The following is a 50,350-nucleotide window of genomic DNA, read 5'->3' on the forward strand; positions in this document are numbered from 1 at the left end:
TACGGCGTGTTCGCAAGCTCGGTTCGCCGCCTTCTTTTAATAAGAGGCTATCTGAAAAGATAGCCTCTTATTTTTGTTATATAAACGAGATTCATAACTTGTTTACAAGATTTATCTTATGAAAACCAATGCGTTAGTGGGTGTAGTGGCATCCTTTAAAAAAAAAAATAACACCAAAAAAAATATAACGGAACACACGACCTGAAGGGGAACGCACAAAATAAAAAGGTGGAATTTGTATTGAGAAAATTTTTTATTTCTAAATTTTGAGCAGAGAAATTTTAATGTCTATGATTAAATTATTTTTAAATAGTAATAAAATTTAATAACTTTCAAAATTAAACCGTAATTATAAAGTACAAAAAAAGTCCCATTATGGGACTTTTTAAATTATATTCTTTTTAATTGTTGTTTCATCATTACGATTTGATCTTTCAGCATATTGTGTTTGTCTAATTTTTTAGCTTCACTTAGCCATTTTTCTGCTTCAATTTTTCTTCTTTTTGAAGCTGCAATTCCTGCTAATTGTAGTTTGGCTAAAGCTAAGTCTTGATCCATACTTAAACCTAATTCAATTGCTTTTCTAAAGTATTTTTCTGCCTGATTTAAGTTAGTTTGCGAAACCATTAATCCATTTAAGTAGTTATAGTACCCTTGTTGCTTTTTTACTAGAGCTGTCTCTGGATTGCTAATTTTATCTAAATATTTTTTTGCACCGTCGAAATTTTGTTTTCTTAGCTGTAAAAATGATAAAATAATTAATTCATTTTTAAAATAAAATAAGATAAAAAGGGTTGATAATAGAATTAAAAATATTCCATTTCCGATATTACCACCAATAATGAATAAGTAAATTGCAAATGAAATTAATCCTGCTGCTGTAATTAGTTTTATGTTTTTATTGAACATGATATTTAATTTAGTTTACAAAGGTAATAAAATCTATTAAAAATAATTTTAAAAAAGTATTTGTATTTGAAAAAAGTCTTTGTATATTTGCACTCGGTTTAAAGAAAGCCATATTATTAAAGAATTATATAGAATTTAAAAATACTAACAATGAGTAAGAGAACATTTCAACCATCAAAGAGAAAAAGAAGAAATAAGCACGGTTTCATGGACAGAATGTCATCTCCTAACGGAAGAAAGGTGCTTGCTCGTAGAAGAGCTAAAGGAAGACATAAATTAACTGTATCTTGCGAACCAAGACATAAGAAATAATGGTATTAGTTAATCGAAATATCAGGGTGTTACTATTTTAATAGTAGCACCTTTTTTTTATATTTGCATTAAATTTCAATCTACAATAACACAACAACATGCCAAAAGACAATTCAATAAAATCGGTATTAATTATTGGTTCAGGACCAATAGTAATTGGACAAGCCTGTGAATTTGATTATGCTGGTTCGCAATCCGCTCGATCATTAAGGGAGGAGGGAATCGAAGTAATTCTTATTAATTCAAATCCTGCAACTATCATGACAGATCCAACTATGGCTGATCATGTATATTTAAAGCCATTGACTACTAAATCTATAATTGAAATTTTAAAAGCACATCCACAAATTGATGCTGTTTTACCAACCATGGGTGGTCAAACCGCATTAAATTTATGTATTGAAGCCGACGAAAAAGGAATCTGGAAAGATTTTGATGTACGATTGATAGGAGTAGATATAAACGCAATTAATATAACCGAAGATAGAGAGCAATTTAAGAATTTATTAAATAAAATTGGAATTCCTCAAGCACCAGCTAAAACAGCAAATTCTTTCTTAAAGGGAAAAGAAATTGAACAGGAATTTGGTTTTCCATTGGTAATTAGACCTTCATTTACTTTAGGAGGTACTGGTGCTGCAATTATTTATAAAAAAGAAGATTTTGATGCCGCTTTAACTTACGGATTAGAAGCATCACCCATACATGAAGTTTTAATTGATAAAGCTTTAATGGGGTGGAAAGAATATGAATTAGAATTATTACGTGATAGTAATGATAATGTAGTGATTATTTGTACGATTGAAAATATGGATCCTATGGGAATTCATACTGGAGATTCAATTACTGTTGCTCCAGCAATGACATTATCAGACACAACGTTCCAGAAAATGCGTGATATGGCCATTTTGATGATGCGTTCAATTGGTAATTTTGCTGGCGGATGTAATGTGCAATTTGCTGTTTCACCTGATGAAAAAGAAGATATTGTTGCGATTGAAATCAATCCTCGTGTTTCTCGTTCTTCTGCATTGGCATCAAAAGCTACTGGATATCCTATTGCGAAAATCGCATCGAAATTAGCTTTAGGTTATAATTTAGATGAATTGCAAAATCAAATTACAAAATCTACTTCCGCTTTATTTGAGCCTACTTTAGATTATGTGATTGTAAAAATACCTCGTTGGAATTTTGATAAGTTTGAAGGATCTGACAGAACGTTAGGTTTACAGATGAAATCGGTTGGAGAAGTTATGGGGATTGGACGTTCATTTCAAGAAGCGCTTCATAAAGCAACTCAATCACTTGAAATTAAGCGAAATGGCTTAGGGGCTGACGGAAAAGGGTATACCAATTACGAACAAGTTATTGAAAAACTTACCTATGCAAGTTGGGACAGAGTTTTTGTGATTTATGACGCTATTGCGATGGGAATTCCATTGAGTAGAATTCATGAAATCACTAAAATAGATATGTGGTTTTTGAAACAATATGAAGAATTATTTCATTTAGAAAAAGAAATTTCAAAATATAAAGTAGATACTTTACCCAAAGAATTATTATTAGAAGCCAAGCAAAAAGGATATGGTGACAGACAGATTGCTCATATGATGAAATGTTTGGAGAGTCAAGTTCATAAATTGCGTAGCGAAATGAATATTCAACGTGTTTATAAATTAGTGGATACTTGTGCCGCAGAATTTAAAGCACAAACGCCTTATTATTATTCTACTTTTGAGGCCGAAATTGAAAAAGCAGATGGTACGAGATACGTTCATAATGAAAGTATTGTAACAGATAAGAAAAAAGTAGTTGTGTTAGGTTCTGGACCAAATAGAATTGGACAAGGAATTGAGTTTGATTATTCTTGTGTTCATGGTGTTTTGGCCGCTAAAGAATGTGGTTACGAAACGATTATGATTAACTGTAATCCTGAAACCGTTTCTACAGATTTTGATACGGCTGATAAATTATATTTTGAACCTGTTTTTTGGGAACATATATACGATATTATTCAGCACGAAAAACCAGAAGGTGTGATTGTGCAATTAGGGGGACAAACTGCTTTAAAATTAGCTGAAAAATTATCGAAATACGGAATTAAAATTTTAGGAACTTCATTTGATGCGTTAGATTTAGCAGAAGATAGAGGAAGGTTCTCTGATTTATTGACGGAATTAAAAATACCATTTCCACAATTTGGAATTGCTGAAAGTGCTGAAGAAGCTTCGCAATTAGCAGATACCTTAGATTTTCCTTTATTAGTTCGTCCTTCTTATGTGTTAGGAGGTCAAGGAATGAAAATTGTAATTAATAAACAAGAATTGGAAGAACACGTGATTGATTTATTAAAATCGATACCAGGAAATAAACTGTTATTAGACCATTATTTAGATGGCGCTATTGAAGCTGAAGCTGATGCTATTTGTGATGCAGATGGCAACGTATATATAATTGGAATAATGGAGCATATCGAGCCATGTGGTGTTCATTCTGGTGATAGTAATGCCACTTTACCTCCTTTTAACTTGGGTGAGTTTGTAATGCAACAAATAAAAGATCATACTCAGAAAATTGCAGTAGCTTTAAAAACCGTTGGATTGATAAATATTCAATTTGCGATAAAAGACGATATTGTTTATATTATTGAAGCCAATCCTAGAGCTTCTCGTACCGTGCCTTTTATTGCAAAAGCGTATGGAGAACCGTATGTAAATTATGCTACTAAAGTAATGTTAGGAGAAAATAAAGTAACTGATTTTACTTTCAATCCGCAATTAAAAGGATACGCAATAAAACAACCGGTTTTCTCTTTTAGTAAATTTCCAAACGTTAACAAAGCCTTAGGGCCAGAAATGAAATCAACAGGTGAAAGCATTTTGTTTATTGATGATTTAAAAGATGATCAATTTTATGATTTATACGCAAGAAGAAAAATGTACTTAACGAAATAAATAAAAAAATCCCAATTGAAAAATTGGGATTTTTAGTTTTTACTATTTTCTAACTGGAATATTTTCTAAAATTTCTAATACAAATTTCCAATATTTTTGTGCGGATGCAATATTTGCTCTTTCATCTGGACTGTGAGCGCCTTTGATTGTTGGTCCAAAAGAAATCATATCCATTTCTGGATAGTTGGTTCCTAAAATTCCACATTCTAAACCGGCGTGACAAGCTACAACATGTGGTTTGGTTCCGTTTTGTTTTTCGTAAATAGAAGTTAAAATATCTAATATTTCTGAGTTGGCGTTTGGCGTCCAACCTGGATATGAACCACCAAAAGTGACTTCACAACCCATTAATTCAAAAGCGGAACGTAAAGCGTTTGCTAAATCAAATTTTGAGGTTTCTACCGAAGAACGCGTTAAACATTGTACGGTTAATTTTCCCTGAGCAACTGTAATTTTTGCGATATTATTTGAAGTTTCAACTAAATTATCAAAATCGGCACTCATTTTATACACACCATTATGAGCTGCATAAATAGATCGAACCATATAAAACTGTGCCATAGGTGGCATAACTTTATTAGGTGTGGTTGCTGATTTTTCAATTACAATTTCTAAATTGGGTTCTGTAGTTTTAAACTCAGCTTTTATTTCATTGATAATTTCTTGCATATCAAACGTAAATGCTTCATCGTAAATGGGAGCAATGGCTACTTCTGCAATGCTTTCTCTTGGAATGGCATTACGTAAACTTCCACCATTTATAGTTGAAATTTGTAAACCAAAATCTTCAAAACCATTAAATAATAAACGGTTCATAATTTTGTTTGCATTACCTAAGCCTTTGTCGATATCCATTCCGGAATGTCCGCCGTTTAAACCTTTTACGGTAATAGTATAGCCAACTGCATCGGCTGGAGTATCTTCTTCATCGTATTCAGCTACTGCAGTAACGTCTACACCGCCTGCACAACCAATATCAATTTCATCATCTTCCTCAGTATCTAAATTTAAAAGGATTTCACCTTCTAATAAGCCGCCTTTTAATCCCATTGCACCAGTCATACCGGTTTCTTCATCTATTGTAAATAAAGCTTCAATGGCAGGATGTGGAATTGTTGTACTTTCTAAAATAGCCATAATTGTAGCAACACCTAAACCATTGTCGGCACCTAAAGTAGTTCCTTTGGCACGAACCCATTCACCATCAACATACATTTCAATACCTTGTGTATCGAAATCGAAATCCGTATCATTGTTTTTTTGATGTACCATATCTAAATGCGATTGCATTACAATGGTTTTACGATTTTCCATTCCGGCTGTTGCAGGTTTTTTTATAATTACGTTTCCTACTTCGTCTTTAATGGTATTTAATCCTAATTCTTGACCAAATTTCATCATAAATGCAATAATACGTTCTTCTTTTTTAGATGGACGTGGTACGGCATTTAAATCGGCAAATTTGTTCCAAAGTATTTTTGGTTCTAAATTTCTTACTTCTTGACTCATTTATCAATTATTTTTTTATATTATTTATTCAGATTTTTTGAATTACAAAGTTACAAAGTTTAATTTCTTAATAAATGAAATTGTAGTTATATTTACAATTTAAATTCATTTTGTGAAGAAATTATATTTATTAATTATTCAAATTATTCTGATTAAAGTACTTTCGCTTTTTCCAGAATTTGTAGAGCGTTTTTACAGCAATGGCTTGTATTTGTATATTTCTAAAATTTGTCGATTGCTTTTAGGTTGGATTCCTTTTTCTGTAGGTGATATTGCCTATGTTGTTTTAATATTACTAATTTTCAGATGGTTATTTAACAATAGAATTGGATTTTTTAAAAAATGGAAATCAAACGGTTTAAGTATTTTGAATTTTATTTCGATTTTGTATTTCTTATTTCATTTTTTATGGGGATTGAATTATTATCGAATTCCATTGCATGAAAAAATAGGTATCGAAAAAGAATATACTAAAGAACAATTGCAAAATTTGACGTTAAAATTAATAGCCAAAACAAATCAGTTACAACTTAAAATAGAAAAAGAACATTATAAAAAAGTAATATTTAATTATTCAGAGCAACAGATGTATGGAATGGCACCAAACGGATATTATAATTTACCTAAACCGTTGTCGCAAATTCAATATCAAAATAAAAGCATTAAATCTACAATCTTTAGTTTGCCTTTGAGTTATATGGGATTTGGAGGGTATCTCAATCCGTTTACCAATGAAGCACAAGTGAATTATTTAAAACCTAAATATACTTCGCCATTAACTATTTGTCATGAAATGGCGCATCAAACTGGAATAGCATCTGAAAGTGATTGCAATTTTATCGGATTTATAGCAGCTTCGCAAAATAAAGATGTGTATTTTCAATATTCGGCGTATGCTTTCGCATTAAATTATTGTTTGTATAATTTAGAGCTAATTGAAGAAGGAAGTAGTAAAACATATAAAGTATTTATTAACAAAGGTGTTTTGGAAAATTTTAACGAAAACAAAACCTTTTGGAAACACTACCATTCATGGATTGACACTTTTTTTGAATACATTTACGATACATTTTTAAAGATGAATCAACAAAAAGACGGAATGGAAAGTTATAGTAAGTTTGTTGGATTATTAATTAATTACGATTTAAAACACGAGATAATTCATGCAAATTAACCCATCAATTAACGGTTGGATTGAAAAGTTCCTAAATCAGTATGCTGCTGATGTGTCAGATTACATAACTGATGAGTCATTTTTTTTGGCATGTCAGAAAAGTGGTCTAATTTATGGTTATGTAGTAAACTATCATCTGGATAATAATTTAGATGATACAAAATGGGATAATGAAGAAAAAATGAAAGTTGGTTTTTTAGCTACTTTATTTGCTTTACATAAAACAAAAAAAGAGACGGATTATCAATTATTTATTGAAGATTTATTTCAATTTTATACTATAATATCAAAAGGAAATTTTAGTTTTTTAAATATGGTTTTGCCGCATGCCAATTCCTATCAAAAATTAGAAAGTATTATCAACGAGCGTTTACAAACAAATGATAATATAGTTACCAAAAATTTCACACATATGGTAACCAATTCCATGTTGTATATTGATGTTTTGGCTTTTGAATATTATCTAAATCAAAACACAATTAATCTTGATTTTTTTAAGAATCTAGAACGCAAATGTTTGGCATTAATTATGTTTTCATTAAATGTAAAAAAGCAAAAATCGGAGTATGATATTATGTTATTAAAAATGTTTGAAAATTCGTTAAGATATTCCAAAGTTTCTAAAGTAAAAAGTAACGAAATTATAGATGTAGTTTTTGAAGGAAATAGGTCTGCATTAGAAGGTATGTATTTGTATGAAATTGCTCATATGACATTGATAAGTGATGGTGTTGTTAATGAAAACGAGCAAGTTTTTCTTTCAGAATTCGCTTTAAAATTAGGTTTAAATAAATTAAATCAAAACACTGGTTATGAATTAGTTGAATTTATAAATAAAAATAAAAATAATTTACCTTTTTATAATTTAAATCATCCAGTAAAACAATTTTATACGAATACCCAAGACAATATTGCAAAATTAGTAAGTAGAAATAAAACACGGTTACTTAAAGAGCTTTCAGAAAGTAAAGAATTGGTAAAATTATTAGGAAAATCAACTCAAAGTGAATTGAGTTTTGAAGAAAAAAAGAAAGTAAAAAAACAGTTGTTAGACATCTGCAAAAGCATTCCGTCGCTTACTATTTTTTTACTTCCTGGAGGTGGATTGTTATTACCAATTTTGATAAAATTTATTCCACAATTATTGCCTTCAGCGTTTAATGAAAATTTAAAGGATTAATAATTAGAAATCCATGAAAAATAAGTGTTTTTTATTTCTTCATGTGAGGCATTTATATATTTTAAATAAGCATTTGCCACTGGGCTGAATTTTTTTCCTTTTAACCAAATTAATCGCCAACTAGAAACTATCGGTAGTTTTTTTACAGGAATTATTTTAAGATCACCTTTGTCTAATTCATTTTTCAATCCTATTAGAGGCATTATCGAAAGTCCTAATCCTGCAATTACAGATTGTTTTACTGCTTCATTTGAAGTTAATTGGAGTTTCATATTTGGTTTAATTCCGTTTTGATCTAAATAATTTTCCATAGTAATTCTAGTTGCAGATCCAGCTTCCCTATATATAAGCGGGTAATTTGCAGCATATTCAGCTAAATCATTTTTAGGATTAATATCTACATATTTATTACCTATTAAAAACAATTTGTTTTCTAAAATAATTTTCGATTCAACTTCTATATCTTTTGGAAGTATTGAAACTAAAGCAAAATCAATTTCATTATTTTTTAACGATTTTAATGTTTTTGTTTTGTTAGTCACATCCATTTCTAACTCTACTTCTTTATTATTGTTAATAAAATCACTCAAAAAATAAGGCATTACATATTTTCCTGTTGAAACTACGGATATTTTTAATCTTCCAGATAATTGTCCTTTATAAGCTTGCGTTTTATAGTTTATTGCATATACTTCATTTAGTATAGCTTCTGCTGCTGCTGCAATTTCTTTACCAAAATCTGTAATATAAATTTGTCTACCCACAATTTCTGTTAATGGAATATCAAACTGATTTTGGAAATTTTTCAATTGAATTGAAACCGCAGGTTGAGATAAAAACAATTATTCTGCTGCTTTAGTAATACTTAATGTTTCGGTTATTTTATAAAAAACCTGAAGTTGATGTAAGGTATAGTTCATAAAAATATATTATGTTTTACATTACAAATATAAATAAAATTTTATGAATAAAAAGTTTCAATTTTGCAGCGTAATATAATTTAATACAAAATATAATGGAAAAAGAACAAGACTTTAAATTTATTGATGGTGTTTTTACTTTCGATGACGCTGACAAACTTTTAATCGCTTTGCTTAATTATAAAATAGATTATCATAATAGAGAAGATTTTAGTAATCATATCAGATTTAATCAAGAAATGGCACACTCAAAAGTTCGTATACAAGAATTAATAGCAACTAAAGATGACATTAAACAAGTTATTGCCAGTGCAAAAGAGAATAATAAAAGATTGATAATTAATAGTACACTAACTATTCGTTTAGAAGAATGATATGTTTGCAGGTCGAAATGTGCTAATTGCAACAAAACATAAAAAAGAGCTTGTTATATCTCCAATTCTCGAGAAAGAACTTGCGATTACTTGTTTTGTATCTGAACAATTTGACACGGATACTTTAGGAACATTTTCTGGTGAAATTGAACGTAAACACGATGCCTTAACCACACTAAGAAATAAATGTATCCACGCTGCTAATGCCTCAAAATCTGATTTAGTAATTGCTAGCGAAGGCTCTTTTGGAGCGCATCCATCTATTTTTTTTGCACATGCAAATCAAGAATTAGTAATGCTAAAAGATTTTAAAAATGATCTTGAAATTATAGCAAAAGAAATTAGTTTGGAAACCAATTTTAATGGTGAAAAAATTTCTAATGAAACAGATTTACTGACTTTTGCTGAAAAAGTAAATTTTCCGTCTCATGCACTAATTTTAAAATCAGATGAAGTAAATTTTTCAACTATTTTCAAAGGTATACAATCTGAAAACGAGTTGCTAGAAAAATTTTATGAATTAAACAATAAGAATGGTTTTGTATATGTAGAAACGGATATGAGAGCCATGTTCAATCCTACTCGAATGAAAGTAATTGAAAAAGCAACTTGGCAGTTAATTGAAAAAATAAAATCACTTTGTCCAACATGTCAAACACCAGGTTTTGATATTGTAGACGCTGTTTCAGGATTGCCGTGTGAGCTTTGTAAAAATCCTACACGCTCCACTTTATATTATTTGTACCAATGTAAAAAATGCAATCATAGTAGTAAAAAAATGTTTCCAAGAGGTATAACTTATGAAGAGCCAACCTATTGTGACACGTGTAACCCATAATTTATGATCCAAATATCAAAAGAATTAGATTTAGCGAAAAATCTGCTAGAAAACGATGAAGTAGTAGCTATTCCAACAGAAACGGTTTATGGTTTGGCAGGTAATATATTTAGCGAAAAGGCAATAAAAAAAATATTTGAAACCAAAAAAAGACCATTTTTTAATCCGTTAATCGTTCATGTGCATTCCTTAACTTGTTTAGAAACGATATGTTCGGAAATTCCTTTAAAAGCTAAATTATTAGCTAATAATTTTTGGCCGGGTCCGCTAACGCTTGTATTAAAAAAGCAAAATTCTATTTCTGATTTGGTTACTGGCGGAAAAGATACAGTTGCAGTCAGAATCCCTAATCATTTTTTAACTTTAGAATTGTTGTCTAAGTTAGATTTTCCATTAGCAGCTCCAAGTGCAAATCCTTTCGGTTCTATTAGTCCGACTACTGCAGAACATGTAGCAAATTATTTTTCAAATACACTTCCATTGGTTTTAGATGGTGGTAATTGTGAGAATGGTATTGAGTCTACAATAATCGGATTTGAGAATGAAGAGCCAATTTTGTATAGACTAGGAGCTATTTCAAGAGAAGAAATTGAAAGCGTTATTGGTCCAATTTTACTTAAAAATAAAAACGAGAATGCTCCAGAGGCACCAGGAATGCTTACCAGGCATTATGCGCCCTTAACAAAAACTATATTAGTTAATGATGTAAAAAAAGAGATTGAAAAATATCCAACAAAAAAGATTGGATTGCTTTTATTTAATAATGTTACGATTGACAAAGAAGATGTAGTTATTGAGATTCTATCAAAGAAAGGGAGTCTGAAGGAAGCTACTGCTAATTTATACGCGGCAATGCATCGTTTAGATACTCAAAATTTAGACCTAATTATTGCCCAAAAGTTTCCAGAAATCGATTTGGGAAACTCAATTAATGATCGTTTAGAACGAGCTACTAAAAACAAATAAAATGAATTTAGATTTACTATTCGAAAACCTTACAAACCCAGCGTTACTTTTTTTTATTTTAGGAATAGTTGCTGTTAAATTAAAAAGTGATTTAGAAATACCACCTAATTCTTCTAAGTTTATATCACTATATCTATTATTCTCTATCGGATTTAAAGGTGGCCAAGAATTAGCTCATAGCGAATTTACTTTGGAAATTGTATGGTCTGTTTTGTTCGGAATACTTATCGCATTAATTATTCCGATATATTCCTTCTTCATTTTAAGAAGAAAATTTAATGTTTTTGATGCTGGTGCAATTGCTGCCGCTTATGGGTCAGTAAGTGCGGTAACTTTTGTAACTGCTGCTTCTTTTTTAGAGATTCAACATATGGAGTTTAGCGGTCATATGGTTGCAGTTATGGCATTAATGGAAGCACCAGCTATTATTGTAGGTGTAATATTAATCCGAATGTTTGATAAGAAAAAAGAAACGAATACCTCACTTATATCTTTAATTAAGCATTCTTTTACCAATGGAAGCGTACTTTTAATTTTAGGGAGTTTAGTAATTGGACTGCTTGCTAGTGAAGAACAGGCGATGGGAATAAAACCATTTACAAATGATTTATTTAAAGGTTTTTTAGCCATATTTCTTTTAGATATGGGAATTGTAAGTGGTAAAAAGTTAGGAGATTTTGTAAAAAGCGGCTGGTTTGCAGTATTTTTTGCTCTGTTTATTCCATTGATTAATGGAAGCGTTGTAGCTTTATGCAGTCAAATAGTAACGGACGATATAGGCAATCGATTTATGTTAGCGGTTTTAGCAGCAAGCGCATCATATATTGCTGTACCTGCTGCTATGAAAATTGCCGTGCCAAAAGCAAATCCAGGGTTGTTTTTACCTATGACATTAGCAGTAACATTTCCTTTAAATATTACTATAGGAATGCCTATTTACTTAACACTAATTAAATGTTTGTAATTATTTTAGTTCGAAAACTTCAATTGATACACTTCATCTAATTCTTCATTAGAACTCATATTTACACCTAAATCGGTTACATATCCAGAATTTAAACCATAAGTCCAACCGTGAAGTGTAAGTTCTTGTCCATTTCTCCATGCATTTTGGACAATTGAAGTTTTTGCTAAATCAAAAACTTGTTCTTGTGCATTGATTTCAACAAACTTATTAAATCGTTCATCTTCATCTTCAATTGAATTTAAATATGCATCATGTAAACGATAGACATCTTTAATATGACGAATCCAATTATCAATTAATCCTATAGATTGATTACCCATAGCAGCTTTTACTCCACCACAACCATAATGTCCACAAACAATAACGTGTTTTACTTTTAAAACATTTACCGCATAATCTAGTACACTTAGCATATTCATATCACTATGTATAACCATATTAGCAATATTTCTGTGAACAAAAACTTCACCTGGTTTTGCACCAATAATTTCGTTAGCTGGTACACGACTGTCTGAACAGCCAATCCATAATAAAGGTGGTTGCTGTCCTTTAGCTAAATCTTTAAAATATTCTACATCAATTGCTAATTGATTTTCAACCCATTTTTTATTGTTGTCTAAAATCTTTTTATAAAAATCATTACTCATTTTTCTATATTTTTATTTATTACTTCTTACTATTTCTACTTTTCGTTTCAAAGCATTGTATTTTTTTTCAAAAGTTACAGTGCTTTTAAAATATTCATTATTTTCTAAATTATATGCTTTTTTAAAACCTTCTAATTTCACATCAATATTTAATTCTTTTGCATTAACTTCTGCAAATTCTGTAATCAAAGTTAAAATATCGTGTGCAATATAAACAGTATTTGATGCATTAATGGTTACAAAAGCATTTTCTGGTATTTCAGATAATGTTGTTTTTATTGCTGCTTTATTCAAAAACGAAACTTCCTGTGCTAAATCGATATGAATGATATCGCCATCATGATATTCTTCTTTTCTGAAAAGATAGGCACGTTTCATATTTCCCTTTAAAACAAATATAACACTAATAATCATTCCTAAAGCAACACCCTTTAATAAATCAGTAAAAACTACTGCACCAAAAGTAGCCATAAATGGAATAAATTGATATTTTCCTTTTTCCCAAAAATGCTTAATTGTTGCAGGATTAGCTAATTTATAACCTACTAATAACAAAACCGCTGCTAATGTAGCTAATGGTATTTTATTCAATATTGATGGGATTGCTAAAACACTCACCAATAAAAGCACACCGTGAATTATTGCTGACATTTTTGATTTTGCACCAGCGGTATTATTTGCAGATGTTCTTACTACAACTGAAGTCATTGGTAAACCGCCTAAAAGTGAACTTATAATATTACCAATTCCTTGTGCTTTTAATTCTATATTAGTATTTGTATATCTTTTTTGTGTATCCATTCTGTCGGAAGCCTCAATACATAATAATGTTTCAATTGAAGCAACTATTGCAATAGTTATAGCAACAATCCAAACCTTAGAATTTGAAATTGCAGTAAAATCAGGTGTTACAATAATATTTTTGAATTCTTCTAAAGTGGTTGGGACAGGTAAACTAACCAAATGCTCTTTTACGATCGCTAAATTACTTCGAGATTGTATAAAAAATTCGTTTAGTAAAACACTTACAATAACCGCTACTAAAGCTGGTGGAATTAGTTTTATTTTCTTTAAAACGTCAACTTTATTCCATAAAATCAAAATTGCTAACGAAATTGAAGCTATAACTATCGAACCTAATTGAATATGATTAAATATATTGAAAATTTCAGAAAAAGTATTTTGCCCATCAGGTTGAAAAAAAGATTCATCACCTTCAAAATCTGGATCATAACCAAATGCGTGAGGAATTTGTTTCAGTATTATTATTACTCCAATCCCAGCCAACATTCCTTCAATAACATTATTTGGGAAATAGTTTGAAATACTTCCAGCTTTAATGAAACCAAGTGCTAACTGAATTAATCCAGCAAGTAAAACAGCTAAAAGGAATATATTAAATGAACCTAAATCAGTTATTGCAGTTAAAACAATTGCAGTCAAACCTGCCGCAGGTCCAGAAACGCTTAAATGCGACTGACTTAAATATCCAACAATTACACCACCTACAATACCTGAAATAATACCTGAAAATAAAGGTGCTCCGCTTGCTAGTGCAATACCGAGACATAATGGCAAAGCCACTAGAAAAACCACTAAGCCTGAAGCAAAATCAGATTTAAGGTTTGAAAAAAGATTAATTTTTTTAGACATACCAAAATATAAATTTAATAAATTATTCTTTGATGTTGAATGCTAACATCGATAAACGAACATATATTAAACTATTTCTGGTGGTGGAGAAAAAATTTCTTTGAATTGGGAATTATGATTGTTTAGAAAATGAAATAAATTTACACTATCTTCATTAATTAATGATATAAAGTAAATTTTATCTGTAAATATTATTTTGTCAAAAAAATCAAATTCGTTTTTTTCTAATTCTTTTTCTTCAGAATTATCGGTATCTTTTTCTAAATCACAATAGGAATAACATTTTTCAGTATCCTTAACAAACCAAATAAAAGATGGTTTCATTACAGATGTTATGAAAATAAAAATTACTATTTGTGCTATGATTTTCAATGTATTAAATAAATTTATAGCAAATATAAGAAATTATTATGTACTTTGTTTCATTATTCTAATAAAACAAATTGCAGGTTTGTAACTTCTCAATTAAATTATTTATACTTTTGTAACCACAAAACAAATAAAATGACTACTTCACAACTTATTGAGCAAATTCGTCTAAAAAAATCATTTTTATGTATTGGTTTAGATGTGGATTTGACTAAAATTCCAGCTCATTTATTAACAACAGAAGATCCAATCTTCGAATTTAATAAAGCTATCATTGATGCTACGCACGATGTATGTGTTTCGTACAAACCAAATACAGCATTTTATGAAGCATATGGCATCAAAGGATGGCAGTCGTTACAGAAAACAATCGATTATATTAACAATAACTATCCCGATATTTTCACAATAGCCGATGCAAAACGAGGTGATATTGGCAATACATCAACAATGTATGCCAAAGCTTTTTTTGAAGATTTAAATTTTGATTCGGTTACTGTTGCACCCTATATGGGAAAAGATTCTGTAGAACCTTTTTTAGATTTTGAAAATAAACATACCATTATGTTGGCATTAACTTCAAACGAAGGCGCTTTCGATTTTCAAACTTTAAATACTAACAACGGCCAAGAATTGTATAAAACGGTTTTAGAAACTTCTAAAAATTGGAAAAATAGTGAAAATTTAATGTATGTTGTAGGTGCCACAAAAGCAGAGTATTTTACCGAAATTCGTAAAATTGTTCCTAATAGTTTTTTATTAGTTCCAGGTGTGGGTGCACAAGGCGGAAGTTTAGCCCAAGTTTGTAAATACGGAATGAGTGAAAACGTTGGTTTATTAATCAATTCTTCAAGGGGTATAATTTACGCTTCAAACGGAACTGATTTCGTTGAAAAGGCAAGGAAAGAAGCGTTGAAGTTGCAACAAGAAATGGATGTTATTTTAAGTAAAAGTAAAAAGTAGCAAAGTGACAAAGTAAAAGGGTAATCTGTCTGTTTTTCCTATCTAAAGCAAAGCTACTTAATTTATCAGAATCTTTTCTATGTTCCTATGTGTTTAATTATATTTGAAAGTTAAATTCCAAAACCCAAAACCCTTCACCAAATAAAATGAAAAAATTCACGGACCAACTTGGTACAACCCATACTTTCGAAAACACACCTAAAAGAATTATTTCTTTAGTGCCTTCACAAACGGAATTATTATACGATTTAGGTTTGGAAGATGAAATCGTTGGAATTACTAAGTTTTGTGTACATCCCTTTCATTTTAAATCAACTAAAGAAATTATTGGTGGTACGAAAAACATTAAATTCGATAAAATAAAAGCCCTACAACCAGATATAATTATTGCCAATAAAGAAGAAAATACTCAAGAAATTGTCGAGCAATTAAGAACTATTTGTCCTGTTTGGGTGACAGATATTGTTACGATAGCAGATAATAATAAAATGATTGAAGATTTTGGTAATTTATTTAATAAACGAACCAATGCACAAAAGTGGGTTGATAAAATCAACTTTGGATATCAAAAATTTCAAACTCTTGTAGCGTCCAAATTTGAAGAAAATGCTAAGCAAAAAGTAGCGTATTTTATTTGGGCAAATCCATATATGGTTGCTGCTGGCGATACATTTATAAATGAGATGCTAAAAATGAACGGATTAGAAAATATTTATGATAATAATCCAAAATATGAAGGAAGATATCCAGAAGTAGTCATAAATAAGATGCGAATTCAAGGGGATCCTGATTTTGTTTTTTTATCTTCCGAACCATTTCCTTTTACAGATGAGCATGCTTTCGAGTTAGGAAGACATACGCACCACGCAAAAACTATTTTTGTAGATGGTGAAATGTTTTCTTGGTATGGAACTCGATTAGTTAAAGCGTTCGATTATTTCACTTTGTTACAAGAAAAGCTATACATTTACAAATAAAAATGATAGCTTACACTACATACGAAAACAAAAATACAACCGAATGGGTAACATTTGTTCATGGTGCAGGTGGTAGCTCTTCTATTTGGTTTAAACAAATTAAAGAATTCAAAAGTCATTTTAATGTTTTGTTATTAGATTTACGTGGTCACGGCAATTCAAAAGAAAAAATAACAAAAAAATATACATTTAAAGCCATTGCTAATGATGTTTTAGAGGTATTAAATCATTTGAATATCGACAAATCTCACTTCATTGGTATTTCTTTAGGAACTATAGTAATCCGGCAATTTGCAGAAATGTACGAAAATAGAGTGGAAAGTATGATTATGGGAGGCGCTATTTTGAAAATGAATTTTCGCTCCCAAATTTTAATGCGTTTGGGAAATACATTTAAATATGTTTTACCTTATTTGGTTTTGTATCGATTTTTTGCATTTGTAATTATGCCAAACAAAAATCATAAACAATCACGTTTGTTATTCATCAATGAAGCAAAAAAACTGTATCAAAAAGAATTTATTAAATGGTTTAAGCTAACTGCTGAAATTAACCCAATTTTAAAATGGTTTCGTCAAGTGGAGTTGCATGTGCCAACTTTATATGTTATGGGAGAAGAAGATTATATGTTTTTACCTTCCGTAAGGAAAGTGGTGGAAAGTCATTATAAATTTTCCAAATTAATAGTTTTTGAAAACTGTGGCCACGTGGTAAACGTAGAAAAATGGGAAATATTTAATTCGGAAGTAATTCAATATATTAAAAACCAAAAAAAGGCATAAAAAAACAACTGAAACCTAAATTCCAGTTGTTCCTTAACTAAAAACTAACCTTAAAAAACTATTTATTCATTTACAAATATCTGAATTTAAGTTAGTTAATTGTGTTAAGATTTTGTTATACTTATTCTATAACATGTTAAATTTCAAAGCAATTATTTATCGGATAGATTTTTAAGATATTTTTAGTTTTAGATACGTTACATTTTATATTTTCTGGTAAGACATTATTTTAAATATTGTTGATTTTTTACTCCTATAAATTATAAATAAAAATTATTAAATTCGTAAATTGCACCCTTAAAATCGATTAATATTCAAAAATGGAACCACAAATACCTTATATTCCTATCAATAAAGTAAGAATTGTTACAGCAGCGTCACTTTTTGACGGACACGATGCAGCCATAAACATTATGCGTAGAATTATTCAAGCTACAGGTGTTGAGGTGATTCATCTTGGACATGATAGAAGTGTAGAAGAAGTTGTAAATACGGCTATTCAAGAAGATGCAAATGCGATTGCAATGACATCTTATCAAGGAGGTCACAATGAGTATTTTAAATACATGTACGATTTGTTGAAGGAAAAAGGAGCTGGGCATATTAAAATATTTGGTGGTGGAGGCGGAGTAATTTTACCTTCTGAAATTTCTGAGTTGCATGAATACGGTATCGAAAGAATTTATTCTCCAGACGATGGTCGTGCTATGGGATTACAAGGTATGATTAACGATTTGGTTAAACGTTCTGATTATCCAATTGGAGATAAATTAACTGGAGAATTATCGCATATAGAAGAAAAAAATCCAACAGCTATTGCAAGATTAATTTCGGCTGCTGAGAATTTTCCAGAAATTGCTAAATCGGTTTTTGACCAAATTCACCAAAAGAATGAAACGTCTAAAATTCCTGTTTTAGGAATTACCGGAACAGGTGGTGCTGGAAAGTCATCTTTAGTAGATGAATTGGTTCGTCGTTTTTTAATTGATTTTCCAGAAAAAACAATCGGATTAATTTCTGTTGATCCCTCAAAACGTAAAACAGGCGGAGCGTTATTAGGAGATAGAATCCGAATGAATGCAATTAATAATTCTCGAGTTTATATGCGTTCGTTGGCAACTCGTCAATCCAATTTAGCCTTGTCAAAATATGTGGCTGAAGCGATTGAAGTATTGAAAGCTGCTAAATATGATATCATTATTTTAGAAACGTCTGGAATTGGTCAATCGGATACTGAAATTATGGACCATTCAGATGTTTCGCTTTATGTAATGACTCCCGAATTTGGAGCGGCTACACAATTAGAGAAAATCGATATGTTAGATTTCGCGGATTTAGTGGCGCTAAATAAATTTGACAAACGTGGTGCTTTAGATGCGATTCGTGATGTGAAAAAACAATACCAACGCAATCATAATTTGTGGGATGTTGATACAGATAAGATGCCAATTTTTGGAACTATCGCTTCGCAATTCAACGATCCAGGAATGAATACACTCTACAAATCTATTATGGATAAGATTGTAGAAAAAACGGGAGCCGATTTGAAATCGACTTTTGAAATTACGCGTGAAATGAGCGAGAAAATTTTCGTAATTCCTCCACACAGAACGCGTTATTTATCTGAAATTGCAGAAAACAACAGAAAATACGATGAAACAGCTCTTTCTCAAGTAGAAGTAGCGCAAAAATTATATGGGATTTTTAAAACTGTGGAATCAGTTTTGGGAACCAAACCAATGCTAACAAAAGCTGGAATTGACCATAATTTTGTCATTCCGAAGGAATCTCAGGTTTTTATGGATTTACTTTTAGATCAATTTGATAAAGTAAAAATGAACTTAGATCCTTACAACTGGGAAATCATTTTAACTTGGGACGAAAAAGTAAACAAATACAAAAATCCAGTGTATAGTTTTAAAGTTCGTGATAAAGAAATCAAAATTGCTACACATACCGAATCGTTATCGCATTCGCAAATTCCAAAAGTAGCTTTACCAAAATACCAAGCTTGGGGCGATATTTTAAAATGGAATTTACAAGAAAACGTTCCAGGAGAATTTCCTTTTGCGTCTGGACTGTATCCATTTAAAAGAGAAGGCGAAGACCCAAGTAGAATGTTTGCAGGTGAAGGTGGTCCAGAACGAACAAACAAACGTTTTCACTATGTTTCTGCCGGATTGCCAGCAAAACGATTATCAACAGCTTTTGACTCGGTGACTTTATACGGAAACGATCCACACATTCGTCCTGATATTTATGGGAAAATTGGAAATGCCGGAGTTTCAATTTGTTGTTTAGACGATGCAAAAAAATTGTATTCGGGTTTCGATTTGAGTCATCCAATGACCTCTGTTTCCATGACAATTAATGGACCAGCGCCTATGTTGTTAGGGTTTTTCATGAATGCGGCAATTGATCAAAATTGTGAAAAATACATTATTGAAAATGGTTTGCAAGCAGAAGTTGAAGCTAAAATCAATGATATTTATAAGAAAAAAGGGGTTACACGACCAACGTATCAAGGAACTTTGCCAAAAGGAAATAATGGTTTAGGTTTAATGCTTTTAGGCGTAACAGGTGACCAAGTTTTGCCAACCGAGGTGTACCGAGACATAAAAATTAAAACATTAGCACAAGTTCGTGGAACCGTGCAAGCTGATATTTTAAAAGAAGATCAAGCACAAAATACGTGTATTTTCTCTACAGAATTCGCTTTACGTTTAATGGGCGATGTGCAAGAATATTTCATTAAAGAAAACGTTCGTAATTTCTATTCGGTTTCTATTTCAGGTTATCATATTGCTGAAGCAGGAGCAAACCCAATTACGCAATTAGCATTCACTTTAGCTAACGGATTTACTTATGTAGAATACTATTTAAGTCGCGGAATGAATATCAACGATTTTGGTCCGAATTTATCGTTCTTTTTCTCTAACGGAATTGACCCTGAATATGCGGTTATTGGTCGTGTAGCTCGTAAAATTTGGGCGAAAGCCATGAAAAATAAATACGGAGCCAACGAAAGAGCACAAATGTTGAAATACCATATTCAAACGTCTGGACGTTCGTTACACGCTCAAGAAATTGATTTTAATGATATTCGTACCACGCTTCAAGCTTTATATGCAATTTACGACAATTGTAACTCGTTACACACCAATGCGTACGATGAAGCGATTACTACACCAACAGAAGAATCAGTGCGTAGAGCTATGGCAATTCAGTTGATTATTAATAAAGAATTAGGTCTAGCAAAAAATGAAAATCCAATTCAAGGGTCTTTTATTATTGAAGAATTAACCGATTTGGTTGAAGATGCCGTTTTACAAGAATTTGACCGAATTACAGAACGTGGCGGTGTATTGGGTGCGATGGAAACCATGTACCAACGTTCTAAAATTCAAGAAGAAAGTTTGTATTATGAAACCTTGAAACACACCGGTGAATTTCCAATTATTGGTGTGAATACTTTTTTGAGTTCAAAAGGTTCTCCAACGGTTATTCCTGCGGAAGTCATTCGTGCAACGGAAGAAGAAAAAGCCTATCAAATTGATATGTTGAATAATCTTCAAAAAGCGAATTTAGATCATGTAAATCAGCATTTGAGTAATTTACAAGATGCTGCAATTCGTAACGAAAATATTTTTGAGAAATTAATGGAAGCTACAAAAGTGTGTTCATTAGGTCAAATAACCAGTGCATTGTTTGAAGTAGGTGGACAATACAGACGTAATATGTAATTTTGATTTACGATTTACTTTATAGAATTTATTTAATTTTTTGATGTATGAAATTCTTTTTTAAGGTTTATATTTTATTATTTTGTTTTCAAGTTTCAGCACAAGTTGACAAAAAATTTGATGAGGGATTAATGAAATTTTTGGATAAAGATTTCGTAAATGCAAAAGAAATATTTACTGAAGTTATTAAATTAGATCCTAAAAATTATGAATCGTATTATTATGTTGGTGTTTGTAATATAAAGTTGAGTTTATTTACTGAATCAATCATTAATTTTGATGATGTAATTAAATTAAACCCAAAATATGCTAAAGCTTATTATAATAGAGGTGTTGCTAAATTTTATTTAAGTATGAATGAAAGTGGTTGTTCTGATTTTAGAAAAGCTGTGGAAGTTCAACCAGGTTATGATGATGCTATAAAAGCGATAATGCAATTTTGTAAAGAATATAAATAAAATAAACAAAACCTTTCAGAAATTGGAAGGTTTTTTTTATTCTTTAAATTTTCTATGATGTAGCATTGATACTATTGAAACTACTATAAATGGAAGCGTTGAAAGTGCAATCTTGTAGTTTAAACTTATTAATCCAACGAAAAACAAAAAGTAAATTAACAAGCCTAATCCAAAAATACTAATATAGGTTATTTTTCTGTTGATAGTTTTTTGAAACAAGGTAAACAATAATAAAAATTGAGAAATTACAGGTAAAATTATAAATGGATGAATAACAGATTTTGGATTTATAAATAATTTAGATAAAATTTCAATTTCTGCTTCAAACAAAAACATATGATTCTTACCACTCCATTCCAAATAGCCAAATAGTGAGAAAAGGATAAGTAGAAAATTTAGTATTTTACTTTTCATTATATTTATTATTCATTCGGTTCAATATGAATCAAGACGTGACCTAATTCTAAAATCTTACTTCTCAAGGTGTCTTTTAGTTTATGTGCCAAATCGTGTCCTTCTTTCACAGAAATAGTTGCATCAACAATAGCGTGTAAGTCCACATGATATTTCATTCCTGCTTTTCTGATAAAACATTTCTCTGTACCTATTATTCCATCTACTTTTAATGATTCAATGCGAATGTTTTCTACCAAATCATCATACCGATGTTCGTCCATAATTTCACCTAAAGCAGGTCTGAAAATTAAATAACTATTATAAATAATGAAAAAAGAAGCGAATAAAGCTGCCCAATCATCAGCAGATTCGTAGCCCTTTCCTAGAACTAAAGCTATAGAAATTCCAATAAAAGCTGCTATTGAAGTAATTGCATCACTTCTATGATGCCAGGCATCTGCTTTTAAAGAAGAACTATTGGTAATAATACTTTTTTTCATTACCATTTGAAACGAATATTCTTTCCAGCAAATAATTATTGCCAATACGATTAATGTCCAAGATTTTGGTAAATCATGAGGCGTTCCAATATTTATTATACTTTCATAGGCAATAATTGTAGCGGAAGTAATTAAAAATCCAACTACAAGAAAAGTAATTAAAGGTTCAGCTCTTCCGTGACCATAAGGATGATTTTCATCTGCTGGTCGGTTTGAATATTTAATTCCAAATAAAACTAAAAACGAAGCAAAAATATCCGTTGTAGATTCTATTGCATCAGCTACTAATGCATAAGAATTCCCGAAAAAACCAGCCAACCCTTTAATTATCGCTAAACTGGTGTTGCCAATAATACTAAAATAAGTGGCTTTTATGGCTGTTTGCTCGTTTGTCATTTTATAGTTTCATTTAAAACGTTACATTGACCTTATTAGTTTTTCCGTCTCTAATAAAAACAACTTCTTTCGTTTCACCTGAATTAATTTTGGCTAAACATTCCATATAACTATACACTTCTTTGACTTCACAATCGCCAATTTTTGTTATGATATCACCTTCTTTAATTCCGGCTTTAATGGCTGGACGGTCTTCAGTTACGCCGTCTACGTGTAACCCATCGCCATGTTCAGCATAATCTGGCATAATTCCAAGAGTTACTTTGTATTTTGCCATTTTCTTTTCGCTGTTTATTTTGGTTTTGGTAAATTCAATGTTTTCTTTTTCGGCCAATTCATTTGCAATTCTAAAAACATAATTTACAATATTGGTTACGCCATAATAATTAATTTTTTCTTCATCATCACTTGGTTTGTGATAATCTTCATGCGTTCCTGTAAATAAAAACAGTACAGGAATATCTTTTAAGTAAAATGAAGTATGATCAGATGGTCCAATTCCGCCAGTTTCTTCTGTAACTCCAAATCCCGCAGGTTTGTTACGTTGAATTAATTCTGAGAAAATAGGAGAGGTACCCGTGCCACCAACTATAAGACTTTTCTTATCGTCTAATCTTCCAATCATATCCATATTAATCATTGTGATTACATTTGGATAAAGCGTTTTAATTGATTCAGCCATATGTTTTGAACCAATTAAGCCGTCTTCTTCGCCAGAAAATAAAGCAAAAATGAAATTTACTTTTTCTTTTGTATTGTTTTTTGCATAAATACGAGCCAAATCTAAAACACCAGCTACACCGGAAGCATTGTCGTCTGCACCATTATGAATTATACCTTTAGAGAACGGTTTGGTAGAATTATTATGTTCGTTTCTTCCCAAATGGTCGTAATGTGCCCCTATAACAATGGTTTTTTTTGCCCCATTATCTAAATAAGCAATTACATTATTTGAATTTAATAAATCGCCTACAACTGTTGAATCTGCATGTGGATTTGTTTTGTATCGATATGAAAAAGGCTGTAAAAAGGTTTTGTTATAAGGTTGTAAACCTAATTTTTTAAATTCACTTTCAATATATTTTGCGGCTGTTTTCTCGGCTTTACTTCCAGAAAGTCTTCCTTCTAAGGCATCAGAAGATAAATACGAAATGTGTTTTTTTAAATTTTTACTATCAGCATTTTCAACTTCATCTGTTTCTACCCAATCGGCAATAAATACATTTGTTTCACGCGCTTTATCTTGTTGACGATTACTTGAAAATACTAATTTTTTTCCGTCAGGTGAAAATTGTGGAAACGCATTAAATTCACTTTCATAGGTAATTTGTTTCAATCCAGTACCATCAATGTTAATCATATACAATTGAAAATCATATCCTTTAGTAGCGTGATGATTGGATGAAAAAATAATTTTTTTGTCTGATGGATGAAAAAAGGGCGCCCAATTGGCTTTACCTAATTTGGTGATTTGTTTTAAATCTGAGCCATCAATATTACAAGTATAAATTTCCATATTAGTTGGCATCACTAAATTTTCTGCCAATAAATCTTTGTATTCTTTAACGTCTTTTTCTGTGGTAGGGCGAGAGGAACGAAAGACTAATTTTTTACTATCGTGCGAAAAGAAACATCCGCCATCATATCCCAAACCAAACGTAATTTGTTTTAAATTGCTACCATCAATATCCATGGTGTAAATTTCTAAATCACCTGAACGAATACTTGTGAAGGCTATTTTTTTTCCGTCAGGAGAAACCACAGCTTCAGCATCGTAACCTGGAGAATTCGTTAATTTTTTTACAATTTCACCCGATTTAGTTGCCATATAAATTTCAAATTCAGGATAAATGGCCCATAGGTACTTTCCGTCTTTAGGTTTTGGTGGGGCAGGACAAGCTACATTGGCTTCATGAGTAGAAGCATAAATAATGTGTTTGCCATCTGGCATATAATATGAACAAGTAGTTCTTCCTTTTCCTGTAGATACTAATTTCAGATTGTTAAAATCAGTTATGGGTTGTGTTAAATCTAACGAGTAAATTTGATCGCATGGTACACCAAATTGTGTATTGGTAACTTGCATGGTCAAGTTTTTACTATCAGGACTAAAATATGCCTCAGCATTATCACCACCAAAAGTTAGTTTTTTTATATTTCTTAGATTTCTTTCTTGTCCTTGAACAGTTAATGAAAGAAATAGAAACGAAAGAAATGCGTATTTATTTATTGCCATTTTATTTTATATTTTATTTATTTTTTAAGATTCAATCTGCTTTCGACTTTTGACTTTTAGCCATGTACAGTAACACCTTCACCGTATTTAGCGATTACACTCGCTTCATATGTTAACCAAGCTTTCCAGCGTTTTTCTACATCGATATTTCCTGCATATTTTCTGGCTAAGTTTATAAAAGTAGTATAATGAGCGGCTTCGCTTTCCATTAAATCTCTATAAAACTGAGCTAATTCTTCATCTTTTAAATTCTCAGAAAGCACTTTAAATCGTTCGCAACTTCTGGCTTCAATCATAGCTGCAAAAAGTAAACGTTCTATTAATCCGCCTTCACGACTTCCATCTGAGGACTTTTTTAAAAACTTCATTAAATCGTTCACATAATCGTCTTTTCTTTCTCTTAAAAATTCATAACCACGTGCCTTAATAATATCATGAACCATTTGAAAATGTTGCATTTCTTCAATAGAAATCGCAGTCATTTCTGTTACCAAGTCTTCTTTCTCAGCATTATTAATAATTAGCATTATAGCATTTGTTGCGGCTTTTTGTTCGCACCAAGCATGGTCACTTAAAATATCTTCTAAGTTTTCTTCTACTATATTTGCCCAACGAGGATCTGTTGGTAATTGCAATCGTAAAATAGACATATTATTGAAGGTTATGAGGTTTATAATGTTTAAAAAAAGTGTTGTTGTTTAAAAAAGGCATTATGATTGTTACATAATACCTTTTTATTTTTTTTACTTTTTATTTATTTTAATTAAAAAACAAACATAGCTCTTTCGCCCATAAGTTCGTTAACTTCTTCAGCTACTTCTTCTATTACAGCTTCATTAGTGTAATTCATTAATACTTTGTCTATTAAAGCGACAACGGTTTCCATATCTTCTTCAACCAATCCACGAGTTGTAATTGCTGGTGTTCCAACACGAATCCCTGAAGTAACAAATGGCGATTTGTCATCAAACGGCACCATATTTTTATTTACAGTAATTTCAGCTTTAACCAATGCGTTTTCAGCATCTTTACCAGAAATGTTTTTGTTACGTAAATCAATCAACATCATGTGGTTATCAGTTCCTCCAGAAATTAATTTATAACCTCTTTTGTTGAACGCTTCTGCCATAGCTTTTGCATTTTTTTGCATTTGTAATGCATAACGGAAAAATTCATCTGTTAACGCTTCACCAAACGCAACTGCTTTAGCGGCAATAATATGCATTAACGGACCTCCTTGATTTCCAGGGAAAACAGACATATCTAAAACATGACTCATCATTCTAATATCGCCTTTTGGAGTCGTTAATCCCCAAGGGTTTTCAAAATCTTTTCCCATCATAATTAATCCACCACGAGGACCACGTAATGTTTTATGAGTTGTAGTAGTAACAATATGACAATGTGGAATAGGGTCGTTTAATAATCCTTTTGCAATTAATCCAGATGGATGAGAAATGTCAGCTAATAAAAGTGCACCAACTGAATCTGCAATTTCACGGAAACGTTTAAAATCCATATCACGAGAATAAGCTGATGCGCCTGCAATAATCATTTTAGGTTGCTCTTTTGTAGCAATTTCTTGAATTTTATCGTAATTTAATAATCCAGTTTCTTCTTCTACACCATAAAAACTTGGAGTATATAATTTGCCTGAAAAATTTACTGGTGATCCATGAGTTAAATGTCCACCGTGAGACAAATCAAATCCTAAAATTTTATCCCCTGGTTTTAAACAAGCTGCAAAAACAGCTGTGTTTGCTTGTGAACCTGAATGGGGTTGTACATTAGCATATTCAGCTCCAAACAACTCTTTTACGCGGTCAATAGCAACTTGCTCTACAATATCTACTACTTCACAACCGCCATAATATCTTTTTCCAGGATATCCTTCTGCGTATTTATTGGTTAAACATGAACCAGCAGCTTCCATTACCTGGTCGCTCACAAAGTTTTCTGAAGCAATTAATTCAATCCCATGAATTTGTCTGTCTTGCTCGTCTAAAATTAGGTCAAAAATAAGTTCGTCGCGTTGCATTTTTAAGTATAAATTTAAATTTTGTCAAAAATACAAAAAATGTTTGGTAAATTGATTCTATAGTTTAATTTTGATTGCTCAATTATCAACAAAATAATACACGAAATAGATATGCCAAATTTTGCAAATGATCCAAGTAGAAAGTCTTGGTTAGATGTTAAAAAAGATAGTGATTTTCCAATTCAAAACATTCCATTTGGAGTTTTTATCACTAAAGAAGATGTAATCACAATAGGTACAAGAATAGGTGATTATGCTATTGATATGGGAGCTCTACAACAATTAGGGTATTTTGAAGGTATTGAACTTACTGACGATATGTTTATGCAAGATACCCTTAACGACTTTATTTCTGATGGTAGAAAAACTTGGCGTTTAGTACGAAATAGATTATCGGATATTTTTTTAGATACCAATCCAAAATTAAGAGATAATGATTCGCATAAAAATATTGTTATTTTCAAGATAGATGATGTTGAAATGTTATTACCTGTTCAAATTGGTGATTATACTGATTTTTATTCAAGTAAAGAGCACGCTACTAATGTAGGAAAAATGTTCCGCGATCCAGAAAATGCATTATTACCAAACTGGTTGCATATTCCAGTTGGATATCACGGAAGAAGTTCTACGATTGTGCCAAGTGGTATACCAGTTCATAGACCATACGGGCAAACGTTACCAAATGGCGAAACCCAACCTGTTTTTGGACCATCAAGATTGGTAGATTTCGAATTAGAAACGGCTTTTATTACTACGGATGCAAATTTGATGGGAGAACCCGTTTCAGTTGCAGAAGCAGAAGAATGTATTTTCGGAATGGTTTTATTTAACGACTGGTCTGCAAGAGATATTCAAAAATGGGAATATGTTCCTTTAGGTCCCTTTTTAGCAAAGAACTTTGCGTCATCCATTTCGCCATGGATTGTTACTTTAGATGCTTTGGAACCTTTTAAATGTGCTTCTCCAGAACAACATCCAAAGCCATTACCTTATTTACAACAAACGGGAAATCATGCTTACGATATTAATTTGCAAGTAGCCATTCAGCCAGAAAATACTGTTGAAACGATAGTGTCAAACTCTAATTTTAAATACATGTATTGGACTATGAGTCAGCAATTGGCTCATCATACAATTAATGGTTGTAGAGTGAATTCTGGAGATATGATGGGAAGTGGTACGATTTCAGGACCCACACCAGATTCTTTCGGTTCGATGTTAGAACTTTCTTGGGGGGGACAAAATCCAATTAAAATGAATGATGGTTCAGAACGTAAATTTATTAATGATAACGACACGGTAATTATTAGAGGATATTGTCAAAATGACCAAATTAGAATTGGTTTTGGAGAAGTATCAAGTAAATTACTTCCTGCTATTGAATTGAAATTTTAAGGTAACACATTATTTTCCAAATATAAAAGTGTATATATGAAAAGGAATATTATATTATTACTAACCTTGTTTTTGTTTTCTTGTGGAGTAAAAAAAACGCAGTCTATGTTAAGTAATGGCGACTATGATGGCGCTATTGAAAGAGCTTTAGATGGTTTAAGAACAAATAAAAATGCCAAAGGAAATCAAGATTATGTATATCTTTTGGAAGAAGCTTTTGCCAAAGCGAAAGAACGTGATTTAAATAATTTATCATTATTGGTAAAAGAAAAAAATCCTGCCAATTTTGAGAAAATCTATAATTTGTATAACCAATTACACAACCGACAAGATAGAATAAGAGGTGTTTTACCTTTAAAGTTATTGAAAGAAAATAGAAATGCAATTTTTCCTTTTAACGATTATTCTAACGAATTAATTGCCAGTAAAGCTGATTTGTCTATATATTTATATGATAATACAAAAAAACTACTTGCTTCTAAAAATAAATTAGTTATCCGAGATGCATATGATGATTTGGCGTATTTAGATAAGTTAAATCCTAACTATAAAGATGTTCGAGATTTAATGGATCAAGCGAAATTTAAAGGAACTGATTTTGTATTAGTGTCTACTAAAAACGAAACAAATATGGTTATTCCATCTCGTTTACAAGATGATTTATTAGACTTTAGTACGCTTGGAATTAATGATAAATGGACTGAATATCATAATAAAAAACAAAGCGATATTTTTTATGATTTTTCATTGGTTGTAAATTTCAGAGAAATTAAAATTTCACCAGAACAAGTTCGAGAGAAACAATTTGTTAAAGAAAAACAAATTAAAGATGGAACTAAACCACTTTTAGATGACAAAGGTGTTCAAGTTAAAGATTCGGAAGGTAAACCTATGGTTGTAGATGTTATGAAAACAATCTCAGCAAGTATTTATGAATTTACTCAATTTAAATCGGTACAAACAACTGCTAAAGTTGAATTTCACGATTTAAATACGAAACAATTAATTGATGCCTACCCGTTATCAAGTGAATTTGTTTTCAATTATATTTATGCGAATTATAATGGAGATAAACGAGCTTGTGAACAAGATTATTTTCAATATTTTGACAGAAGAGCAGTACCGTTTCCAACAAACGAACAAATGGTTTATGATTCAGGTGAAGATTTAAAAGAAAAATTGAAATCCATAATTTCAGGCAACAGATTTAGAAGATAAATAATGAATAAAAAAATCTCTTTTTTAAAAGCGATTTTTTTATCTTAAATTAAGTAAACTGTTTCAAATCTTCTGCAGCAATACTATCGTGGGAAGCATTAAAAACCGCTTTTCCATTTTGTATGACCAAAATTTGAGGTGATTGATGCGTAACATTATATCTATGTGCTATCTCGTTTGATAAATCTCTGTGATGTAATAAATCTAATAAATACCAAACTATTTTTTCTTCAGGATAATTAAATTCAGCATCAAATTGTTTTAAAGCCATTCTACTGATGCTACATCTTGTACTGTGTTTAAAAATTACAATAGACTTTGTAGCTGAAATTTCATCAATCTCATCAAATTGTTCCATTTTATCTAATTGAAAATATTTCACATCTTCTTTTGAAGATTCTGATTCTTCTGATGAGGTTTCCTTAAAGAAATTTTTTAAAAAATTCATTTTTGTTAATTTTTTAAGACATTTTGTCTGTTTTTAATTGTTTTTAATTGTAAATCAATGACAATTTGTCAATTTTATGACTATGGAATGTAAATTGACCAATTTTAAACAAATATACTACAACTAAAGTATAATTAATAAGAGTTTAAAACATAAAAAATATGAGCTTAAATAATTTAACTATTAAATCGCAAGAAGCTTTGCAAACGGCTCAGCAAATTGCACAAAATTTTGGGCAACAACAGCTTGAAAACGAACATATTTTTAAAGCTATTTTAGAAATTGATGCTACAGTAACACCATTTATTTTAAAGAAAGTAAATGTAAATATGGACGTGTTTCAAAAAATGTTAGACCAAACTATACATGTTTTTCCAAAAGTTTCTGGTGGTGAAATTATGTTTTCACGAGAAGCGTCTTCTACATTAAATGAAGCGACAACTTTTGCAAAAAAAATGAATGATGATTTTGTTTCAATTGAACATATCATTTTAGCCATTTTTAAATCGAAAAGTAAAGTGGCTCAACTTTTAAAAGATCAAGGGGTTACAGAAAAAGACTTACTTGCAGCCATTACGGAACTTAGAAAAGGTGAACGAGTAACTTCTTCATCAGCAGAGGAAACGTATAATGCGTTAAATAAATACGGAAAAAATTTAAACGATTTAGCTAAAAACGGAAAATTAGATCCAGTAATCGGTAGAGATGAAGAAATTCGGAGAGTATTACAAATTTTAACTCGAAGAACCAAAAACAATCCGATGTTAGTTGGTGAGCCTGGTGTAGGTAAAACAGCCATTGCAGAAGGATTAGCACACAGAATAGTAGATGGTGATGTACCAGAAAATTTAAAAGATAAAATTGTGTATTCCTTAGATATGGGTGCATTAATTGCTGGTGCAAAATACAAAGGTGAATTTGAAGAAAGATTAAAAGCCGTTGTAAAAGAAGTGACTTCAGCGGAAGGCGATATCATTCTTTTTATTGATGAAATTCATACGCTTGTAGGAGCAGGAGGAGGAGAAGGTGCTATGGATGCGGCAAATATTTTGAAACCCGCTTTAGCAAGAGGTGAATTACGTGCGATTGGTGCTACAACTTTAGACGAATATCAAAAATATTTTGAAAAAGATAAAGCTTTAGAACGTCGTTTTCAAAGAGTTACTGTTGACGAACCCGACACAGAAAGCGCCATTTCAATTTTACGTGGAATCAAAGAAAAGTACGAAACACATCATAAAGTACGAATTAAAGATGATGCTATTATTGCCGCAGTTGAATTGTCGCAACGTTATATTACGAATCGATTTTTACCAGACAAAGCTATAGATTTAATGGATGAAGCGGCTTCAAAGTTACGTATGGAAATTAATTCAAAACCAGAAGAATTGGATGTTTTGGATAGAAAAATCATGCAATTAGAAATTGAAATTGAAGCCATTAAGCGAGAAAAAGACGAATCGAAATTAAAGATTTTAAATATTGATTTGTCAGAACTAAAAGAACAACGTAATGAAATTTATGCCAAATGGAAATCGGAGAAAGATGTTGTAGATGCTATTCAAAGCTATAAGCAACAAATTGAAGATTATAAATTAGAAGCAGAAAAGGCAGAAAGAGATGCAGAATATGGTAAAGTTGCCGAACTAAGATATGGTAAAATCGTTGAAGCACAAAAGAAATTAGACGCGTTACAAATTGAATTACTTGAAAATCAAAGTGAAAAATCGCTAATTAAAGAAGAAGTTACACAAGAAGATATTGCTGAGGTTGTTGCAAAGTGGACAGGAATTCCGGTTACAAAAATGCTACAAAGTGAGCGTGAAAAACTACTGAATTTAGAAGATGAATTGCATAAAAGAGTTGTGGGTCAAGAGGAAGCTATAGAGGCTATTTCTGACGCAGTAAGAAGAAGTCGTGCCGGTTTACAAGACATGAAAAAACCTTTAGGAACGTTCCTTTTCTTAGGTACAACTGGAGTTGGAAAAACAGAATTAGCGAAAGCTTTAGCCGATTATTTGTTTGATGACGAAAATGCGATGACGCGAATTGATATGAGCGAATACCAAGAACGTCATAGCGTAAGTCGTTTGGTTGGCGCACCTCCAGGATATGTAGGATATGATGAAGGGGGACAATTAACAGAAGCAGTACGACGCAAACCGTATTCGGTAATTTTGTTAGATGAAATTGAAAAAGCACATCCGGATACGTTTAATATATTATTACAAGTATTAGATGAAGGACGATTAACGGATAATAAAGGACGTTTGGCTGATTTTAAAAATACCATTATCATAATGACTTCAAATATGGGAAGCCATATTATTCAAGAAAAATTTGAGAATGTAAAAGGAAGTATTGACGCAGCTATGGAAACGGCAAAAGTTGAGGTTTTAGCCTTATTAAAACAAACCGTTCGTCCTGAGTTCATTAACAGAATCGACGATATTGTACTATTTACTCCATTGACAAATGATAATATCAAACAAATTGTAGGTTTACAATTAAAATCGGTGTTTAAAATGCTAGAACAACAGCATATTTCCATGTCGGCAACAAATGAAGCGATTGAATATTTAGCCGTAAAAGGATACGAACCAGAATTTGGAGCCCGACCAGTAAAAAGAGTGATTCAACGAGACGTATTAAATAAGCTATCGAAAGAAATTTTAGCAGGAACCATTAAAACTGATTCTATTGTTTTACTAGACTGTTTTGATAATCAATTGGTATTTAGAAACCAAAAGTAATTTATAAAAATAAAAAATTTTTAAGTCTAGTCGTCGAAAGATGGCTAGACTTTTTTATATTTACTTCATAAAGTAAGCAATATGCATCCAGATATTCAAAAATATAATAACAATCAAATTGGAGAAAATTATCTAATCTGTAGTCTTTTGTCTGAGATAATTATGGATAATTTACCAGAAGCCGAAAACAAAGTTTGGCACGCCCATCCGGTTTGGTTTTTAGAGGGTAATCCAATTTTGGGTTATAATAAATTGAAAGATTGTGTACGATTGCTATTTTGGAGTGGTGCGAGTTTTGAGGAAAAAGAACTTAAAATAGGTTCTGGAAAATTCAAGGATGCATCAAAAAGATATACGGAAGTCTCACAAATAAATAGAGAAGATGTAATCCGTTGGATTGAAAAAGCAAAAGTAATTCAATGGGATTATAAAAATATTGTGAAACGAAAAGGTGTTTTATTGCGTTTGAAATAAATGAAAAAATTCTTATTTTTGATAAAACAAAAATTTCCCAAAACCGACTTCGTTAATCAGTAGGTTTCTTTTTTTATAATTGTATGAATCTACTAGAACTTTTTGCCCAACACGACATTTCCATTTTAATAATTATAGCTTTTGCTTCGCTTTTAGCAGGATTTATTGATGCTATAGTTGGTGGTGGCGGATTAATACAATTTCCCGCTTTTATGATTTTATTTCCAAATTCAAGTATTCCAACTGCTTTTGGAACTAACAAAATAGCTGGGCTTTCAGGTACATCAATTGCAGCTGTTCAATATGCAAAACGAGTAACGTTCAATTGGAAATTATTATTAATTACTGCTTTTAGCTCCTTTATTTTTTCTTTTATTGGTGCGAAATTGGTTAGTCGAATTGACGTGAACATTCTGAAACCTTTTATCTTTTTTATGTTAATTGCTATTGCCATATATACATTTAAAAAGAAAGATTTTGGATCTTATTCTACAAAAGTGTTATCCGATAAAAAAAAGTATTTATTTGGATTTTTATTGGGTATTATTATTGGTTTTTATGATGGTTTTTTAGGTCCAGGAACAGGAAGTTTTTTAGTTTTAGGATTTGTAGCACTTTTGGGATTTGAATTTTTAGAAGCATCTGCGTATGCGAAAATAATAAATTGCATCACCAATATTTCCGCCCTTTACGTGTTCCTTTCGCAAGGAAATTATATTTTAGAAATTGCAATTATTATGGCGATTTCCAATATATCTGGAAGTATAATTGGAACCAGAATGGCTATTTTAAAAGGCAATCAGTTTATTCGAAAATTATTTTTATTCGTGGTAGGCATAATGATTTTTCGTTATGGATATGATGTTTTTTTTAGTTAGATTTGTTTTTCATTATAAAAACCCCAAATTTATGAAGAACATTGTAATCCTTTTCGGTACGCTATTTTTATTTTCTTGTCAATCTACCAAGAAATTTAATCAGCAATTAACACAACCTATTGCTGTAGCTCAGCTTCAAAAAGACGTAGATTATTCGTACAAAAAACTAAAACAATTACATCCAAAATTGTATTGGTATATTTCTAAAGAAAAATTAGATTTTAAGTTTGATAGCTTAAAAAAATCTATCCAAAAGTCAATGACGGGTTTGGCTTTTTATAAAGAATTGAGCCAAGTGGTTAAAAATGTTGGACAAGGACATTTAAGCGTTTCACCAAGTTTACCAAAATCTACAAAAAAAGAAGTAAAAGCACTAAATAAAAAAGGAAAATCACCTTTTTCACAATTTGATTTTGAATATATCGACAACAAATTAATAATTACTAAAAATCGCTCAAGGTATAATATAAAAGCGAATACCGAAGTTATTTCCATAAATTCTGAAAAACCATCCGATTTAATTTCATTGTTTTCTAAAAGAATAGCTTCGGACGGTTTTAATACAACCTTTATTAATAGATATTTAGGAAAATATTTCGGTGCGTTTTTTAATTTAGATAAAGGAAAAGTACAAGATAGTTTACATCTACTCCTAAAACTTGAAGGAAAGGATTCTCTTTTTGTTGTGAAACGAGATACATTCGGTTCAAATTCAAATCAAAAGATGCCTAAATTATCAAAAAAGGAAAGAAAAGAAAAAGCTAAATTTAATAGTAAATATGGCTTTAATAGCGATACTAAAACATTTACCAGAGAATTAAAATTTTTGGATAAAGATAGTATCACTGCAATGATATCGATTAAACAGTTTTCAAATGGAAATTATCACGATTTTTACGAAGAAGCTTTTAACATATTATCTTTAGCAAACACTAAAAATTTAATTATTGATTTGCGTAATAATGGTGGCGGAAGATTGAATGAAATTGCTAATTTATATAGTTATTTAACGCTGGAACCGTTTGTCTTTATTGATGATTACGAAGTAGTATCAAAAACCAGTTTTTTACATATGAATTATTTTAAAGGAAGTGGTTATGTTACTAAGTTTTTTAAGATTTTAGGCGCGCCTATTTTTTATCCTTTATTTTATTTTAAAACAAGAAAAGAAGCAAGTGGTACCTATTTAAGTAATCGACATTCTAAACAAAGTAAGCCAAAACCGAATAATTTTAAAGGTAAAATTTATGTATTAATTAATGGTGGTAGTTTTTCGGCATCAAGTATTATTTCTTCAAATTTAAAGTCAACCCAACGTGCTTTTTTTGTAGGCGAAGAAACCGGAGGTGCTTATAATGGAACGGTTGCTGCTCAAATGCCTTTGGTGCAATTGCCAAATAGTAAAGTGAATTTACGAATAGGTTTAGCTTTGGTAAGTGCCGCTGGTAAAACAAATATTGAAGGAAGAGGTGTTTTTCCAGATAAAGAAATTTTACCTACTTTAGAAGATAGAAATAACAATATTGATCCCGAGTTAAATTGGATTTTAGAGGATATAAGAAGAGAAAAAGAAGTAGAATTATTAATTAAACTAAAAAATAAATAGTTACAACACCGATTATAGAAATTTTTAAAATTTTAGAAATCAATAAATCTTTAGCATCCATTGCGAAAATCTTTGCGAACTTTGCGGTTATGAAATAAATTAATAGTTGAAACACAGATTGAAGAAATTATGATACATATAAATATACTTCCGTTTCCAAATTTACAATCTGAGCGTTTGTGTTTTAGAGAAATTAATGAAAAAGATATTCCTGAAGTAATGCTTCTTCGAGGCAATCCTGAAACGATGAAGTTTATACCAAGACCTTTAATTACTACTAAAGAAGAAGCTTTGGCTCATATTAATTCACTTTTGAGTCACAAAGAAGAAAACAATGCTATTAATTGGGTAATTACAGAAAAAGACAACGATTCTTTGATTGGAATAATTGGTTTTTTTAGAACACAACATGAAAATTTACGTTCGGAATTAGGTTATATGACCTTACCAGAATATCATAATAAAGGATATGTTACAGAAGCTATAAAAACAATTTTAACATTCGGATTTGATGTATTACATTTACATACTGTTACTGCAATTATCGATCCTGATAATTTTGCTTCAGCTCGTGTATTGGAAAAAAATGGTTTCAGAAAGGAAGGACACTTTATCGAAGATTTCTTTTGGAACGATACATTTATAGATTCGGTACATTATGGATTATTAAAAAAAGAATTTAAAAAATGATAGTTACAATTTCCAATTCACAACTTACAGCAACCATAAATACTTTAGGAGCTGAATTAATTTCATTAGTTAAAAAGACCAAAAACTACATTTGGCAAGTGGACGAAACGTATTGGAATAAAACCTCACCTGTTTTATTTCCCATTGTTGGTCGTTTGAAAAATGATAGTTATACCTTTAATGGAACAACTTATCAGCTTCCACGACACGGATTTGCCAGAAATGTGGAATTTACTTTCGATAAAAAAAGTGATTTTCAAGTTATTTTTGAACTTAATGAAACCGAAGAAACAAAAGCAATTTATCCTTTTACTTTTAAGTTATTAATGGCATACACATTAATGGAAAACGAATTAGTTATTGAATATTTTGTACGAAATCAATCGGATGAAGTACTTCCTTTTTCTATTGGAGCACATCCTGCCTTTGCTATTTCAGAAAATTTTGAAAATTATTCCTTACAATTTAATGCCGAAGATACTTTTGAAACGCACCATTTAGAAAATGAAAGTTTTATTGGAAAAACCACTTTGGTTGATGCAAAAAACAATACTATTAATTTAAATTATGCTTTATTCGAAAAAGATGCGTTGGTTTTTAAACAATTAAATTCAAATGAAGTTACTTTAAAATATAATGACAAAGCGATATTAAAAGTAAATTATGATCATTTTCCATATTTAGGAATTTGGACCAAACAAAATGCTCCGTTTTTATGTATTGAACCTTGGTGTGGTTTGGCAGATGCCATAAATCATAACGGAAATTTAGAAGAAAAAGAAGGAATGAATCATTTACCAGCTGGCGAAGATTTTTTACGAGCTATCCGAATTGAAATTTTAGAATAAGTATTAAATTCTGGGTTTACTTAGGCCTCTGTCATATAAAATAATACTACCAGCAACAGAAACATTTAAACTTTTTTCCGATTTAAATTTTACTAAATGATGGCATTTTTCCATAGCTTTTTTGGTCATGCCATGATCTTCTGCACCTAATAAGTACACACAACGTTGCGGATGATGAAAAGTTTCTAAATCTACTGCGGCATCATCAAGTTCAACGCCAACTAATCTTGCGCCTTTAGGTAAGTTTTCGTAAAATGCTTCAAAAGTATCATAATGAAAATAAGGAATCGCTTTTACTGCGTTGTGTGTGTCGCAAGCTTGTTTGGCATATCGTTTTCCAATGGTAAAAATAAAACTCGCACCAAAATTCTGCGCCGAACGCCAAAGCATTCCTAAGTTTTCGGGTGTTTTTCCGTTTTGTATACCTATTCCAAAAAATTCGTTTATAAAATTATCGTTCATGTTAAGTTTAATGTAAAATACTACTTTTTTTAACTACGAATTGTCAAGTCTATTTGATTTGTTTAATTCTTTAAATCTGTGTTCCCATTTTCCACAAAGTAATCACAAATTTGTCCTCCCGAAAGGTTTTTTTATTTTTAATACTGTTGTGAATTATTTTTCGTGAGACCCTTTCAGGGTGACAAACGTTGTGGTGTTTTTTTAAAACTAGGAATTAAATTAACCTTTGTAATTCTTTCTTATTGGTAATGGTAATTTTTTTGCCTTGTAAAGAAATCCAACCTTCTTTGTTAAATTCAGATAGTAATCGAATGCAACTTTCAGTAGCTGTGCCAATCATTCCAGCTATTTCTTCACGTGATAATTGAATTTTTAAACTTCCATCTTCGTGAATGCCAAAGTCGGTTTCTAATTTAAGTAAGGTTTCAGCTAAACGTTGTTTTACCGTTTTTTGTGCCAAATTCACCATATTATCATCGGCATCTTTTAAATCACCACAAACCGATTTCATCATATTTAATGAAAACTGATTATTTTCGTTAAAAAACTGTAAAATTTCTTGTTTTGGAATAAAACAAATTTGCATGTCTTCAACAGCAACAGCACTTAGATTAGTAGATTCTTCACTTATCAAAGAACGTTGTCCTAAAAGTTCTCCTTTTTTTACAAGTTTTACTATTTGATCTTTACCATTATCGCTAAGTTTTGATAATTTACAAACGCCATCTTTAATACAATAGATACCATTTAAGGCATCACCTTCATTAAAAACGGTTTCTCCTTTTTTTACGGTGTATGATGTTTTACAATCGGCAATCCTCAATAACTCATCTTTTTTTAATGCCTTAATAGCACTAAATTCTCTAACAATGCATTGTTCACATTTCCCCATAAAAACAAAATTAGTTGAAGTTGGTACAAATTTACAAATAGTATGACAAATATCATATTTTACTTATGAACAATATACAACCTTTGTATTAGGTAAAATGAGCATTATTATGGGCAATAAAAATTGTTTTCATTGTGGTAAGGAATATACTGCAAAGGAAGAAATACAATTTGACGAAAAATCATTCTGTTGTGTGGGATGCAAAACAGTATATGAAATATTTAGTCAAAATGATTTAACGTGTTATTACGATTTTCAATCGGCTCCAGGAGCCACACCACAAGAAATTAAAGGTAAATATGATTTTTTAGATGATGAAAAAATTCAATCCAAATTATTGGAATTTCAAGAAAATACAATTTATATTGTTTCCTTATACATACCACATATTCACTGTAGTTCATGTATTTGGATTTTGGAGAATTTACAAAAACTTCAAAAGGGAATAAGTACTTCTCAAGTTAATTTTACACAAAAAAAGGTTCGAATTACTTATGATTCAGAGCAAACTAATCTAAAAGACATCGTTTATTTACTGTCATCCATTGGTTATGAACCTTATATTAGTTTAGAAAACTACGAAACAGACACCAAACAAATTGATAGAAGTTTAATTTATAAATTAGGAATTGCTTTTTTCTGTTTTGGAAACATTATGCTTTTATCATTTCCAGAATATTTTGAAGTAGATGAATTTTGGATAAATAAATATCGAAATTTCTTTAGAACGTTGATTTTCTTTTTATCCTTACCTTCTTTTTTATATTCGGCAAGTGGTTATTATATTTCTGCTTATAAAAGTATCAAATCTAAGATGTTAAACATTGATATTCCTATAGCTTTAGGAATAATTGTCATGTTTATACGAAGTGTAATTGATATTACTTTTGATTACGGTCAAGGTTATTTTGATAGTTTAACAGGATTGGTTTTCTTTATGTTGTTAGGAAAATTATTTCAACAAAAAACATATGATTTTTTATCATTTGAACGCGATTTTAAATCTTATTTTCCAATTGCTGTTACGAAAATTAATCAAAATGGAGAAGAGGAACCTTGCCAAATTTATGATGTAGAAAAAGGTGATAGATTAATTATCAGAAATCAAGAATTAATTCCAGTTGATGGAATATTAATTTCACCAAAAACAGCTTTAGATTATAGTTTTGTTACTGGTGAAGCCATTCCAATTGAAAAAAAATCGGGCGATAAAGTTTTTGCAGGCGGCAAACAAATGGGCGGTATAATTGAAATGGAAGTGTTGTTTTCCGTTTCGCAAAGCTATTTAACGCAATTGTGGAGTAATGATGTCTTTCAAAAAAAAATAGAACAGAAACACAAATCGATTACAGACAAAGTAAGTCAGTATTTCACACCAGCTTTACTTTTGTTAGCTTTTGGATCCTTAATTTTTTGGCTGTTTATAAATGCGTATTTAGCGTTTAATGTTTTCACTGCAGTGCTAATTGTAGCGTGTCCGTGTGCTTTGGCTTTAACCGCACCTTTTACCTTAGGTAATGTGTTACGAATTATGGGAAACAAAAAAATGTATTTAAAAAATGCGCAAGTGATTGAACAAATGGCAAAAGTAGATACGATTGTTTTTGATAAAACAGGAACCATTACGTCGTCTTTAAAATCAACTATAGAATATACAGGTACAGATTTATCCGATAAGGAACTTGCAAATATTAAAAGCATTGTCAGAAATTCAAATCATCCTTTAAGTAGAAAACTGTATGCGTTTTTACCTCAATCTGAAATAATATCAATTAATACATACGAAGAAATTGTAGGAAAAGGAATGTTAGCTTCAGTTGAAAATAGTATATATAAAATAGGTTCTCTTCACTTAATGAATTTAAAATTAGAAATTGAAAAAGATAAAAATACTAAAGTACATATTGAAATTGGATCTCAATATAAAGGGTATTTTGCCTTCAACCATCAATATAGAGAAGGGTTAAATACATTGTTCAATCAGTTGGATAAAAACAACTTCAAAACTGTCATTTTATCTGGTGATAACGATGGTGAACAAGAGTATTTACAATCCGTTTTGCCACAAAATACTAAATTGGTATTCCATCAAAAACCAGAGCAAAAATTAGAATATATACAAAAACTTCAAAACGAAGGTAAAAATGTAATGATGGTAGGCGATGGATTAAATGATGCAGGCGCTTTAGCTCAAAGTAATATTGGAATTGCACTTTCAGAGAATGTAAATGTCTTTTCACCTGCTTGTGATGGTATTATGGACGCTTCGCAATTTCAAAAATTGTTTCATTATATACAGTATTCTAAAAACGCTATGAAAACCATTTATATGAGTTTTGGCTTATCATTATTATACAATTCAGTAGGATTAGCTTTTGCTTTAACAGGTAAATTATCACCATTGTTTGCAGCCATTATTATGCCTATGAGCGCTATTACGATTGTGAGCTTAGTAACCATATTGAGTAAATTTTACGGTAAAAAAATCAAATTTTAAATAAAATAAATTCAATACATGACAAATATCATATTTAATTGCGTCACACTAATCTAATTTTGTTTAAAACTTATAGAGGTATGAGTATCATATATTTTCTTATAACCATTAGCATCTTAATAGCCATTGTGTTTTTAATCACGTTTATTTTCGCTGTAAAAAGCGGACAATATGATGATGATTACACACCGTCTGTTCGTATGCTTTTTGACGATGAATTAAAAAAAACTAAAACTAAATAAACATTAATTATGGAAATGCAACAATTTCGTTATGATAATAAAATCGTTCGTAATTTTATTTATGCATCGCTACTTTTTGGAGTAGTCGGAATGTCAGTAGGACTGCTTGTGGCTTTATTTTATCTTTTTCCTAATTTAACAGACGGTATACCGTGGTTAAGTTATGGAAGATTAAGACCATTACATACCAACGCAGTTATTTTTGCGTTTGTTGGAAATGCCGTTTTTGCAGGAGTATATTACTCTTTACAACGTTTGCTTAAAGCAAGAATGTATAGCGATTTTTTAAGTCAGGTAAACTTTTGGGGTTGGCAACTTATTATTTTAGGTGCTGCCATAACATTACCAATGGGAATTACTACTTCAAAAGAATATGCCGAATTAGAATGGCCATTTGATATAGCAATTGCCTTAGTTTGGGTGGCGTTTGGTATTAATATGATTGGAACTATTGTTAAGCGAAGAGAACGTCATATTTATGTTGCTATTTGGTTTTACATCGCCACTTTTGTTGCAGTTGCCTTATTACACATTGTAAATAGTATTGCAATACCTGTTTCATTAACAAAAAGTTATTCTGTTTATGCAGGTGTTCAAGATGCTCTGGTGCAATGGTGGTACGGACATAATGCGGTAGCATTTTTCTTAACTACACCATTTTTAGGATTAATGTATTATTATTTACCTAAAGCGGCTAACAGACCAGTATATTCATATAGATTGTCAATTATCCACTTTTGGTCGTTAATTTTCTTATACATTTGGGCAGGCCCTCATCATTTATTATATTCAACATTACCAGATTGGGCGCAAAATTTAGGAGTAGTATTTTCAATTATGCTAATTGCTCCATCTTGGGGAGGTATGATTAATGGATTATTAACTTTAAGAGGTGCTTGGGATAAAGTTAGAACAGATGCAGTTTTAAAATTCTTCGTAGTTGGGGTAACCGGTTATGGAATGGCCACTTTTGAAGGTCCTATGTTATCACTTAAAAACGTAAATGCGATTGCTCACTTTACGGACTGGATTGTCGCACACGTTCACGTTGGCGCATTAGCTTGGAATGGTTTCATGACATTTGGTATGATTTATTGGATTATACCAAGAATTACTAAAACAAAATTATATTCAGAAAAATTAGCTAATTTTCATTTTTGGATTGGAACATTAGGTATCATTTTATATGCTTTACCTATGTATGTGGCAGGTTTTGTACAATCATTAATGTGGAAACAATTTAATGAAGACGGCACATTAGTATATGGCCAATTTATGGATACTGTAGTGGAAATTATGCCAATGTATGCTATGCGTGCAGTAGGTGGTGTGTTATACTTAACAGGTGTTTTAGTTGGAGTGTATAATGTAATTAAAACAGTAAAAGCAGGTTCTGCAGTTACAGATGAAGAAGCAGAAGCAGTTGCGCTACCAGTAATCGCATCAAGTCGATTGAGAAATGAAAAATTACACGCTTGGTTAGAACGTAAGCCAGTTCAATTTACCATTTTAACAGTTTTGGCAGTTTCTATTGGTGGATTAATTCAAATTGTACCTATGTTAATTGTGAAATCAAATATCGCAACGATAACAAGCGTTAAACCTTATACACCATTGGAATTAGAAGGACGAGACTTGTACATTCGCGAAGGTTGTAATAATTGTCACTCACAACTGGTTCGCCCATTTAGAAGTGAAGTAAAACGTTATGGTGAATATTCTAAATCTGGAGAATATGTATATGATCATCCATTTTTATGGGGTTCAAAAAGAACTGGTCCAGATTTAATGCGAGTAGGTGGAAAATATCCACACAGTTGGCACTTTAGCCATATGTGGAATCCACAAGCTACAACAACTGGTTCTATAATGCCAGCGTATAAATGGATGTTTGATAATAAGAAAATGAAACATGACGACATTCAGAAAAAAATGAGTGTGATGAAAACGTTAGGCGTACCTTATACAGATGCCGAAATTGCTAATGCATTTATAAGTATTGAAAAACAAGCTGTAGAAATTGAAAAAGGTTTAGAAACAGATCCAAATTTCTCTAAATCATATGCAGCAAGTAAAGAAAAAGCAAAACTTACAGGCGAACCTTTCGTACAAATGAAAGATAGAGAAATTGTAGCCTTAATTGCATACTTGCAACGTTTAGGAACGGATATTAAAGTAAAAAAATAAGGATATGTTAAAATTTGTAAAACACAACATGGAAGGTATTAATGGAGTAGAGATTTATCCTATAATATCATTAGTAATTTTCTTTACCATATTTATTTCTTACTTAATATATGCTTTGTCTTATAGTAAAGAACAAGTGAAAATTATGAGTGAATTACCTTTTAACGAGAAATAAAACAACAAGATTATGAGAAAATATATTCCAGTTTACATTAGGTTTCCGTTTTTTTACCTAATTGTTTTTGCCTTATCAGAATATTTTATTGATTCTGGAGACCGTCCAGCTTTTGTAAAATATCCAATAGTGCCATTAATGCATTTGTTATTGATATTCATTTTTATTGTCATTGAAGTAATATTAAATGCAGTAGACAATGTTTCTTACCAATTGCTTACAGATGAAGCAAAAGCGCAATATGATATTGATAAAGCTAAACCATTTACACAATCCGAGTTGTATAAAAAATGGATGTTTAAAATTTCGGCTTTAAAACCAATTGAAGACGAGAAAGACATTCAATTAGATCACGATTATGATGGAATTAAAGAACTAGATAATGGTTTACCGCCATGGTTTACGGGTTTATTTTATGCTACAATTGTGTTTGCGTTGGTATATTTAGTTCGTTTTCATATAGTTGGAGATTATACACAAGACCAAGAATATGTAATGGATAACACTTTAGCGGAGAAACAAGTAGAAGAATATAATAAAACCGCTCCAGACTTAATGAATGTAGATAAAGTAACATTACTTACAGAACCAGCTGCTCTTGCAGAAGGAAAAGCCATTTTCACAACCAATTGTGTGCTTTGTCATAAAGCTGATGGAGGTGGAGCAATTGGTCCTAACTTAACAGATACAAGTTGGATTTTAGGTGGTGGAATTAAAAATTTATTTAAAACTATTACCGAAGGTGGTCGACCAGGAAAAGGAATGGTAGCTTGGAAAGAAAGTTTAAAACCAACTGAAATACAAAAAGTGGCTAGTTATGTATTGTCTCTTCAAGGCACAAAACCTGCTGTAGGAAAAGCACCTGAAGGGGAAGTATGGAATGAAGAAGGTGCTGCAGCAACTGCAAAAGTTGAGGTGGCAGATACGATTGCAAAAAAATAAATACTAACAATTTGGGTATGCTTTATTGTATACCCATATTTGTTACAGCAGTAATGCAAATTATAACAAAAGATGTCAAATATTGAAGACGATAGTTTCCGTGATTCCATTGGAACTATAAACGAAAAAGGAAAAAGAAAATTTATTTTTCCAAAAAAACCTCAAGGAAAATATTACGATAGAAGAAAATTAGTAAGTTATGCATTATTGGCATTTTTACTTTCTAGCCCTTTTATTAAAATAAATGGCAATCAGTTCTTATTGTTTAATGTATTGGATCGTAGATTCAATATTTTTGGAATGCCATTTTGGCCACAAGATTTTTATTTGGTGGTGATTTTAATGATTACCGGAGTGGTTGGGTTAACATTATTTACTGTAGCTTTTGGTCGTATATTTTGTGGTTGGTTTTGTCCGCAAACTATTTTTATGGAAATGGTTTTCAGACGAATTGAATATTGGATTGATGGGGATAGAGGTGCTCAAATAAAATTAGAAAGCCAAGAATGGAATGCCGAAAAAATTATAAAACGCGTTCTTAAATGGTTCGTTTTTTTGATTATTTCTTTTGGTATTGCCAATGTATTTTTAGCTTATTTAGTTGGAAGTGATACGCTTGAAGCCATGATTGTTGAAGGGCCGTTAAGTAATATAAAAACCCTAATTGTACTATGTATTTTTACTGGTATCTTTTATTTTGTTTTTACTTGGTTTAGAGAACAAGTTTGTATTATTGCTTGTCCTTATGGAAGGTTACAGGGTGTTTTGTTAGATAATAAATCCCTTGTTGTAGCTTACGACTATGTTCGTGGAGAAAACGAAAACGGAAGAGCTAAATTCAAAAAAAATGAAGATAGAGTAGAGCAAAAAATTGGCGATTGTATTGATTGTCATCAATGTGTAAATGTTTGCCCTACTGGAATTGATATTCGTCACGGAACACAATTAGAATGTACCAACTGTACGGCTTGTATGGATGAGTGCGATTTGATGATGGAGAAAGTAAACTTACCAAAAGGATTAATACGTTACGCAAGTGAAGTAGAAATTTCTAAAAAGGAAACGTTTAAATTAACCACCAGAATGAAAGGGTATATTGCCGTTTTAGTAATTTTAACTACAGTTATGATTTCAATGATTTTATTGCGAACAGAAGTAGATACTAAAATATTAAGATTATCCGGTCAGTTGTACGAAGAAAAAGGGAAAAACATCAGTAATGTATACACCTATAGAATTATTAATAAAACAAATGAAAATTTGAAAAATATAACTTTTAAGTTAATTCAACCAAAACAAGGCACCCTTAAGTTAGTAGGAAATTCTATTTTACATGTCGAAAAAGCCGATGCTGCAACAGGAACATTATTTGTTGAAATTCCATTGGTAATATTAGAATCAGATAATACAAAGATTAATATAGAAGTACATCAAGGAAATAAATTAATTGAAACAATTACAACAAATTTTTTAGGTCCAAGAACATTTAATTAAAACAACAACAAATATGAAATTTAATTGGGGAACAGGCGTAATTATTGGTTTTGGAAGTTTTATGACTTTTATATTGTTTTTTGTGTTTTTGGTACAATCAAATTCAAAATACGATAATGAATTAGTTGCTGATGATTACTATAAACAAGAAAGTAAAGTACAAAGCGATATTGAAAGCCAAAATCTTTCAAATGCTTTAAAAACTAAATTAAAAGTAGCAAAAACATCTGAAGGGATACAAATTTATTTTCCTACAGATATAGATTACAAAAAAATAAAAGGAACTATTTCCCTATACAGACCGTCTAATCAAAAGTTGGATTTTGAGATGAAAATTTCTTTATCAAGTCCAATAATGCTCATACCTAATCATAAATTGATTGGCGGTCTTTGGGAAATATCTATAAATTGGCAAGTAGATGAATTGTCGTATTTAAACAAAGAAACAGTTTATTTTTAATTTCCAATTTTGGAATTATAATATAAAAAAATGCTTTATTCTGCACTAATATTTGGTTTTATAAGTAGTTTACATTGCGTAGGTATGTGTGGACCAATTGCCATGATGCTTCCAGTGGATAAGGATAATTCGTTAAAAAAATGGATACAAATTGCTACATATCAGTTGGGCAGGGTAGTAGCTTATGCCTCTTTAGGTTTACTTTTTGGGATTTTGGGTTCTGGGTTTTTCTTCGCAGGATTTCAACAACAGCTTTCTATAGTTGTTGGGATTTTTATGATTATTGTTGCCGTTGTTCCAGAGAAAAAATTTGCAACATATAATTTTTCTAAGCCTATTTATAGTATTATCAGTAAAGTAAAATCTAAATTGGGCTCACAATTTAAAAACAAAACGTTTAAATCGTTATTTTTGATTGGACTTTTTAATGGGTATTTACCTTGTGGAATGGTATATGTAGCATTATTTGGCGCAATGGCTATGAATCATGTTTTCTTAGGAAGTTTGTATATGATTTTATTTGGATTAGGTACCATTCCTTTAATGGCTGTTGTTGTAAATTTTTTAAAAAGTACTTCGTTTACTTTTTACGCTAAATTTCAAAAAGCAATTCCTGTTCTTATGATTTTCATGGGAATATTATTTATTGTAAGAGGTTTTGGATTAAATATTCCTTATTTTTCTCCAAGTACTATGAATTTACATATACAATCAGAGGTGAATTGCCATTAAATTTATATTAAACCGTCATTGAAAATAATTCTGTTTGAGGCGCTACCCTTTTTAGTCTTAAATCGAAAGCCATGCAAATATTTCTTACATACGCTTTTCCTAAATCGGTTACAGTTAATTTATTAGTTTCAATGTAAAGTAAGCCATCTAATTGCATTTCGTATAAAGAATCTAAAACATCATATATTTCTGGAAAAAAGGTGTCATTGTTATTCCAAGAAGTTTCAAAATGACACATTAAATTTAAAATATGTTTCCTAATTATCACATCTTCGGTAGTTAAATGATGTCCTCTAAATACAGGTAAATTATTGGCATTAATTTTTTGATAATAGCTTTCTAACGATTTTTCATTTTGTGCGAAACTATTCCAACTATCACTAATAGAAGACACACCTAAACCAATCATTAATTCTGTTTTCGAAGCGGTATATCCCATAAAATTCCGATGTAATGTTTTGTTTTTAAACGCCAAATACATTTCATCAGTAGGCAGAGCAAAATGATCCATACCGATTTCAATATAACCCATTTCAAGTAACATTTTCTTACCTAATTCATATAATTGTCTTTTTGTGTCACTTTGAGGAATGTCTTCATCATTAAAACCTCGCTGACCATTTCCTTTTAACCAAGGTACGTGCGCATAACTGTAAAACGAAATTCTATCTGGTAAAAGTGATTTTGTTTTTAAAATAGTATCTTCAATATTTTCTAACGTTTGAAAAGGCAATCCGTAAATTAAATCGTGTCCAATTGAGGTATAACCAATCTCTTTTGCTAATAAAGTTACTTTTGATACATTATGAAAAGATTGCATCCTATGAATAGCAATTTGTACTTTTTCACTATAATCTTGTACACCAAAACTTACTCTTCTGAAACCTAAATTATATAGTGTTTGCAAATGTTCTTTTGTTGTATTATTTGGATGTCCTTCAAAACTAAAAATGTAGTTTTCAGCTTTGTTTGCTGTTTCAAAAATACCTTCAAGTAATAAAGTTAAATTTTCTGTTGTGAAGAATGTTGGAGTGCCACCACCTAAGTGAATCTCTTTTATATTTGGCTTTCTTGAAAATAAATTGCAGTACAAACGCCATTCTTTTATTACAGCTTGTATATATGGTAATTCTACTTCATGTCGTTTCGTAATTCGTTTGTTACATCCACAAAAGGTGCATAGACTTTCACAAAAAGGCAAATGAATATATAAACTTATGCCATCTGTTTGGTTCGAAATTTTAAAAGTATCAATAAGATTTTCTGTCCATTGTTTTTCTGAAAACGCATCTTCTTCCCAAAAAGGAACTGTTGGATAACTTGTATATCTTGGACCAGGCACATTATATTTCTTTATCAATGATGGCATAACTAAATGAATTTACAACAAAATTATAGGTATTCACGCTATATTTTTATGATAAATGTCATGCAAAAAAAATAATGTTGATTTGAAATAAAAATAGTTTTAGTAATCTAATTATGTATAAGAACAAATTAACTCTTTAATTAATGTTCTAATTTGTGGTTCGGCTTTTTTGGCAGCTTTCAAAACTTCTTCATGTGATACACGTTCCATATTTTCTTCATTTCCCATATCGGTAATAACAGAAATCCCAAACGTTTCCATATCCATATGTCGTGCAACGATCACTTCAGGAACGGTACTCATACCTACACAATCGCCACCAATATTTTTTATCATTTTATATTCGGAAAGCGTTTCATATGTTGGGCCTTGTAGTGCAACGTATACACCTTCCTCTATTTGTATGTTTTTTGCATTAGCAATTTCCTTAACTTTTGCAATCATTTGATGACTATATGGTTCACTCATATTTACAAATCTTGGTCCTAATCGTTCATCGTTTATTCCTCGTAAGGGATGTTCCGGCATCATGTTAATATGATTTGTAATTAATACAATTGAGCCTACTTTATATTTTGAATTTACTCCACCAGAAGCATTAGAAACAATTAATTTAGAAACACCCAAATATTTCATCACCCTAACGGGAAAAGTTACTTCCTTCATACTATGTCCTTCATAATAATGAAAACGGCCTTGCATTGCGATAACTTTTTTTGTTCCAATAGTTCCAAAAAGTAAAGCACCTTTATGCCCAGCAACAGTTGAGGTAGGAAAGTTAGGTATCTCAGAATATGGAATGGTAAATTCAATAGAAATATCATCTGCAAAATCTCCTAAGCCTGAACCTAGAACTATTCCATACTCTGGAGTGAAATTTGTCTTTGCTTTTATGAATTCACAAGTTTCGTAAATTTGATTTAACATATTTTGAAGTATTTAGTTACTCAAAAGTACGAAATTAATGGTGTTTTTTGTTATAAAATCTACACTATTTTGTCGGAATCATTCTACAAATAAGTTTCATTTATTTTATTTAAGTTTGACAAATGTTTTTGCCCCCAAATTGCATATTATAAAATCTCCCCAATTTTATAATAAAAACAAAAACATTTGTGCTAGATTTTTCAGCATAGTTTTGTTAAAAGACTTCAAGGATACTTGAAGTCTTTTTTTTGTTTATATTTTTTTGTATTAGAGTCATTTTTTGGTGTTAATTAAAACCCAAATCATAACTAAATCCAAACAATATTTGTGAATCAGTGTTTTTAATTTCAATGTAAGGTGTTGAATGAAAGCGGTACCTAACTGTTGTATATATTTT

General features: G+C 30.8%; 45 protein-coding genes. 29 read left to right on the forward strand and 16 right to left on the reverse strand.

The window, feature by feature from the left end:
* Window positions 1-390: 390 nt before the first annotated feature.
* Window positions 391-909, reverse strand: a complete 519-nt coding sequence (locus ACIQZ1_RS03725; RefSeq protein WP_353079738.1) for a DUF2892 domain-containing protein — start codon at window positions 907-909, stop codon at window positions 391-393.
* A 150-nt stretch (window positions 910-1,059) separates the two neighbouring features.
* Between ACIQZ1_RS03725 and rpmH the strand changes: the two genes are divergently transcribed.
* Together rpmH and carB are read left to right on the forward strand one after the other, a co-directional pair.
* Window positions 1,060-1,221 carry a 50S ribosomal protein L34 gene (gene rpmH / locus ACIQZ1_RS03730; protein ID WP_091315350.1) on the forward strand — a complete coding sequence of 54 codons (162 nt, stop codon included), beginning with the start codon at window positions 1,060-1,062 and terminating at the stop codon, window positions 1,219-1,221.
* A 98-nt stretch (window positions 1,222-1,319) separates the two neighbouring features.
* Window positions 1,320-4,175 (forward strand): carbamoyl-phosphate synthase large subunit, encoded by a 2,856-nt coding sequence (gene carB, locus ACIQZ1_RS03735; RefSeq protein ID WP_396159195.1) that lies wholly within the window; start codon window positions 1,320-1,322, stop codon window positions 4,173-4,175.
* Between the two features lie 42 nt (window positions 4,176-4,217).
* Here carB and ACIQZ1_RS03740 read toward each other — a convergent pair whose 3' ends face one another.
* Window positions 4,218-5,684: an aminoacyl-histidine dipeptidase gene (locus tag ACIQZ1_RS03740; protein WP_396159197.1), complete on the reverse strand. Its 1,467-nt coding sequence runs from the start codon at window positions 5,682-5,684 to the stop codon at window positions 4,218-4,220.
* Between the two features lie 112 nt (window positions 5,685-5,796).
* Between ACIQZ1_RS03740 and ACIQZ1_RS03745 the strand changes: the two genes are divergently transcribed.
* Together ACIQZ1_RS03745 and ACIQZ1_RS03750 are read left to right on the forward strand one after the other, a co-directional pair.
* On the forward strand, window positions 5,797-6,858 hold the full coding sequence (locus tag ACIQZ1_RS03745) for a DUF3810 domain-containing protein (RefSeq protein WP_396159199.1): 1,062 nt from the start codon (window positions 5,797-5,799) through the stop codon (window positions 6,856-6,858).
* Window positions 6,848-8,038 (forward strand): LETM1-related biofilm-associated protein, encoded by a 1,191-nt coding sequence (locus ACIQZ1_RS03750; protein WP_396159202.1) that lies wholly within the window; start codon window positions 6,848-6,850, stop codon window positions 8,036-8,038. The genes ACIQZ1_RS03745 and ACIQZ1_RS03750 overlap by 11 nt, the downstream gene beginning before the upstream one ends.
* On the opposite strand, the gene ACIQZ1_RS03755 is transcribed toward ACIQZ1_RS03750, so the two are convergent.
* On the reverse strand, window positions 8,035-8,847 hold the full coding sequence (locus ACIQZ1_RS03755) for a LysR substrate-binding domain-containing protein (RefSeq protein ID WP_396159204.1): 813 nt from the start codon (window positions 8,845-8,847) through the stop codon (window positions 8,035-8,037). The genes ACIQZ1_RS03750 and ACIQZ1_RS03755 overlap by 4 nt on opposite strands.
* Before the next feature lie 206 nt (window positions 8,848-9,053).
* Here ACIQZ1_RS03755 and ACIQZ1_RS03760 point away from each other — a divergent pair, with 206 nt between their 5' ends.
* The 4 genes from ACIQZ1_RS03760 to ACIQZ1_RS03775 are packed head-to-tail and all read left to right on the forward strand — an operon-like array spanning window position 9,054 to window position 12,100.
* A complete protein-coding gene (locus tag ACIQZ1_RS03760) occupies window positions 9,054-9,332 on the forward strand; it encodes a hypothetical protein (protein WP_396159206.1) in 279 nt (92 codons plus the stop codon).
* Window position 9,333: 1 nt separating this feature from the next.
* Window positions 9,334-10,170: a DUF6671 family protein gene (locus ACIQZ1_RS03765; RefSeq protein WP_396159208.1), complete on the forward strand. Its 837-nt coding sequence runs from the start codon at window positions 9,334-9,336 to the stop codon at window positions 10,168-10,170.
* A 3-nt stretch (window positions 10,171-10,173) separates the two neighbouring features.
* Window positions 10,174-11,136, forward strand: a complete 963-nt coding sequence (locus ACIQZ1_RS03770; RefSeq protein WP_396159210.1) for an L-threonylcarbamoyladenylate synthase — start codon at window positions 10,174-10,176, stop codon at window positions 11,134-11,136.
* A 1-nt stretch (window position 11,137) separates the two neighbouring features.
* On the forward strand, window positions 11,138-12,100 hold the full coding sequence (locus ACIQZ1_RS03775; RefSeq protein WP_396159212.1) for a sodium-dependent bicarbonate transport family permease: 963 nt from the start codon (window positions 11,138-11,140) through the stop codon (window positions 12,098-12,100).
* A 5-nt stretch (window positions 12,101-12,105) separates the two neighbouring features.
* On the opposite strand, the gene can is transcribed toward ACIQZ1_RS03775, so the two are convergent.
* The 3 genes from can to ACIQZ1_RS03790 all read right to left on the reverse strand — a co-directional run bounded on the left by can (window position 12,106) and on the right by ACIQZ1_RS03790 (window position 14,727).
* Window positions 12,106-12,750, reverse strand: a complete 645-nt coding sequence (gene can, locus ACIQZ1_RS03780) for a carbonate dehydratase (RefSeq protein WP_396159213.1) — start codon at window positions 12,748-12,750, stop codon at window positions 12,106-12,108.
* A gap of 12 nt (window positions 12,751-12,762) precedes the next feature.
* Window positions 12,763-14,403 carry a SulP family inorganic anion transporter gene (locus tag ACIQZ1_RS03785; protein ID WP_396159215.1) on the reverse strand — a complete coding sequence of 547 codons (1,641 nt, stop codon included), beginning with the start codon at window positions 14,401-14,403 and terminating at the stop codon, window positions 12,763-12,765.
* A gap of 66 nt (window positions 14,404-14,469) precedes the next feature.
* Entirely contained in the window at window positions 14,470-14,727 is a 258-nt protein-coding gene (locus ACIQZ1_RS03790; RefSeq protein ID WP_396159217.1) for a hypothetical protein, read from the reverse strand.
* A 180-nt stretch (window positions 14,728-14,907) separates the two neighbouring features.
* Between ACIQZ1_RS03790 and pyrF the strand changes: the two genes are divergently transcribed.
* The 5 genes from pyrF to ACIQZ1_RS03815 all read left to right on the forward strand — a co-directional run bounded on the left by pyrF (window position 14,908) and on the right by ACIQZ1_RS03815 (window position 21,695).
* The gene (gene pyrF, locus ACIQZ1_RS03795) at window positions 14,908-15,735 is read left to right on the forward strand and encodes an orotidine-5'-phosphate decarboxylase (RefSeq protein ID WP_396159219.1); all 828 of its coding nucleotides are present in this window, start codon (window positions 14,908-14,910) and stop codon (window positions 15,733-15,735) included.
* Between the two features lie 146 nt (window positions 15,736-15,881).
* A complete protein-coding gene (locus ACIQZ1_RS03800; protein WP_396159221.1) occupies window positions 15,882-16,712 on the forward strand; it encodes an ABC transporter substrate-binding protein in 831 nt (276 codons plus the stop codon).
* Window positions 16,713-16,714: 2 nt separating this feature from the next.
* A complete protein-coding gene (locus tag ACIQZ1_RS03805; RefSeq protein WP_396159223.1) occupies window positions 16,715-17,494 on the forward strand; it encodes an alpha/beta fold hydrolase in 780 nt (259 codons plus the stop codon).
* A 320-nt stretch (window positions 17,495-17,814) separates the two neighbouring features.
* On the forward strand, window positions 17,815-21,237 hold the full coding sequence (locus ACIQZ1_RS03810) for a methylmalonyl-CoA mutase family protein (protein WP_396159225.1): 3,423 nt from the start codon (window positions 17,815-17,817) through the stop codon (window positions 21,235-21,237).
* Window positions 21,238-21,284: 47 nt separating this feature from the next.
* On the forward strand, window positions 21,285-21,695 hold the full coding sequence (locus tag ACIQZ1_RS03815; protein WP_396159227.1) for a tetratricopeptide repeat protein: 411 nt from the start codon (window positions 21,285-21,287) through the stop codon (window positions 21,693-21,695).
* 36 nt (window positions 21,696-21,731) lie between these two features.
* Here ACIQZ1_RS03815 and ACIQZ1_RS03820 read toward each other — a convergent pair whose 3' ends face one another.
* The 5 genes from ACIQZ1_RS03820 to glyA form a co-directional block, all read right to left on the reverse strand.
* The gene (locus tag ACIQZ1_RS03820) at window positions 21,732-22,109 is read right to left on the reverse strand and encodes a hypothetical protein (RefSeq protein WP_396159229.1); all 378 of its coding nucleotides are present in this window, start codon (window positions 22,107-22,109) and stop codon (window positions 21,732-21,734) included.
* 8 nt (window positions 22,110-22,117) lie between these two features.
* Window positions 22,118-22,987, reverse strand: coding sequence for a cation diffusion facilitator family transporter (locus ACIQZ1_RS03825; RefSeq protein WP_396159231.1), 870 nt, complete (start codon window positions 22,985-22,987; stop codon window positions 22,118-22,120).
* Between the two features lie 13 nt (window positions 22,988-23,000).
* Window positions 23,001-25,223 carry a M20/M25/M40 family metallo-hydrolase gene (locus ACIQZ1_RS03830; protein WP_396159233.1) on the reverse strand — a complete coding sequence of 741 codons (2,223 nt, stop codon included), beginning with the start codon at window positions 25,221-25,223 and terminating at the stop codon, window positions 23,001-23,003.
* A 56-nt stretch (window positions 25,224-25,279) separates the two neighbouring features.
* The gene (locus ACIQZ1_RS03835; RefSeq protein WP_396159270.1) at window positions 25,280-25,867 is read right to left on the reverse strand and encodes a tRNA-(ms[2]io[6]A)-hydroxylase; all 588 of its coding nucleotides are present in this window, start codon (window positions 25,865-25,867) and stop codon (window positions 25,280-25,282) included.
* Between the two features lie 119 nt (window positions 25,868-25,986).
* On the reverse strand, window positions 25,987-27,261 hold the full coding sequence (glyA, locus tag ACIQZ1_RS03840; RefSeq protein WP_396159234.1) for a serine hydroxymethyltransferase: 1,275 nt from the start codon (window positions 27,259-27,261) through the stop codon (window positions 25,987-25,989).
* A 111-nt stretch (window positions 27,262-27,372) separates the two neighbouring features.
* Between glyA and fahA the strand changes: the two genes are divergently transcribed.
* Both fahA and ACIQZ1_RS03850 read left to right on the forward strand, forming a co-directional pair.
* Window positions 27,373-28,659: a fumarylacetoacetase gene (gene fahA, locus ACIQZ1_RS03845; protein ID WP_396159236.1), complete on the forward strand. Its 1,287-nt coding sequence runs from the start codon at window positions 27,373-27,375 to the stop codon at window positions 28,657-28,659.
* Between the two features lie 36 nt (window positions 28,660-28,695).
* Entirely contained in the window at window positions 28,696-29,877 is a 1,182-nt protein-coding gene (locus ACIQZ1_RS03850; protein ID WP_396159238.1) for a hypothetical protein, read from the forward strand.
* 49 nt (window positions 29,878-29,926) lie between these two features.
* Here the strand turns inward: ACIQZ1_RS03850 and ytxJ are convergent, their stop codons facing one another.
* Window positions 29,927-30,325 carry a bacillithiol system redox-active protein YtxJ gene (gene ytxJ, locus ACIQZ1_RS03855; RefSeq protein WP_396159240.1) on the reverse strand — a complete coding sequence of 133 codons (399 nt, stop codon included), beginning with the start codon at window positions 30,323-30,325 and terminating at the stop codon, window positions 29,927-29,929.
* A 161-nt stretch (window positions 30,326-30,486) separates the two neighbouring features.
* Between ytxJ and clpB the strand changes: the two genes are divergently transcribed.
* From clpB to ACIQZ1_RS03885, 6 genes are all read left to right on the forward strand, one after another.
* Window positions 30,487-33,078 (forward strand): ATP-dependent chaperone ClpB, encoded by a 2,592-nt coding sequence (clpB, locus tag ACIQZ1_RS03860; protein WP_396159242.1) that lies wholly within the window; start codon window positions 30,487-30,489, stop codon window positions 33,076-33,078.
* Between the two features lie 81 nt (window positions 33,079-33,159).
* On the forward strand, window positions 33,160-33,552 hold the full coding sequence (locus tag ACIQZ1_RS03865; protein WP_396159244.1) for a DUF1801 domain-containing protein: 393 nt from the start codon (window positions 33,160-33,162) through the stop codon (window positions 33,550-33,552).
* Between the two features lie 83 nt (window positions 33,553-33,635).
* On the forward strand, window positions 33,636-34,430 hold the full coding sequence (locus ACIQZ1_RS03870) for a sulfite exporter TauE/SafE family protein (protein WP_396159246.1): 795 nt from the start codon (window positions 33,636-33,638) through the stop codon (window positions 34,428-34,430).
* Window positions 34,431-34,461: 31 nt separating this feature from the next.
* Window positions 34,462-36,036, forward strand: coding sequence for a S41 family peptidase (locus tag ACIQZ1_RS03875; RefSeq protein WP_396159248.1), 1,575 nt, complete (start codon window positions 34,462-34,464; stop codon window positions 36,034-36,036).
* A gap of 129 nt (window positions 36,037-36,165) precedes the next feature.
* Entirely contained in the window at window positions 36,166-36,726 is a 561-nt protein-coding gene (locus ACIQZ1_RS03880) for a GNAT family N-acetyltransferase (RefSeq protein WP_396159250.1), read from the forward strand.
* Window positions 36,723-37,574: an aldose 1-epimerase family protein gene (locus tag ACIQZ1_RS03885; RefSeq protein WP_396159252.1), complete on the forward strand. Its 852-nt coding sequence runs from the start codon at window positions 36,723-36,725 to the stop codon at window positions 37,572-37,574. The genes ACIQZ1_RS03880 and ACIQZ1_RS03885 overlap by 4 nt, the downstream gene beginning before the upstream one ends.
* A 3-nt stretch (window positions 37,575-37,577) precedes the next feature.
* Here ACIQZ1_RS03885 and ACIQZ1_RS03890 read toward each other — a convergent pair whose 3' ends face one another.
* Together ACIQZ1_RS03890 and ACIQZ1_RS03895 are read right to left on the reverse strand one after the other, a co-directional pair.
* A complete protein-coding gene (locus ACIQZ1_RS03890) occupies window positions 37,578-38,036 on the reverse strand; it encodes an RNA methyltransferase (RefSeq protein ID WP_396159253.1) in 459 nt (152 codons plus the stop codon).
* Window positions 38,037-38,250: 214 nt separating this feature from the next.
* Window positions 38,251-38,928 (reverse strand): Crp/Fnr family transcriptional regulator, encoded by a 678-nt coding sequence (locus ACIQZ1_RS03895; protein WP_396159255.1) that lies wholly within the window; start codon window positions 38,926-38,928, stop codon window positions 38,251-38,253.
* A gap of 109 nt (window positions 38,929-39,037) precedes the next feature.
* Here ACIQZ1_RS03895 and ACIQZ1_RS03900 point away from each other — a divergent pair, with 109 nt between their 5' ends.
* The 8 genes from ACIQZ1_RS03900 (at window position 39,038) to ACIQZ1_RS03935 (ending at window position 47,657) form a co-directional block, all read left to right on the forward strand.
* Entirely contained in the window at window positions 39,038-41,425 is a 2,388-nt protein-coding gene (locus ACIQZ1_RS03900) for a heavy metal translocating P-type ATPase (RefSeq protein WP_396159272.1), read from the forward strand.
* Window positions 41,426-41,505: 80 nt separating this feature from the next.
* Window positions 41,506-41,667 carry a cbb3-type cytochrome oxidase assembly protein CcoS gene (gene ccoS, locus ACIQZ1_RS03905; RefSeq protein WP_396159257.1) on the forward strand — a complete coding sequence of 54 codons (162 nt, stop codon included), beginning with the start codon at window positions 41,506-41,508 and terminating at the stop codon, window positions 41,665-41,667.
* A gap of 9 nt (window positions 41,668-41,676) precedes the next feature.
* Entirely contained in the window at window positions 41,677-43,854 is a 2,178-nt protein-coding gene (ccoN, locus tag ACIQZ1_RS03910; protein ID WP_396159259.1) for a cytochrome-c oxidase, cbb3-type subunit I, read from the forward strand.
* A gap of 4 nt (window positions 43,855-43,858) precedes the next feature.
* Window positions 43,859-44,029, forward strand: coding sequence for a CcoQ/FixQ family Cbb3-type cytochrome c oxidase assembly chaperone (locus ACIQZ1_RS03915; protein ID WP_396149931.1), 171 nt, complete (start codon window positions 43,859-43,861; stop codon window positions 44,027-44,029).
* Between the two features lie 12 nt (window positions 44,030-44,041).
* Complete coding sequence (locus ACIQZ1_RS03920; protein ID WP_396159261.1) at window positions 44,042-44,971, forward strand: cbb3-type cytochrome c oxidase N-terminal domain-containing protein; 930 nt, start codon at window positions 44,042-44,044, stop codon at window positions 44,969-44,971.
* Between the two features lie 72 nt (window positions 44,972-45,043).
* Window positions 45,044-46,465, forward strand: a complete 1,422-nt coding sequence (gene ccoG, locus ACIQZ1_RS03925) for a cytochrome c oxidase accessory protein CcoG (protein WP_396159263.1) — start codon at window positions 45,044-45,046, stop codon at window positions 46,463-46,465.
* Window positions 46,466-46,478: 13 nt separating this feature from the next.
* The gene (locus ACIQZ1_RS03930) at window positions 46,479-46,925 is read left to right on the forward strand and encodes a FixH family protein (protein ID WP_396147253.1); all 447 of its coding nucleotides are present in this window, start codon (window positions 46,479-46,481) and stop codon (window positions 46,923-46,925) included.
* Between the two features lie 30 nt (window positions 46,926-46,955).
* On the forward strand, window positions 46,956-47,657 hold the full coding sequence (locus tag ACIQZ1_RS03935; protein ID WP_396159265.1) for a sulfite exporter TauE/SafE family protein: 702 nt from the start codon (window positions 46,956-46,958) through the stop codon (window positions 47,655-47,657).
* Window positions 47,658-47,664: 7 nt separating this feature from the next.
* Here ACIQZ1_RS03935 and hemN read toward each other — a convergent pair whose 3' ends face one another.
* Together hemN and ACIQZ1_RS03945 are read right to left on the reverse strand one after the other, a co-directional pair.
* Window positions 47,665-49,026 carry an oxygen-independent coproporphyrinogen III oxidase gene (hemN, locus tag ACIQZ1_RS03940; RefSeq protein ID WP_396159267.1) on the reverse strand — a complete coding sequence of 454 codons (1,362 nt, stop codon included), beginning with the start codon at window positions 49,024-49,026 and terminating at the stop codon, window positions 47,665-47,667.
* 111 nt (window positions 49,027-49,137) lie between these two features.
* Window positions 49,138-49,953 (reverse strand): purine-nucleoside phosphorylase, encoded by an 816-nt coding sequence (locus tag ACIQZ1_RS03945; RefSeq protein ID WP_396159269.1) that lies wholly within the window; start codon window positions 49,951-49,953, stop codon window positions 49,138-49,140.
* Between the last annotated feature and the right edge of the window lie 397 nt (window positions 49,954-50,350).

Origin of the sequence: Flavobacterium sp., from assembly GCF_044341185.1 — a bacterium.
Classification (GTDB): Bacteria; Bacteroidota; Bacteroidia; order Flavobacteriales; family Flavobacteriaceae; genus Flavobacterium.

Bases quoted from the DNA above. Each gene is read 5' to 3' on its own strand.
- ACIQZ1_RS03725 (WP_353079738.1), bottom strand. From the start codon at position 909: ATGTTCAATAAAAACATAAAACTAATTACAGCAGCAGGATTAATTTCA.
- rpmH (WP_091315350.1), top strand. From the start codon at position 1,060: ATGAGTAAGAGAACATTTCAACCATCAAAGAGAAAAAGAAGAAATAAG.
- carB (WP_396159195.1), top strand. From the start codon at position 1,320: ATGCCAAAAGACAATTCAATAAAATCGGTATTAATTATTGGTTCAGGA.
- ACIQZ1_RS03740 (WP_396159197.1), bottom strand. From the start codon at position 5,684: ATGAGTCAAGAAGTAAGAAATTTAGAACCAAAAATACTTTGGAACAAA.
- ACIQZ1_RS03750 (WP_396159202.1), top strand. From the start codon at position 6,848: ATGCAAATTAACCCATCAATTAACGGTTGGATTGAAAAGTTCCTAAAT.
- ACIQZ1_RS03760 (WP_396159206.1), top strand. From the start codon at position 9,054: ATGGAAAAAGAACAAGACTTTAAATTTATTGATGGTGTTTTTACTTTC.
- ACIQZ1_RS03765 (WP_396159208.1), top strand. From the start codon at position 9,334: ATGTTTGCAGGTCGAAATGTGCTAATTGCAACAAAACATAAAAAAGAG.
- ACIQZ1_RS03770 (WP_396159210.1), top strand. From the start codon at position 10,174: ATGATCCAAATATCAAAAGAATTAGATTTAGCGAAAAATCTGCTAGAA.
- ACIQZ1_RS03775 (WP_396159212.1), top strand. From the start codon at position 11,138: ATGAATTTAGATTTACTATTCGAAAACCTTACAAACCCAGCGTTACTT.
- can (WP_396159213.1), bottom strand. From the start codon at position 12,750: ATGAGTAATGATTTTTATAAAAAGATTTTAGACAACAATAAAAAATGG.
- ACIQZ1_RS03785 (WP_396159215.1), bottom strand. From the start codon at position 14,403: ATGTCTAAAAAAATTAATCTTTTTTCAAACCTTAAATCTGATTTTGCT.
- ACIQZ1_RS03790 (WP_396159217.1), bottom strand. From the start codon at position 14,727: ATGAAACCATCTTTTATTTGGTTTGTTAAGGATACTGAAAAATGTTAT.
- pyrF (WP_396159219.1), top strand. From the start codon at position 14,908: ATGACTACTTCACAACTTATTGAGCAAATTCGTCTAAAAAAATCATTT.
- ACIQZ1_RS03800 (WP_396159221.1), top strand. From the start codon at position 15,882: ATGAAAAAATTCACGGACCAACTTGGTACAACCCATACTTTCGAAAAC.
- ACIQZ1_RS03805 (WP_396159223.1), top strand. From the start codon at position 16,715: ATGATAGCTTACACTACATACGAAAACAAAAATACAACCGAATGGGTA.
- ACIQZ1_RS03810 (WP_396159225.1), top strand. From the start codon at position 17,815: ATGGAACCACAAATACCTTATATTCCTATCAATAAAGTAAGAATTGTT.
- ACIQZ1_RS03815 (WP_396159227.1), top strand. From the start codon at position 21,285: ATGAAATTCTTTTTTAAGGTTTATATTTTATTATTTTGTTTTCAAGTT.
- ACIQZ1_RS03820 (WP_396159229.1), bottom strand. From the start codon at position 22,109: ATGAAAAGTAAAATACTAAATTTTCTACTTATCCTTTTCTCACTATTT.
- ACIQZ1_RS03825 (WP_396159231.1), bottom strand. From the start codon at position 22,987: ATGACAAACGAGCAAACAGCCATAAAAGCCACTTATTTTAGTATTATT.
- ACIQZ1_RS03830 (WP_396159233.1), bottom strand. From the start codon at position 25,223: ATGGCAATAAATAAATACGCATTTCTTTCGTTTCTATTTCTTTCATTA.
- glyA (WP_396159234.1), bottom strand. From the start codon at position 27,261: ATGCAACGCGACGAACTTATTTTTGACCTAATTTTAGACGAGCAAGAC.
- fahA (WP_396159236.1), top strand. From the start codon at position 27,373: ATGCCAAATTTTGCAAATGATCCAAGTAGAAAGTCTTGGTTAGATGTT.
- ACIQZ1_RS03850 (WP_396159238.1), top strand. From the start codon at position 28,696: ATGAAAAGGAATATTATATTATTACTAACCTTGTTTTTGTTTTCTTGT.
- ytxJ (WP_396159240.1), bottom strand. From the start codon at position 30,325: ATGAATTTTTTAAAAAATTTCTTTAAGGAAACCTCATCAGAAGAATCA.
- clpB (WP_396159242.1), top strand. From the start codon at position 30,487: ATGAGCTTAAATAATTTAACTATTAAATCGCAAGAAGCTTTGCAAACG.
- ACIQZ1_RS03865 (WP_396159244.1), top strand. From the start codon at position 33,160: ATGCATCCAGATATTCAAAAATATAATAACAATCAAATTGGAGAAAAT.
- ACIQZ1_RS03870 (WP_396159246.1), top strand. From the start codon at position 33,636: ATGAATCTACTAGAACTTTTTGCCCAACACGACATTTCCATTTTAATA.
- ACIQZ1_RS03875 (WP_396159248.1), top strand. From the start codon at position 34,462: ATGAAGAACATTGTAATCCTTTTCGGTACGCTATTTTTATTTTCTTGT.
- ACIQZ1_RS03880 (WP_396159250.1), top strand. From the start codon at position 36,166: ATGATACATATAAATATACTTCCGTTTCCAAATTTACAATCTGAGCGT.
- ACIQZ1_RS03885 (WP_396159252.1), top strand. From the start codon at position 36,723: ATGATAGTTACAATTTCCAATTCACAACTTACAGCAACCATAAATACT.
- ACIQZ1_RS03890 (WP_396159253.1), bottom strand. From the start codon at position 38,036: ATGAACGATAATTTTATAAACGAATTTTTTGGAATAGGTATACAAAAC.
- ACIQZ1_RS03895 (WP_396159255.1), bottom strand. From the start codon at position 38,928: ATGGGGAAATGTGAACAATGCATTGTTAGAGAATTTAGTGCTATTAAG.
- ACIQZ1_RS03900 (WP_396159272.1), top strand. From the start codon at position 39,038: ATGGGCAATAAAAATTGTTTTCATTGTGGTAAGGAATATACTGCAAAG.
- ccoS (WP_396159257.1), top strand. From the start codon at position 41,506: ATGAGTATCATATATTTTCTTATAACCATTAGCATCTTAATAGCCATT.
- ccoN (WP_396159259.1), top strand. From the start codon at position 41,677: ATGGAAATGCAACAATTTCGTTATGATAATAAAATCGTTCGTAATTTT.
- ACIQZ1_RS03915 (WP_396149931.1), top strand. From the start codon at position 43,859: ATGTTAAAATTTGTAAAACACAACATGGAAGGTATTAATGGAGTAGAG.
- ACIQZ1_RS03920 (WP_396159261.1), top strand. From the start codon at position 44,042: ATGAGAAAATATATTCCAGTTTACATTAGGTTTCCGTTTTTTTACCTA.
- ccoG (WP_396159263.1), top strand. From the start codon at position 45,044: ATGTCAAATATTGAAGACGATAGTTTCCGTGATTCCATTGGAACTATA.
- ACIQZ1_RS03930 (WP_396147253.1), top strand. From the start codon at position 46,479: ATGAAATTTAATTGGGGAACAGGCGTAATTATTGGTTTTGGAAGTTTT.
- ACIQZ1_RS03935 (WP_396159265.1), top strand. From the start codon at position 46,956: ATGCTTTATTCTGCACTAATATTTGGTTTTATAAGTAGTTTACATTGC.
- hemN (WP_396159267.1), bottom strand. From the start codon at position 49,026: ATGCCATCATTGATAAAGAAATATAATGTGCCTGGTCCAAGATATACA.
- ACIQZ1_RS03945 (WP_396159269.1), bottom strand. From the start codon at position 49,953: ATGTTAAATCAAATTTACGAAACTTGTGAATTCATAAAAGCAAAGACA.